Genomic DNA, 56875 nt, shown 5'->3' on the forward strand with positions numbered 1-56875 from the left:
GGGTATCAACATATCTGGCGTTGACTTTTGGCACGCTGTTGAGTTCTCAAGGAACGGAAGCTTCCTTCGAGACCGTTTCACCGGCCCCTCCGGGCTTTCCCTTCGTTGTCTCCAACCTTACCAGATCCGATTCGCGTTTCCGCTCTTCGTTTCCGGCCCCCTGCTGGAGCGGGGTTTTTGTCTTCCGGCTTTCGCCTTTCGACGTTCCAGACTTTATCAGACTCTTTCAGGTCCGATTACCGTCCGGGTTTCGCCTCTATGAATAGCGACGCAAAAGACCACTCAGAAAGTTCTTTCTGAGAGGTGCGGTGCGATCGATAGTCTGTTGAAGCGAGCTAGATTCTAGCCGCCGGCCCCCGAACATGTCCAGTTCGTGGCAACTGCTCAAATCTACCTCCCCTTGCCACCCATGTCAACAGGTGTCTTGGGGCGAAGAGGAGGCTAGCAGGTCAGCCGCCTCCGACGCACATCGCCGGTGTCGGCCGTACGGGTCATGCGGCGGTGGGCAGGACGTCGCTGCGGTCGCCCTGCTCCAAGTCCCCCGTCTCACCTGCGAGGGCGGCTCGGCGCCCGACGACGAAGACGTAGACGAGGAACAGCAGCTCGGCGGTGACGCCGATACCTATGCGGGCCCAGGTGGGGAGGCCGGAGGGGGTCACGAAGGCTTCGAGCGCGCCGGAGACGAAGAGGACGGCGGCGAGCCCGATGGCCATGCCGATGGCGGCCCGGCCTTCCTCGGCGAGGGCCGTGCGGCGCGGACGAGGACCGGGGTCGATGACGGTCCAACCGAGGCGGAGTCCCGTCCCGGCGGCGACGAAGACGGCGGTCAGTTCGAGGAGACCGTGCGGGAGGATCAGCCCGAGGAACGTGTCGAGGCGGCCCGCGGAGCCCATGAGACCCAGTCCGAGACCGAGGTTGACCATGTTCTCGAACAGGACATAGAGGACCGGCAGCCCGAGGAAGACGCCGAGGACGAGGCAGTAGCCCGCGGCCATGGCGTTGTTCGTCCAGACCTGGGCCGCGAAGGAGGCGGCGGGGTGGCTGGAGTAGTAGGTCTCGTACTCGCCGCCGGGGCGGGTCAGGGCGCGCAGTTCTTCGGGGGCGGCGATGGCGGACTGGACCTCGGGGTGGGTGGCGACCCACCAGCCGATCAGCGCGGCGACCGCGGTGGACAGGAGTGCCGTGGGGACCCACCAGTGGCGTGAGCGGTACACCGCTGCCGGGAAGACGCGGGTGAAGAAGAGAGCTGCGTCGCGCCAGCCGGGGGTGCGGGCGCCGGTGACGGCGCTGCGTGCGCGGGCGACGAGGGTGGTGAGGCGGGCGACGAGTGCGGGATCGGGGGCGCTGGACTGGACGAGGGAGAGGTGGGTGGCGGCGCGTTGGTAGAGGGTGACGAGTTCGTCGGCTTCCTCGCCGGTGAGGCGCCGACGCCGGCGCAGCAGGGCGTCGAGCCGGTCCCACTCGTGGCGGTGGGCGGCTGCGAAGACGTCGAGGTCCATGGGCGCTGCTCCTGGCTGGCCGGGGAGGTCCCAGCTTGGCAGAAGGGGCAGACTGGGCGCTCCGGGTCCGGGGTGGGCAGGAGGAGGTTCCCGCATGGGTGAGGCGAGCGCGGCGGACGGTGCCGGGCGTCTGGTGACGGGTGAGGCCGTCGAGCTGGGGCTGCACACGGCGAAGCTGCCGAGCCGGGCGCTGGCGGCGGCGCTGGACGGGGTCGTGTACATCGGGGGTTATCTGGCCGTCTCGATCGTGCTGACGGTGGCGACGGCGTCGATGGACGGCGCGGCGGTCGCCGCGGTGTACGTGGGCTCGTTGCTGCTGGTGCTGATAGGGGTGCCGATCGCGGTGGAGACGCTGTCGCGGGGGCGGTCGCTGGGGAAGCTGGCCTGCGGGTTGCGGGTGGTGCGGGACGACGGCGGGCCGATCCGGTTCCGGCACGCGCTGGTGCGGGGGGCGGTCGGGGTCGTGGAGATCCAGATGTTCCTCGGGGTGATCGCGTGCATCGCCTCGCTGGTGTCGGCGCGCGGGCGGCGGGTCGGGGACGTGTTCGCGGGGACGCTGGTGGTGCGGGAGCGGATTCCGGTGCCGCGGGCGGCGCGGCCGCTGCCGCCGGCGCCGCCGTGGCTGGCGGTGCAGTTGGCGGGGGTGGACCTGTCGGCGGTGCCGGAGGGGCTGTGGCTGGCGGTGCGGCAGTACCTGTCGCGGGTGCACCAGCTGGATCCGCAGGTGGGGTGGTCGATGGCGGAGCGGCTCGCGGGCGACGTGGTGGCGTGCACGGGGGCGCCGGTGCCGCCAGGAACACCGCCCGCGGCGTTCCTGGCGGCGGTGGTCGCGGAGCGGCAGGGCCGGGACGCCCGCCGGGTCTTCGGCGCTCCGGTCGCTTCCCCGGTCGACGGGGTCGCGGAGCAGGGGAAGGGCCGGGGGGCCGGGACGCCGCCGGTGGGCTGGGTGACGCCCGGTGCGGTAGGCGGGGTGCGGGGGGAGGCGGGAGGACAGGCCCCGCAGGCGCTTGTGCCTCCGTCCCCTTCTCCGTACCCCTCCGCTTCCTCGCCGTCGTCCTCGTCGACGGGCTTCGCGCCTCCGGCGTGAGGGGTCGCCGGTGCCCGCGGCCGGGTCAGTCCGCCGCGGGGAACCGGGACGGGGGTGACTCGAGGTCCTCGAGCTCGATGCCCGGGGCGGAGAGGACGATGTCGCCGGCGATGTGGACGGTGTGCTGTTCACCGGTCTCCAGGTCGTTGACCTGGTATTCGTCCACGAGCAGAGGGGCGTTGTCAGTGGGGTGTGCTTCGCTTTTGACCAGTGCCCACGACTGGTCGAGGGTGCGGGGTGCGAGCACGGGGGGCTGGAATGCGACGAGGCGTACGCGCGTGGCCGGGGTGCCGGGACGCAGGCGGAGCAGCCGCGCGGTGGCGATGTAGAACGCGGGCGACCCGCCGGTGAAGGCGTGGGCGGGGACGTTGCCCTCCTGAGCGTCTTCGCCGGAGGGGTCGGTGCGGACCCAGGTGAGGCCGTCGAGGGCGGCGCCGCGTACCTGCCAGCCCGACGCGTGCAGTTCGAGGCGGATGGGCCGGCCGAGTTCGTCGATGGTGAGGTCGACGGAGCCGGCGTGGGCGCCGTCGGGGCGGGTGTTCTGGGCGGTGTAGCGCCATCCGGTGGGGCCGGTGGCGCAGTGGAAGTGTTCTTCGCCGAGGGGGGTGTGGTCGTGGGTGTCGTGGAACGAGTAGCGGCCGCGGGGCATGGTTCGACCTTACAAAGCGGGCCGGGGCCCGACGGGGCAGGCCCCCGCCGGGGGCGGGGGCCTGCGGGGTGGCTCTGGTGCTGCCCGCGGAGCCGGGTGCGCGCTGTCGCGCGGTCGGCCCGGGCGACGTCAGTAGCGGTAGTGGTCCGGCTTGTAGGGGCCCTCGACCGGGACGCCGATGTAGGAGGCCTGCTCCGGGCGCAGGGTGGTGAGCTTGACGCCCAGGGCGTCGAGGTGGAGCCGGGCGACCTTCTCGTCGAGCTGCTTGGGAAGGACGTAGACGCCGATCGGGTACTCCTCGGGCTTGGTGAACAGCTCGATCTGGGCCAGGGTCTGGTCCGAGAAGGAGTTGGACATCACGAACGAGGGGTGGCCGGTGGCGTTGCCCAGGTTGAGCAGGCGGCCCTCGGACAGCACGATCAGGACCTTGCCGTCGGGGAAGGTCCAGGTGTGGACCTGGGGCTTGACCTCGTCCTTGACGACGCCGGGGATCTTGGCGAGGCCGGCCATGTCGATCTCGTTGTCGAAGTGGCCGATGTTGCCGACGATCGCCTGGTGCTTCATGCGCTGCATGTGCTCGGCGAGGATGATGTCGCGGTTGCCGGTGGTGGTGACGAAGATGTCGGCGGTCTCGACGACGTCCTCGAGTACGGTGACCTGGTAGCCGTCCATCGCGGCCTGGAGGGCGTTGATGGGGTCGATCTCGGTGACGATGACGCGGGCGCCCTGGCCGCGCAGCGACTCGGCGCAGCCCTTGCCGACGTCGCCGTAGCCGCAGACGACGGCGACCTTGCCGCCGATGAGGACGTCGGTGGCGCGGTTGATGCCGTCGATGAGGGAGTGGCGGCAGCCGTACTTGTTGTCGAACTTCGACTTGGTGACGGCGTCGTTGACGTTGATCGCCGGGAAGAGCAGGGTGCCGTCGCGCTGCATCTCGTACAGGCGGTGGACGCCGGTGGTGGTCTCCTCGGTGACGCCGCGGATCTCCGAGGAGAGCTGGGTCCACTTCTGGGGGTTCTCGCCGAGGGTGCGGTTGAGGAGCAGCAGGATCTGCTCGTACTCCTCGCTGTCGGCGGTGGAGGGGTCGGGGGCCTGGCCGGCCTTCTCGAACTCGACGCCCTTGTGGACCAGGAGGGTGGCGTCGCCGCCGTCGTCGAGGATCATGTTCGGGCCGCCGGTGGCCGCGTCGGGCCAGGTGAGGGCCTGCTCCGTGCACCACCAGTACTCGGCGAGGGTCTCGCCCTTCCAGGCGAAGACGGGGATGCCCTGCGGGTTCTCGGGGGTGCCGTTGGGGCCGACGGCGATGGCCGCGGCGGCGTGGTCCTGCGTGGAGAAGATGTTGCAGGAGGCCCAGCGGACCTGGGCGCCGAGGGCGGCGAGGGTCTCGATGAGGACGGCGGTCTGCACGGTCATGTGCAGGGAGCCGGTGATGCGGGCGCCGGCCAGCGGCTGGGAGGCGGCGTACTCCTCGCGGATGGCCATGAGGCCGGGCATCTCGTGCTCGGCGAGGGTGATCTCCTTGCGGCCGAAGGCGGCCAGGGAGAGGTCGGCGACCTTGAAGTCGTTGGTGACGGGGGACATGCAGTCTCCTCGTGGGGTGCTTCCAGAACGGACATCGGCTTTCCGCTGCGGGGCGGCGGGAGGCATGCGGACATACCTCTCCCTCGACCGCAGCTCAGCCCGTCGGAGGCCCTCTCTCCCTCGGCCGGTCCGTTTCCGGACCGCCCGACCGCCATCAGCAGCGACGTCTGGCTAGGGACGAATCTACACCGAGTGGCCGGGCGCGTCCGGAAGGTGCGTGGAGGTGGTGTGAAGGGGGTCAGTCCGTCCCGGGGGCGGCGGGGGCGGCCGACTGCTCGCGGTAGATGTCCGGCTCGAGGTAGATGACGCGGGCGATGGGCTCGGCCTCGCGGATGCGGGCCTCGGCGGCGTCGATGGCGCGGGCGACCTCGGTGGCGGTGTCGTCGCTCTCGACGGCGATCTTGGCGGCGACGAGGAGCTCGTCGGGGCCGAGGTGGAGGGTGCGCATGTGGATCACGCGCGTGACGACGTCGCCGTCGACGATGGCCGCGCGGATACGGGCGACGACCTCGGGACCGGCCGCCTCGCCGAGGAGCAGCGACTTGGTCTCGGAGGCGAGGACGAGGGCGATGGCGACGAGGAGGACGCCGATGCAGAGGGTGCCGATGCCGTCCCAGACGCCGTCGCCGGTGAGCAGGGACAGGCCGACGCCGCCGAGGGCGAGCACCAGGCCGACGAGGGCTCCGAGGTCCTCGAGGAGGACGACGGGAAGCTCGGGCGCCTTGGCGGTGCGGATGAACTGGCTCCAGCTCTGATTGCCGCGGACCTCGTTGGACTCCTTGACGGCGGTGCGGAAGGAGAAGCCCTCGGCGATGATCGCGAAGACCAGGACGCCGATGGGCCAGTACCAGGCGTCGATCTCGTGGGGGTGCTGGACCTTCTCGTAGCCCTCGTAGAGCGCGAAGACGCCACCGATGGTGAACAGGACGATGGAGACGAGGAAGCCGTAGATGTACCGCTCACGGCCGAAGCCGAAGGGGTGTTCCTCGGTGGCCTTCTTCTTGGCCTTCTTGCCGCCGAGCAGGAGCAGCGCCTGGTTGCCCGAGTCGGCCACCGAGTGCACGCCCTCGGCGAGCATGGACGAGGAGCCGCTGAAGGCGAACGCCACGAACTTGCTCACCGCGATGGCGAGGTTGGCGCCCAATGCGGCGACGATCGCCTTGGTTCCGCCTGACGCGCTCATAGGTGCTGGTGGTCCCTTCCCTCGGCCCTGCTCTTTGCCCGGTCTTTACGGCGTTACGGCGGGACATTCTTGCAGGCCGTGGTTCGCCTGGTGCGTCAGGCCACCACGGTGGCCCGGAAGACGGTTCCCTCGCCGGTGAGTTCGACCTTCTCGCCCGCGGGAACGTAGGCGGACTGGCCGCGCTCCAGGGTGAGTTGCGGTGCCGCGGGGTCGCCGGGGGTGCGCACGACGGCGGTGCCTTCGGTGCAGAGCAGGATCTGGGCGGTGCGGTCGTGCGGCGTGCGGGGGGCGGCGTCGGCGGCGAGCGAGTAGCGGGAGAGCCGGAACTCGTCGATGGGGGTGCCGTAGAGCTCCTCGCCGTCGGGGGACGCCTCGGGGCGCAGGACCCCCGCGTCGCCCGCCTGGAAGCGGACGATGCGCAGCAGTTCGGGGATGTCGACGTGCTTGGGGGTGAGGCCGCAGCGCAGCACGTTGTCGGAGTTGGCCATGATCTCGACGCCGAGGCCGCTGAGGTACGCGTGGGGTATTCCGGCGCCGAGGAACAGCGCTTCGCCGGGCTGGAGCCGGACGTGGTTGAGGAGCATGGCGGCGATGACGCCGGGGTCGCCCGGGTAGGCGTGGGCGATGGCGGCGTAGGCGGCGTACGCGTCGGCGTGCGGTCCGCCCTCGGCGGCGAGGCGGCCGGCGGCCTCGGCGGCTTCGTCCACGCTGCCTGCCATGGCGGCGCGTTCGGCTCCGAGCACGGCGGTGAGGACCTCGCGGAGCGCGGCCTCCTCGGGGTGGGCGCGCAGGAGGTCGGCGTACGGCTTGAGGGCGTCGACGCCGAGGCCGGTGAGGAGGTTTGCGGTCTCCTCGGGGTGACGGAAGCCGCACAGACCCTCGAAGGGGGTGAGCGCGACGATCATCTCCGGCTTGTGGTTGGCGTCCTTGTAGTTGCGGTGCGGGGCGTCGACGGGGATGCCGCGGGCCTCCTCGTCGGCGAAGCCGGCGGCTGCCTGGGCCAGGTCGGGGTGCACCTGCAGGGACAGGGGGGAGCCGGCGGCGAGGAGCTTGAGCAGGAAGGGCAGCCGGGGGCCGAAGCGTTCGACGGCGGGGGTGCCGAGTTCGCCGCCGGGGTCGGCGGCGATGACCTGGTCGAGCGGGACCGGACCGTTGCCGCGGTCGACGCGGGAGGGGGCGCCGGGATGGGCGCCCATCCAGAGTTCGGCCTGCGGCTCGCCCGTGGGGGTGGTGCCGAGCAGTTCGGGGATGGCCGTGGTGGATCCCCAGGCGTACGGGCGGATGGTGTTGGTCAGGCGGTCCATGCGGTCATGATCTCCCGGTGGAGGTGATGGCGAGGTAAACGGAGGCGAAATCCGTGACGGCGAGGAGTTCGACCGCGGATTCCAGGTCGCCCCCCTCGGCGGGGGCGAGTTCGCTCATCGGGGTGTCGTGGGTCGTGGCGAGTTCGCGGGCGAGCGGGGCGGAGCTCGCGGCGCCGTGGCCGGTGCGGTGCAGGAGCACGACGCGCAGGCGCAGGTCCTCGGGCTCGTCGACGCGGTCGCGGAAGAAGTCCTCGGGGTCGAGGGCGCCGGCCAGCGAGCCGGCGAGCAGCGCGCCGTGGATGTCGAGTGCCTCGGGGAGTTCGCCGTGCAGGGCGGGGCGGCCGGCGCGGGCGGCGATGGCCGCGGCGAAGCGCCGTGCGGCGACCGAGGCGACGGGTCCGTCGCTCCACATCACCGGCAGGGATTCGGCGAGTTCGGAGGCGAGTGCCTTGGCGGGGTTGCTGTAGGTGGCTGTTGCGGGGCCGCAGCGGGCGGCGACGTCGTCGAGGCGGTCGGCGACGCGCTCGACGGCGTCCGGAGGGGCGGCGAGCAGGCCGATGCGGTCGCCGAGGGCGAGCAGCGGGGTGAGCAGGGCCCAGAAGGCGCCGAGGTCCTCGGCGGGGTCGGCGGCCTCGCCCAGGACGCCCGCGACGGATGCCGGGTCGGGGGCGGGGGCGTACGGCAGGACCATGCCGCGCACCTGCTGGATCGCCTCGGCGATGGGTGAGCCGGCGGGGACGACGGCGGCGGCGGTGCAGCCGCGGCGGTAGGCCTGTTCGATGAGGTCGGCCAGGCCCGCCTCGGTGCCGGCGGGGCTGGCGATGAGCAGCAGGTCGAGGGGGCCGGCCCAGCCGGGGAGGGTCCACCGCAGGTCGTACGGGGCGGGGCCGGTGGGGTGCAGGGACAGCACGGGGCCGCCGCTGTTGCCGAGGGCGCCGAGCAGTTCGGCGACGGCGGTGACGGCGACCGCGCCGGGACCGGCGACGAGGACACTGCGGGGACGGCCGTCGGGCTTGAGTCCGCCGACTCCCGCTTCCTGCGCGAGGCGGGCGGCGGTGCGGACGCGGGCGCCGGCGCCGGCGACGCCGAGGAGGAGGCCGCGGGTGTCGGCGCGGGCGAGGGCGTCGGGGTCGTCGAGCAGCGTCTCGTCCAGCATCGGGGGTGTCCTCCGGTCCGGTCCGGTCGTGTCGGGTGTCGCGGGGCGCCGTGCGGTGCGGGTGCCCGGGCCGCGCCGGTGATGTGTGCGTGAAGCTGCCGGGCCGGGGCCGGTCGGGCGCGGCGTGCCGGACGGCCCGGTCGCGTTACGCGGGGCGGCGGGCCTCGTCGACCAGGAGGACGGGGATGTCGTCGCGCACGGGGTAGGCCAGGCCGCAGTCGGCGGACGTGCAGGCGAGCTCGGTGGCCTCGGCGTCCTCGCGCAGCGGCGCGTGGCAGGCGGGGCAGGCGAGGATCTCCAGGAGGCTGGCTTCGACGAGCGGCATGGGTGGCGTCTCCCCTGTGGTCGTGGTGGCGTCGTGGTTTCCGGGCGGCCGCCGTGTGGGGGCGGGCGCGCGCGGACCGGCGGATTCAGCCTATCGCCGGGGGCCCCGGCCCGCGTGACCGCGTCGGGTGCCCCGGCACCGCCGGAGGGGGCGCGGTGCCCCCTCCGGCGGGACGGCGCTCAGGCGCGGACGATGGCGAGGACCTCGTCGCGGACACCGGCCATGAGTTCGGCGTCGCGGGCCTCCACGTTGAGGCGCAGCAGCGGCTCGGTGTTGGAGGGGCGGAGGTTGAACCACCAGCCGTCGCCGGTGACCGTCAGGCCGTCGAGCTCGTCGATGGCGGCACCCGGGCGGTCGGCGTAGGCCGCGCGGACGGCGGCGGTGCGGCCGGCCTGGTCGTCGACGGCGGTGTTGATCTCGCCGGAGGCGGCGTAGCGGTCGTACTCGGCGACGAGCGCGGACAGCGTGCCGTCCTGGCCGCCGAGGGCGGCGAGGACGTGGAGCGCGGCGAGCATGCCGGTGTCGGCGTTCCAGAAGTCGCGGAAGTAGTAGTGCGCGGAGTGCTCGCCGCCGAAGACGGCGCCGGTGCGGGCCATCTCCTGCTTGATGAAGGAGTGGCCGACGCGGGTGCGGACGGGCGTCCCGCCGTGCTCCTTGACGACCTCGGGGACGGTCCACGAGGTGATCAGGTTGTGGATGACGGTGGAGCCGGGGTGCTTGGCCAGTTCGCGGGCGGCGACCAGGGCGGTGATCGCGGACGGGGAGACGGGCTCGCCGCGCTCGTCGACGACGAAGCAGCGGTCGGCGTCGCCGTCGAAGGCGATGCCGATGTCGGCGCCGGTCTCGCGCACCTTGTCCTGCAGGTCGACGATGTTCTTGGGGTCGAGGGGGTTGGCCTCGTGGTTGGGGAAGGTGCCGTCGAGCTCGAAGTACATCGGGACGAGGTCGAGGGGCAGCCCGTCGAAGACGGTGGGGACGGTGTGGCCGCCCATGCCGTTGCCGGCGTCGACGACGACCTTGAGGTTCCGGATGGAGCCGAGGTCCACCAGGGTGCGCAGGTGGGCGGCGTAGTCGGCGAGCATGTCGCGCCGGGTGACCTCGCCGGGGGTGGCGTCGCTCGCCGGGAGGCCGGTCTCGGACCACTGCTCGACCAGTTCGCGGATCTCGGCGAGGCCGGTGTTCTGCCCGACGGGGGCGGCGCCGGCGCGGCACATCTTGATGCCGTTGTACTGCGCCGGGTTGTGGCTGGCGGTGAACATCGCGCCGGGCAGGCCGAGCTTGCCGCTGGCGAAGTACAGCTGGTCGGTGGAGCAGAGGCCGATCTCGGTGACCTTCGCGCCGCGCGAGGCCGCGCCGCGGGCGAAGGCCTGGGACAGGCCGGGCGAGGAGGGCCGCATGTCGTGGCCCGTGACGATCGCTTCGGCGCCGGTCACGGTCACGAAGGCCGCACCGAAGAGCTCGGCGAGCGGCTCGCCCCATTGGTCGGGGACGACTCCGCGGACGTCGTACGCCTTCACGAGCTGGGAGAGGTCGGTCACCGCATGTGCTCCGCTCTGGAATCCGGTTGCCGGTGGATGGATCGTGGCAAGAGCCAACCTACCGGGCGGATCCGAACGGGCCGACGAGGACCCGGGGGCACACGAGGGCCCGGGGCGGGTGGGGCCGAGGGGGCGCCGGTCAGGAGTCGGGCGAGCGCAGGACGCGCAGGTGCCCGCGGCGGGCGATCTCCATGGGGTCGCCGCCGCGGCCGTTGGTGCCGTTGCCCTCGCGTTCCTGGGGGCGGGCCGCCTCGCGCACGGCGTTGGCGAGCGCTTCGAGGTCGTCGCCGCTGGGGCGGGTGGGGCCGGTGTCGGTGGCGAGTCGTACGACCTCCCAGCCGCGGGGGGCGGTGAGGCGCTCGGAGTGCTCGGAGCACAGGTCGTAGCAGTGGGGTTCGGCGTAGGTGGCGAGCGGTCCGAGGACGGCGGTGGAGTCCGCGTAGACGTACGTCAGCGTCGCGACGGCGGGACGGCCACACGCGGTGCGCGAACAGCGACGTACAAGGCTCACGACGTTGGACGGTACCGCACTCTTGAGCGGGCCGCGACGACTCCCCAGGAGCTCACCCTGTCGTGTCGTCCGGGTTGGCCGGGAAGGTCCGACCTGCGGCCGACGCACCTGACCTGCAAAGGGCCGGAAATGTACGAGCGCCCCTCGGGCGGCACCGATCACCAAACGCCGCAAATGATGCCAAGAGCGATCGTCGAAGCGGTCGGGGCAGGGAAATCGGGCGGGCGCAGGGGGTCGGCGACCGTACATTCTGCGACATCGACGGGGATGTCCGGTCCTCGTCCCCCGTGGTGGTGGCAGCGGTCACGGAGCCGCATACCCGGGGCTTCCGACGGCTACTCTCAGAGGTGATGGACACCCCTTCGCCCGCACCGCGCCAGCGCCGCCGCGACCGACACGGCCGCGGCATGCGCGGCCCCATCGCGCCCCCGCAGGTGCCCCTGGCACGCACCCGCGCCGACGCCTTCGACGACCTCGTGCGGGACGCGGCGGACCGGCTCGAGCGGCGCTGGCCGCAACTGGCGGAGGTGGAGTTCGCGGTGCAGGAGGTGCCCTGGCCGCCGAACGGCGCCGACGGCGCCGCGGCCGACGGCCGCTTCGACGACGGGGTGCCGCTGGGGCGCCTGCTCGGCGGGCAGAAGGGCGACCCGCACCGCATCGTGGTGTACCGGCGGCCGGTGGAGATCCGGGCCAAGAGCCGCGAGGAGCGCGCCCTGCTGGTGCACGACGTGGTCGTGGAGCAGGTGGCCGAGCTGCTCGGGCTGTCGCCGGAGAACGTCGACCCCCGGTACGGGGAGGGTTAGGCCTCCCCGCACCGGCGTGCGGCCGGCCGGGGCCGCCGCACGGGAACCGTCAGCGGTTCAGGATGGACAGGTCCTCTTCGGACTCCGGGACGGCGACCAGACCGCGGTCGTCAGGCATCGCCTGGATGGTGAACATGGGGACGCCGCCCTCCGGCAGGGCGAGCATCCGGGAGGCGTAGACGGGGCCGCCCGAGGCGGGTTCCACCGTGACGGCGAAGGAGCCCTTGCCCTCCGAGGGGGCGGGCGGCGACAGGACCACCGTCGTACCCCGCTTGACCGGGACGTTCTTGGTCACGGGCTCGCCGCCCTTCGTCGAGGCGGAGGTGACCACGCGCACGGTGGCGTCGCCCTCCGGCGCGGTGAGCGCGAGCGTCGAGCCCTTCGTGCGGTTGTCGGCGGCACTGGCGCGGTCGCCGACGGGAGCGGTGGCGGGCAGGAAGGCGGTCTCCTGGTTGGCGCCCTTGCCGCGGGTGATCCGCAGCGCGGCGACGACGGGGGCCGCGTCGGAGGGGTCTGTCGGGCTCAGCACGAGTGAGCCGGCCTCGCCCTTGGTGAGGTCGCCGAGGTCGACGGCGCTGGTCATACCGCTCTTGACGTGGACGGTCTCGTGCCCGGCGGGGGTGATCTCACCGCCCGAGGAGGCGAGCCGCAGCTTGAGGTCGGCGTCACTGTCGCCGGTCGCGAAGACCACCAGGCGCACGTCGGAGGCGTCGCCGGGGATACCGGGCATGACGGCCCCGGGGGCGGGGTCGGTGGAGGCGGGCAGCCAGTCGCCGCCGGCCTTGGCGTCCTCGGCCTCCACCGTGGCGCCGACCCGGCCGCTGCGGGCGCTGACGTGCAGGGTCAGGGCGTCGGACTTCTCCGTGGTGAGCGTGGAGAGCAGGACGGGGACGGTCGCGCCCGGCGGCACCGTGATGCCGTCGGTGGTGCTGGTCTTGACCTCGCCCTTGTCACCGTAGAGCCGGAGGTCGACGACGGCGGAGTTCTCGTCCGGGTTCGTCAGGTGGACGTAGTCCTGCCGGTCGGCGCCGGTGCTTACCCCGGGGAACCAGAACTCGCTGTCGGGCACGGCGCAGGAGGTGCCGAGCACTGCCCGGGCCGGGCCGGCGTCCACGACCGTGGTCTGCTGCACGGTCCAGCCGGGGGCGAGCGCCCCGTCGGCGGTGCCGATGAGGGCGGGCGCGTCGGCGGTCTCGGTGACCGCGGTGACCGGTTTGCCGGCCTCCTTCAGCGGTGCCACCGGCTTGCGCTTGGCGGCGGCCTTGCCGTCCTGGCCGGCCGCGGCCAGCAGGGCGGCGGTGCCGCCCGAGCCGGCGGAGTCGCCCTTGGGCGTGAAGGCGGTGTACGTGGTCGAGGCGAAGTCCGAGTCGGACGGCGCCGGGCAGGCCAGGGTGGACCGCTCGACGGGCAGCCGCGCCGCGCTCACGGCGGGCGCCGCGTCCGGGGTGCCCGCGCCGGTGACGGTGGCGACGCCGGCGACCGCGGCCAGGGCGGCGGTGACGCCGATCAGGGAGAGGGTGCTGCGGTTCACTGCTGGTTGCTCCCGTCGCGGCGGTAGCCGTCCGTGTCGTACCCGTCCGTGTCATAGGTGCCGTAGGGGGCGTACGAGGCGTCGTAGCCCTGGGGCTGCTGCGGCTGCTGGGCCTGCTCGTAGCCCTGCCGGTCGTAGCCGGCCTGCTGGGGCTGCTCGCCGTAGCCGTACGGGTCGTAGACCTGCTCCTGCGGCTGGGCGGGCTGCTCGTAGCCGTAGGTGCTCTGGTAGTCGGCGGCCCACTGCTCCTGGCCGTACGGGTCGTCCTGCTGGGGGGCGGCGGCGTACGGGTCGTACTCGGCGTACTGCGCGTACTCGGCCTGCTCGGGGGGCGCCGGCTCGGCGGCCCGGGGCTGGGCGGAGGCGTCGTCGGTCTCCTCCTCCCCCTCGGCCTCGGCCGCGGCGCGCAGCCGGCGGGCGCGGCGGCCGTCGGCGCCGCCCTGCGCCGGGATGTCGGCGGCGGCCGCCGCCATGGGCACGGCCTCCGCGTCGGGCAGGTCGTCGTCGACCTCGCGGCGCCGGCCGGGCAGGGCCATGACGACGAGCACCAGGCCGAGGAAGCCCTGGACCCACAGCCACACGGTGTGCGTGAACGGGTCGTCGTAGACGAGGTCGAGCCGGCCGCCGCTGCTGGGGAGCCGGAAGCCCTGGGCCCAGCCGTCGACGGTGGTGGCGGTGAGCTCCTTGCCGTCGAGGGTGGCGGTCCAGCCGGGGGCGGCGCGGTCGGCGAGGCGCAGCACACGGCCGTCCGCGCCGGCCGGGATGGTGGTGTGGGCCTCGACCTTGCCGGAGGCGACGGTCACGGGGCCGGCGGGGGTGTCGGCGTCCTCACCCGTGCCGCCGTCCTCGCCCTTGCCGGAGGGCTCGACGATCGTGACGCGCGCGACGTCGTCGTCCACCCGCCACAGGGCGCTGCCGTCGTCCTGGCTGAGCCGGGACAGGCCGGGCGTGCTGTCGAGGGTGCGGCTCACCTCGCGCGGGGCGCCGCTCTGGACGAGGACGTAGCGGACGGCGTAGCCGCCGAGCTGGCTGGCCTGGTCGGCGCCGGAGCCGGCCACGAGGTTCCCGACGATCTTGGCGAGCCGGGCGTCGCCGCTGTCCGCGGCAGCGATCTCGGCGTCGCCGAGGCGCGCGCCGGCACCCCGGACCAGGGCGTACGAGACATGGGCGGGCGTGCCCGAGACGACGAGGGTGCGGGCCTGGTCGCGGGTGGTGCTCTCCTCGGCGACGAAGGCCGGCACCTGGGTCGGGTCGCGGCGCTCCAGCGGGCCGTCCGCGCCGCCGGCCATCCAGCCGACGGCGGCGGCCAGCGGGGCGAGCACGGCGGCCAGGGCGACGAGCGCGGCGACCGGCTGGCGCCAGCCGAAGCCGGAGGCGGCGAGCCGCTCCTTGGCGCCCTCGGCGCCGACCGCGGCCGCGGCGAGCAGGGCGAAGCCGTAGACCAGGGTGGCCGGGCCCGCCCAGGCGGTGGTGTTGGCGAGGACCGCGAAGACCAGGCCGGTCAGGGCGCCCGCCCAGGCGGTGACGATGGCCGCGCGGCGCTCGGCGCGCACCAGTGCGGCAAGTGCCGCCAGCACGATGCCCGCGAGCAGGAAGCCGCCGGTGGCGCCGGGGCCGCCCGGGTTGATCAGGAGGAGGTCGGTGGCGGTGGCCGACCTGGCGCCGAACGGCAGGCCGGCCTCGTCGAGGAAGCGCCGGGGGTGCGTCAGCAGCCCGAGCGACCAGGGCGCGAGCACCACCATGGGGGCGCCGAGGACGGCCAGGGCCCGCATGGCCAGCGGGACGAGCAGCCGGCCCTGTCCCCGCACGACGCGGGTGGCGACGGCGACGCCGACGAGTACCAGTGCGATCAGCCAGGTGATGGGGGTGAACGCGGTGGTGATCGTCAGCAGCAGCGCGACCGCCCAGGCGGCGCGCCAGCCGGGTCGCTGACCGCGCTCGACGGCGTCGGCGGACATCCGCAGGCCCGCGGCGGAGACGGCGGCGCGGGCCATCAGCGGCAGCAGGACGGCCAGGACGGCGGTGCCGAGCCGGCCGCCGGCCAGGGCGCCGGTGGCGGCGGGCAGGAACGCGTACGCGACAGCGCCCCAGGCGCGCAGCAGCCGGGAGTCGACCAGCGGCCGCGACACGAAGTAGGCGCTGAGGCCCGCGAGCGGCACCGAGGCGACCAGGAGCACGGTCAGGGCGAGGCCGGAACTGCCGAGCAGGATGCTCGACAGCGTGGCCACGAGCGCCAGGTAGGGCGGCGCGGTCTCGGTGCTGCCGGCGCCGAGGGAGTGCCAGCCGCCGAGGTACGAGCCCCACAGGTCGGAGGCGTCGCCGGCGGCGGGAAGCAGCGCGCCGCCGGACAGGGCGCCGCCGCCGAGCAGGGCGCGGCAGGCGATGAGGGAGAAGAGCAGCAGGACGGCGAAGAGCATCGGGGCGGGCTGCCGCGCGATGCGCTTGAGCAGCGCGAACTGCTCGACGTCCATGTACTCGCCGTCGTCGTCGCCACCGCTGGGACCGGACTCCAGCCCGCCGCCGTGACGTCCGGCGGAGGACGCGTCGGCGGCCGCACGGCCGGACACGTTGCTGACGACCTGCTCGACGGTGGCCCGCAGGGTCGCGCCGGGCGGCGGGAAGAGCGGCCGCAGCTCGGAGGGCGGGACGACGGCCCGGGAGCGCCGGTGACGGGCGCCGAGGAGGCGGCCGGGGCGCAGCAGGACCGAGAGCAGGCCGGTGATCTCGTCGACGGCCTGTCCGGGGACCTTGCCGACGAGGTAGGCCAGGGTGCGGAGCACCGTGCCGAGCACGATGCGCGCGAAGACGTAAGGGAGCTGGACGCCGCGGGTGTTGGCCAGCAGCGTGTAGACGGCGCCCGCCTTGTCGACCCGGTGCGGGTTGACGGCGGAGCGGCCCGCGCAGTCGACGGGGCGGCGCTCGCGGGAGGCCGCCTCGGCGTGCCGCAGGACGGCGTCGGGGGCGACGAGCACGGTGTGGCCGGCGGACTGGGCGCGCCAGCAGAAGTCGACGTCGTCGCGCATGAGGGGCAGCCGGCGGTCGAACCCGCCGAGGTCCTCCCACACGTCGCGGCGCACCAGCATGCCCGCGCTGGAGACCGAGAGCACCTGGCGGACCTGGTCGTGCTGGCCCTGGTCCTGCTCGCGGCGCTCCAGCCCGGTCCAGCGGCGGCCGCTGCGGGCGATGGAGACGCCGACCTCCAGCAGCTGGCGCCGGTCGTACCAACTGCGCAGCTTGGGGCCGATGATCGCGGCGGAGGGCGAGGCGTCGGCGACCTTCAGGAGGTTGAGGAGGGCGTCCGGGGCGGGCTCGCAGTCGTCGTGCAGGAGCCACAGCCACTGCACGGGTTCGCCGTGCGGCTGGTCCGGCTCGTCGTAGGCGTCGTCGTTCCAGGTGCGGGTGGCCGGGTCCCAGCTGCTGCGCCGGCCCAGGTAGGGCAGGTGCTCCGCGGTAAGGGGCTCGGCGGCGCGCACGCACTCGTCGACGGCGGCGCCGAAGCCGTTGCGGCGGGCGAGGTGCAGGACGCGGTGGTCGCCGAGGCTCTCGGCGAGCAGCCGGGCGGAGTCGTCGGCGCTGCCGGTGTCGGCGGCGATGACGTCCTGGACCGGGCGGTCCTGGGAGACCAGACCCGAGAGCGCGTTGGGCAGCCAGCGGGCACCGTCGTGGGCGACGAGCACGGCGGTGACGACGTGGCGCGGGAACTCCGGTGCCTGGGCGGCGTATTGAGTCCCGGCAGAACTGTTCACGGACATCGAGGTTCGGGCCCCGGTTCGCTGGACTTCGGACGACGCCTTGGGCGTCTCGGACGGGCCCCCACACTAACGGTTGCGGGAGGCGGCCCTTCCGGGTCCGGGGCACATATACCGACGAAGCCTGCCGTGACGGACGCGAACCGGGCGGGCGCCGTGCGTTCGCCCCCGTGGGGTGCCGTACGGTCGCCGGCCGGGTGCCGGGGACGGGGCCCTACACGACACCCTTCTTCAGCCGCCGGCGCTCACGCTCGGACAGGCCGCCCCAGATGCCGAAGCGCTCGTCGTTGGCGAGGGCGTAGTCGAGGCAGTCGGAACGGACCTCGCAGGCGAGGCAGACCTTCTTGGCCTCGCGGGTGGAGCCGCCCTTCTCGGGGAAGAAGGACTCGGGATCGGTCTGCGCGCACAGCGCGCGCTCCTGCCACCCGAGCTCTTCGTCGGCCTCTTCGGCCAGCAACAGCTGGAACAGCTCGGTCATGCGCGCCCCTCGTCTGTTTTCGCGTCCCCGTGATGTTGCCGTTACCTGCGACGGTCGAACGACACGAGTGAAATTACAAGTGTGCCGATACGGGCCAGTCAAGCCGAGATCTGCTATTGGGCCCGTTATTCACCCTGCGGAACCAAGGCCTGACAGAAAGTGTTCAAATCAGCCCAAATGTCCGCGTACGTCAACCGCGCTCGACGCCCTTCGGGGGTGGCGATCACGATGCGATCACGAAAACACAACGACGTTTCACGAGGAGACGTTCCTGCGCACCCGTGTGGTTGCGTCGGCACTTTTCCTGGGCCTTCTGTGCGCAAACCTTTCACCACACCGAATAGCCGGATCAGGTGAAAGATTTACGACAAACTCGACATCAAGTTGACAGGCCACCGAGGAGCCGGTGTGCTAGGGCGCATGCCAGTGACCCACGCGCCTACCCGGACCTGCCGCCTCGGCGAGTTCCGTCGTGCCGTGGAAGCTCACTGCCGCTGTTCCAGCTGTTGCCGCTGAAGACCCGTCCGAAGGTCTCTTCCCAGCCCGCACAGCCTCATGCGCATGCCTGACGCTCCTCATCCCGTAGGAAACTCCCGCACCCATGAACAGCGACGTCTCGATCGCCGGCGACCCACTCGCCATCCCTCACCTCCTCCCGCCGGTTCCCGCCTACCCCGTCACCGTCGCGGAATTCGCCGGACTGGCCCGCACGATCGCGGCGGACCGCGCCCGTTGGGCGCCGCGCGTCCGCTACGACGCCACCACCCGCTGGTACGACCGCCTGGAGACCGGACCCGGGTACGAGGTCTGGCTGCTCAGCTGGGTGCCCGGCCAGGGCAGCGGGCTGCACGACCACGGCCGCTCCTCGGGCGTACTGACAGTCCTCGACGGCGAATTGACCGAGCGCGCCCTCGGCGGCAACGGCGAGACCCGCCGTTCACTCCTGCCGGGCCACCAGCGGGTGTTCGCCCCCGGTTACGTCCACGAGGTGGTCAACGACTCCCTGGAGGGGGCGGTCAGCCTGCACGTCTACTTCCCGGGCCTGACGGAGATGACCCCGTACGCCTGCACCTCCGGGAAGCCGGCGGCGAAGGGGACGTTCGCGGGCTGACACGGCGGACTGTCAGACTGTCCGCATGCGAATCGTGGTACTGGCCGGCGGCATCGGAGGAGCCCGTTTCCTGCGCGGCCTGAAGGCGGCGGCGCCGGAGGCGGACATCACCGTCATCGGCAACACCGGCGACGACATCCACCTGTTCGGCCTCAAGGTCTGCCCCGACCTCGACACCGTCATGTACACCCTCGGTGGCGGGATCCACGAGGAACAGGGCTGGGGCCGCGCCGACGAGACCTTCACGGTCAAGGAGGAACTGGCCGCCTACGGCGTGGGGCCCGAGTGGTTCGGTCTCGGCGACCGCGACTTCGCGACCCACATCGTGCGCACCCAGATGATCGGCGCGGGCTACCCGCTCAGCGCCGTCACCGAGGCGCTGTGCGCGCGCTGGAAGCCCGGCGTGCGGCTGATCCCCATGACCGACGACCGGATCGAGACGCACGTCGTCGTCGACGACCCGGACGCGGGCCCCGGCGGCGGGCGCAAGGCGGTCCACTTCCAGGAGTACTGGGTGCGGCTGCGGGCCTCCGTCCCCGCGTACGCGGTACTGCCAGTCGGCGCGGAGGGCGCCAAGCCCGCGCCCGGCGTCCTGGAGGCGATCGGCGAGGCGGACGTCATCCTCTTCCCGCCGTCCAACCCCGTGGTCTCGGTCGGCACGATCCTGGCCGTCCCCGGCATCCGCGAGGCGATCGCCGAGGCGGGCGTACCGGTGGTGGGCCTGTCCCCCATCGTCGGCGACGCCCCGGTACGGGGCATGGCCGACAAGGTGCTGGCGGCGGTCGGCGTGGAGTCCACGGCGGCGGCGGTCGCCGCCCACTACGGCTCCGGGCTGCTGGACGGCTGGCTGGTCGACACCGTCGACGCCGGGTCGGTGGCGGAGGTCGAGGCCGCGGGCATCCGCTGCCGGCCCGTGCCGCTGATGATGACGGACCTGGACGCGACGGCCGCGATGGCCCGCGAGGCGCTGACGCTGGCCGGGGAGGTGCGGGCGTGACCGCCTCCTACCGCGTGTGGGCCGTCACCGGCATGCCCGAGGTCGAGCCCGGCGCCGATCTCGCGAAGCTCGTCGCGGCGAGCACGGCGGAACTGGCGGACGGCGACGTCCTCGTCGTCACCTCGAAGATCGTCAGCAAGGCCGAGGGGCGCGTCCTGCGCGCCGCCGACCGTGAGGCGGCGATCGACGCCGAGACGGTACGGCTGGTCGCCCGGCGCGGCCCGACCCGGATCGTCGAGACGCGGCACGGCTTCGTCATGGCCGCGGCCGGCGTGGACGCCTCCAACACCGCCCCCGGCACGGTGCTGCTGCTGCCCGAGGACCCGGACGCCTCCGCCCGCGCCATCCGGGCGGGGCTGCGGGAGGCCCTCGGCGTCAACGTCGGCGTGGTGGTCACCGACACCTTCGGGCGGCCCTGGCGCGAGGGCCTGACCGACGTCGCGATCGGCGCGGCCGGGCTGCGCGTGCTGGACGACCTGCGGGGCGGGACCGACTCGCACGGCAACGAACTGGCCGTCACCGTCACGGCCCTGGCCGACGAACTGGCCGCGGCCGGGGACCTGGTGAAGGGCAAGTCCACCGGATCGCCCGTGGCCGTGGTCCGGGGCCTGGACCGTCTGGTGCTGCCCGCGAGCGACGACGGCGACGGCGGCCGCGCCCTCGTCCGGGCCGCCGCCGACGACATGTTCCGGCTGGGCACCTCGGAGGCCGTCCGCGAGGCCGTCTCCCTGCGGCGCACGATCCGCGACTTCACCGGCGAGCCCGTCGACGGCGCGGCCGTGCGGCGCGCCGTGGCCCTCGCGGTCACCGCGCCGGCGCCGCACCACACGACGCCGTGGCGCTTCGTGCTGCTGGAGTCGGAGCAGGCGCGGGTCCGGCTGCTGGACGCCATGCGCGACGCCTGGATCGCGGACCTGCGCCGCGACGGCCGCAGCGAGGAGTCCGTCGCCAAGCGCGTCCGGCGCGGCGACGTCCTGCGCCGCGCGCCGTACCTGGTGGTGCCGTGCCTGGTCGCCGACGGGGCGCACGACTACCCGGACCAGCGGCGGTCCGCGGCCGAGCGCGAGATGTTCGTGGTCGCCATGGGCGCGGCCGTGGAGAACTTTCTGGTGGCTCTGGCCGGTGAGCAGTTGGGGTCGGCGTGGGTGTCGTCCACGATGTTCTGCCGTGACGTGGTGCGCGAGGTGCTGGACCTGCCGCAGGACTGGGACCCGATGGGTGCCGTCGCCATCGGCCGGCCCGCCGTGCCGCCGAAGGAGCGGCCGGGGCGGAGCGCGGAGGCGTTCATCGAGGTGCGCTGAAGCGCGGGCGCGGACTCGTTCACCGGCGAAGACGGGCGGCTCGCCGCCCGTGTGCCGTGGTCTCCTGTGCCCATGGCGGGCATGAGCATCACCGTGTGTCTGCCGGGGGCGGCAGCCGACCAGGTGGACGAGGCGGTCGCCGGCGCGATGGCGCCGTTAGGGATCGACGGCACACGGGAAGGGGAGCGGGACATCTGGGACGCCTGGTACATCACCGGCGGCCAGGCGAATGGCGGGGGGTTCAACGTCCTGCCCGGCCATGAGCGGGATCCGAGACTGATCCGGTCGCGCCGGTGGGACAGGAAGTCCGAGAGGCTTCCCAACGACTTCGGCTGGCGCGCGGGCGGGCCCCGTGAGCTCCTCGACTTCTCCGCGTCGCACGAGGAGGCACGCCGCCTGGCGGAGGCGGCCTGGCGGCGGTGGCACGAACTGGCGGCCGAACTACCGCCGGCCGACCCGTGGAAGGTCTAACGCGACCGCGCGGAAGCCGAGTTCGGGTGATACGACGGCGCGCAGGTATCGGCCGAATACCGTGCCCAGCCGCTCGTGCGGGCCTTCGACGCCTACCTGCGGACGTTGCCGACCCAGCGCTTTTGGTACTGGTTCCTCCAGGGGCTGGACCCGGTCGAGGATGTAGGACGCAGCGAGCGGGAGACGTTCGTGGCGGGTCGCATACGCGCTGCGCAGGCGCAACCTCCTCACGCTGAACGGCTGGTGGTACGAGGACGGCGGACCGGGGATCCATGGGGAGTGCCACGGTCCCGCGACCTGCGCGCACGACGGGCACGGGTGCCTCCATCAGCCGCGCCTCGTCCAGAACGCCTGAGCCGCCGGCGGAGCAGGAGCGCGTCGACGGTTACCTGTTGGACCTTCCCGGGGACACGCTTTTGGTCAACGTGAAGTGCCACGTGTGACGCGACGGACGTGGCAGAGGGACCCACGCGCGCCTCGCGGGCTCGTCACAGGGGCACGATGTTGCCCGGGGCCATGCGCGGGGCGCGGCGTGGGGGGCGGCGGCCGGTGAGGAGGATGAGGCGGGCGGCGCGGTGGCGCTGGCCGGCGTAGGGCTCGAGGAGTTCGAGCATGACGGCGTCGTCGGAGCGGTGGGCGCCGGTGAGGGCGTAGCCGACGGTGTGCGGCAGGTGGAGGTCGCCGACCGTGATCGCGTCGGGGTCGCCGTTGCTGCGCTGCAGGGTCTCGGCCGCGGTCCAGGGCCCGATGCCGGGGACGGCCTGGAGACGGGCGAGGGCCTCGGCGGAGGCGAGGTCGGTGGCCTGCTCCATGCGGGCGGCGGCACGGGCGGCACGGACCGCGGCGGCGGAGCGCTTGCCGTCGACGTTGGCGCGGTGCCACTCCCAGGAGGGGATCATCGCCCAGCCGCGGGCGTCGGGCATGACCCGCATGCGTAGTTCCTCGCCGGGGCCGGGGGCGGGCTCGCCGAAGCGCCACAGCAGGACCCGCCAGGAGCGGTAGGCCTCGTCGGAGGTGACCTTCTGCTCGAGGATCGCCGGAATCAGGGACTCCAGCACCAGACCGGTACGGGTCAGCCGCAGGCCGGGGTTGCGCCGGTGGGCCTCGTGGACGACGCGGTGCCGGGCGGTGAAGGCACCGGGGTCGTCGGCGTCGCCGAGCAGGCCGGGGAGGCGGTCCAGCAGCCACTCGGCGCCCGGACCCCAGGCCTCGGCCTCGATCTCGCCCCCGGAGGGGCGGGCGATACGCAGGGTTCCGGGGCCCTCGGGGGTGCGCGAGGCGCGGTAGAGCGCGCGGTCGGCGCCGACGCGGAACGCGGGGTCGCCGGGGCCGCGGCGCAGGGGGCCGAGCGTCAGGCCGAGGTCCAGGGGGCCGCGCGGGGTCCAGCGGCGGGTGCGGCCGGGTGTGCGGGGGGCGGGGACGCGGCCGGCCGCGGCGCGGAGGAGTCGGGTCTGCTCGGGGTGCACCCTCCGAGCCTACGGCGTGCCCCGCCGGGCTTCGGGACCTTTCGGGGCCTCCGGGGCTCGGGCTGCCGCGCGCTGCGGCACGTCGCTGCGCGGGGCGCGGATACTGCTGCCGGCCCCGGGTCTCCGGGGGCCGGTGGGCGGCGTGCGCCCACCGGCCGGGCCCGCGGCGGCTACTGGTCGGAGGAGAAGCGGACCGCGCCGTCCGGAATGACCGCGCCGCACCAGATGCGCACGCCGTGCCGCAGTTCGTTGCCGGCGCCGATGTGCGCGGCGTCACCGATGACCGATCCGTGGACGACGGTGCGCTCGCCGATGACCGCGCCGGCGCCGATGAGCGAGTCCACGACGGTCGCGCCGGGGTGAACGACGGCGCCCGCCAGGATCGTGCTGCCCTCGACGACCGCCCCGGCGCCGATGACGGCGCCCGCGGAGACGGCGGTGCCGCCGGTCAGCTTGGCGTCGTCGGCGATCCGGGCGCCCTCCAGGACGAGACGTTCGCCGCAGCGGCCGGGGACTGCCGGGGAGGGCGCGTGGCCGAGGACGAGGTCGGCGGAGCCGCGGACGAAGGCGTGCGGGGTCCCGAGGTCGAGCCAGTACGTGGAGTCGACCATGCCCTGCAGATGGGCGCCGTCGGCGAGCAGCCCGGGGAAGGTCTCGCGCTCGACGGATACGGCGCGGCCGGTCGGGATGGAGTCGATGACGGAACGGTCGAAGACGTAGGCGCCCGCGTTGATCTGGTCGGTGACGATCTCCTCGGGCGTCTCCGGCTTCTCCAGGAACGCGGTGACGCGGCCGGTGGCGTCGGTCGGCACGAGCCCGAAGGCGCGCGGGTCCTCGACCCGGGTCAGGTGGAGGGAGACGTCGGCCCCCGAGTCGCGGTGGGTGGCGACGAGTCCGGCGATGTCGAGGCCGGTGAGGATGTCGCCGTTGAAGACCAGGACCGGGTCGCCGGGCGCGGAGTCCAGGCGGTCGGCGACGTTGCGGATGGCGCCGCCGGTGCCGAGCGGCTCGTCCTCGGTGACGTACTCCAGACGCAGCCCCAGCGCGGACCCGTCGCCGAAGTGCGGCTCGAAGACCTCGGCCAGGTAGGAGGTCGCCAGGACGATGTGCTCGACGCCCGCCGCGCGTGCCCGGGCCAACTGGTGGGTGAGGAACGGGACACCGGCCGCGGGGACCATCGGCTTGGGGGTGTGCACCGTCAGGGGGCGCAGCCTGGTGCCCTTGCCGCCGACCAAGAGGATCGCTTCAGTCACCTGTTTTTGTCTCCGCTTCCTGGCGGGCCGAACGCATGAGCGGCCAATCCTATGCAGGGTGCGATCAGCGGCCCTGGAGCCCCGCCGCGGTGCGGCGGATGATGCCGAGATCGTCGTACAACTCCGTTCCTGGGCATTGCGTGGCGAATCCGTCCCGGTGGCCCGAGATGACGTTCATGCGGACCCGCGTACCCTTCGGGTACCTGTTGCTCCCTCCGGACACCAGATATGTCATGCCCTCCGGGTTGTGGCCGTAAATTCCGAGTTTCCACGCGGCGAGCCCGGCGACGGCCGTCAGGGCCTCGCGACTGGGCTCGTCCTCGGAGTAGTCGCCGAGCACGGCGATGCCCATGGTGTGCTCGTTGAAGCCGAGGGTGTGCGCGCCGAAGACGGCCTTGGAGACGCCGCCGCTGCGGCCTTCGTAGATGTTTCCGCACTTGTCGACGAGGAAGTTGTAGCCGATGTCGCGCCAGCCGCTGCTCTTGACGTGGTAGCGGTAGATACCGCGGATGACCGAGGGGGAGTCGGCGCACTCGTAGTCGTTGCCGGTCGCGGTGTGGTGGACGAAGATCGCGCTGACGGCGTCGGTCAGCTCCGAGTCCTCGCTGCGCAGTTGCTCGTCGGCGCCCCAGCCGAAGCGGGTGATGATGCGGGGGCGCCCGCCGGTGAAGCGCTGCCCGGTGAGGGCCTCGGTCTGGGAGCGGCTGAGCGCGGGGACGAAGGGGGACTCGACCGGGGTGCCCGAGGTGTCGCCCGGGTCCGCGGCGTTGTCGGTGGTGGTGCCGTCCTGCGGCTGGCGGCCGCCGAGCGGGTAGCCGCCCTCGCTGGGGCCGACACCGTCGAAGGGGTCGACGCCCTCGGAGGGCTCGCCGCCGCCGGAGGGCTCCCCCGGGAACGCGCCGTCGCCCGCGGGGCCGTCTGTCGTACCGTCACCGCGCGGGACGCCACCCCCGGGGCCGGTGGGGCCGGCGGGGCCGGCGGGGCCGGCGGGGCCGGCGGGGCCGGGGTCCAACGCGGCGTCGGGGTCGAGGTAGCTGCCTCCCAGGTCGCCGCCCAGGTCGCCGCCCAGCTCCCCGCCGGGCCCGTCACCGAGGCCGTCACCCGGTTCGTCCCCGGGGTCGACCATCTCCAGCCGCAGCCCCTTGGGCAGGCCGGGCTGCACCCCGCGCCTGCCGCCGGAGGGCGCCTCGGGCACGACCCGTACCTCGACCCCGTCGGAACGGCCCACCCACAGCGGGGAGGTCGAGCCGCGCACCGCGCCGGCCGAGCCCTCGGACGAGCCGGCGTCGGGGGCGTCGTCGCTGTGCGCCTCGACGGTGCGCCACTTCGACCAGGTCCCGGTGCCGGTGGCGCGGGTCCTGACCTGGACGGTGCCCCTCAGGTCGGTGCCGACGTCGTCCCAGGTGATGCCGATCATGGAGAACGGCTGCACGGCGCGGGCCGGCAGCCCCTGGGAGAGCGGGGCGCCGACGGCCCGGCCGGACGTGGCGAGCGGGGCCAGCGGGAGGGTTCGGGTGGCGCCGGGGGACGTGTCGGGGGTGGCCGCCCGCACCGGCACGTGAACGGTGGCGGTGGCACCGGAAGGAAAGGCGAGCGGCAGGGCGAGGGCAGCCATGCACGCCGCGGAGATCGACGTCGCAAGAAGTGCACGCATGGGATGAACAGTTACATAAGGCCCCAGAACGCGCAGCCGGGATCTGACGGGCTGTCCTGTTCTGCCGGGTCATCAGCCGCGCCCGCGGCGCGCCTGCCTGACGTAGCCTGGGCCGCGTGACATCGACTGCCCGCACACCCGCCGACCTGCTGCGTTCCGCGCTCTCGGTGGACCCCGCCCGGCCCCTGGTCACCTTCTACGACGACGCCACCGGCGAACGCGTCGAACTGTCGGTGGCCACCTTCGGCAACTGGGTGGCCAAGACCGCCAACCTCATCCAGGACGAACTGGGCGCCCAGCCGGGTGACCGGGCGGCGCTGCTGCTGCCGGCGCACTGGCAGACCGCGGTATGGGTCCTCGCCTGCTTCTCCACCGGCGTGGTCGTGGTGCCCGGGGGCGACCCGGGCCGTGCCGACCTCGTGGTGTCCGGCCCGGACACGCTGGAGGAGGCCCGCGCCTGCTCCGGCGAACGGGTCGCGCTGGCGCTGCGCCCGCTGGGCGGCCGCTTCCCGCAGCCGCCTGAGGGTTTCCTCGACTACGCGGTCGAGGTGCCCTCCCAGGGCGACCGCTTCGTCCCGTACGCGCCGGTGGACCCGGACGCGCCGGCGCTGGAGCTGCCGGGCGGGGAGGAGCTCACCGGCGCGGAGGTGACCGCGCGGGCCCGGACGTCCGCCGCGGCCCTGGGGCTGACGGCCGGGGCGCGGCTGCTGTCGGGCCGGTCGTACGACGACTGGGACGGTCTGGCCGCCGGGTTGCTGGCGCCGCTGGCGGTGGACGCCTCCGTGGTGCTCTGCCGCAATCTGGACCGGCTGCCCCCAGCAGACCTGGACAAACGCCGGGAGAGCGAGCGGGTCACCCACACGGCGTAGCCGACCGCAGGCCCGCCGCCCCCGGCAGTCTCGGACGGATTTGAACAACTCCGCACAACCGAGGGCGGGATTGAACGGTCTTTATAGGTGACCTGATCATCAGCAGCACCTGTAAGGACGGGCCCGGACGTGACCACGCCAGCCGATTCGCCGGAAGCCGAGGACACCCCTCCCGCCGACGACACCCCTCCCGCCGAGGCCCCGCCGAGGAGGCGCCGCCGCACCTGGCTGCGCGTCCTCGCGGTGGTCGTCTCCCTGGTGCTGCTGGCCGGGGCGGGGGTCTCCTGGTACCTCTACAAGCAGCTCGACGGGAACATCCGGACGGACACGGACACCGCCCACGAACTGATGCGGGTGAAGTCCGAGCGGCCCAAGGTGCTCCCCGAGGCGACCACCGCCGAGAACATCCTGCTGCTGGGTTCGGACAACCGCGGGGACGGCAACGGCAAGTACGGCCAGGACACCGGCACCCAGCGCTCGGACACGGCGATACTGCTGCACCTGGCCGCCGACCGGAAGAGCGCGACGGCGGTCAGCCTGCCGCGCGACCTCATGGTCGACATCCCCTCCTGCCGGCGGCCCGACGGCAGCATGACCAGCCCCCAGCTCGCCCAGTTCAACTGGGCGTTCGAGTTCGGGGGCACGGCCTGCGCGATCCGTACGGTGGAGAAGCTGACCGGGATCCGCGTCGACCACCACCTCGTGGTGGACTTCAACGGCTTCAAGAAGATGGTCGACGCCGTCGACGGCGTCGAGGTCTGCGTCCCGCACGCCGTGCACGACGAGGACGCGCACCTGGACCTGGAGGCCGGCCGGCAGGTGCTGAAGGGTGAGCAGGCCCTCGGGTACGTCCGGGCCCGCAAGGGCATCGGCGACGGCAGCGACACCCAGCGGATGGACCGGCAGCAGCAGTTCCTCGCCTCCCTGGTGCAGAAGGTCGACTCCACGGGGGTGTTGCTCAACCCCGCCAAGCTCTACCCGCTGCTGGACGCCGCGACCTCCTCGCTCACCGCGGACGAGGGCCTCGACTCGCTCGCCGAGCTGTACGAACTGGCGCAGAGCCTGCGCAAGACGCCGACCGACCAGGTGCGTTTCCTCACCGTGCCGCGGCGCCCCTACACGGCCGACCCCAACCGTGACGAACTGGTGCAGCCCGCTGCGGACGAACTGTTCACGACCCTGCGCGAGGACGGGCAGGTGACGGTCGAGGGGGACGAGGACTCCGCTTCGGGCTCCGCCCGCCCGACGGACCGCGGAACCTCCACCGCCCCTCCGGCATCTCCCACACCGTCGAGCCCGGCGAGCGCCTCCCCGTCGTACCGCGGCACCACCGCCGACCGCGATGTGTGTGACGGCAGCGGGGATTGAACAGTTTGTCCAGTTGTAGGGGAGCGTAATTTGTCAGCCGCGGGCGTAGACGCTGAACTGTGGGGTTAGTGTGAGCGATCCGGCCTGTTGCAGCGGCCGAGACGGAGGACTCGATCGACCGTGGACACGCAAGGCCGTAGGCAGCACGTCGACCCGGCGGATCAGTGGGTTTTCGATCCCGAGACGGGCAGCTACCAGTTGCGGCTGGACCCGCCGCAGCAGCCGGAGCGAGGCGTTCCCGCGCAGGGTGCGGGCCGGCGGGCCCAGCGCGTCCAGCCGCAGGGCGGCGGCCGCGCACGGCCGGGCCGTTCCGGCGCCGAGGACGAGGGCCACGGCGCGGTGGGCGGCCGCTCCGCCGACGGCGGCCGTACGGCGGGCGCCGGGCGAGCAGCGGGCAACGGCCGGGCGGCGGGCGGCGGAAGGACGGCGGCGGGCGGCCGTGCCGCCGGCGGCGCCAGGGGCGAGGGCGGCGGCCGGGCGGCCGCACGCACCAGCCGGCGCCGCCCCAAGTCGCGGAAGTCGGCCAAGAAGCGGGCCCTGATCTGGACCGCCGGCACGCTCGGGGTCGTGGTCATCGCGGCGTGCATCGGCGTCTACGCGCTGTACCAGCAGCTCAACGGCAACATCAACGCGATCGACCCGGGCATCGGCTCCAAGAACGCCACGTCCACCGGACCGGTCAACATCCTGGTCATCGGCACCGACAGCCGCAAGGGACTGAAGGGCAAGTACGGGGACTCGGCCAACGTCGGCCACGCCGACACCACGATCCTCTTCCATGTCTCCAAGGACCGCTCCAACGCGACGGCGCTGAGCATCCCCCGCGACATCATCACCGACATCCCGGACTGCCCGACGAAGCAGCCCGACGGATCCACGAAGATCATTCCGGCGGAGAGCGGCGTCCGCTTCAACACCAGCCTGGGCCAGTACGGCCGCGACCCGGGCTGCACGATGCGCACCGTCAAGGCGCTGACCGGTATCACCCCCGACCATTTCATGATGGCCAACTTCGACGCGGTGAAGGACCTCTCGACGGCGGTCGGCGGCGTCGAGGTGTGCCTGGCCAAGGACATCGACGACCCGGACTCGCACCTGAAGCTGGCCAAGGGACGGCACACCGTCGCCGGCGAGCAGGCGCTGGCCTTCGTCCGCACCCGGCACAGCGTCGGCTTCGGCGGGGACCTGAGCCGCATCGAACTGCAGCAGCAGTTCCTCAGCTCGATGATGCGCAAGATGAAGTCGGGCGACACGCTGACCAGTCCGACGAAGCTGCTCAAGCTGGCGAACACGGCGACGAAGGCGCTCACCGTCGACACCGGCATCGGCAGCGTGACCAAACTCAGCGAGCTGGCCAAGGACCTGAGCCGGGTCAACACCAAGAACATCACCTTCGCGACGGTGCCGGTGATAGACAACCCGGCCGAGAAGGTGCACACCACGGTGGTGCTGGACGAGACCAAGGCGCCGCAACTGTTCAGCATGGTCAAGGACGACGTCTCGCTGACCGAGGTGAAGAAGAAGCAGAAGGCGTCCGACGCGGCCAAGCTCAAGGGCCCCAAGGCCGACCCGATCAACGTACGGGTCGAGGTGCTCAACGGCAGCGGGGTCTTCGGCGCCGCCCAGGACACCGTCAACTGGCTGCAGAACGACGAGGGTGTCAGCCGCTCCACCAACGGCGGCAACGCGCCCGCCGAGGTGAAGAAGACGACGCTGGAGTACGCGCCCAACCAGGCCGACCAGGCACGCCGGCTCGCCGCGATGATGGGGCTGCCGGCCACCGCGCTCAAGCAGGGCACCGAGGACGCCGCGCCGCGCGCCAACATGACGCTCACCCTGGGCAAGGACTTCAAGCAGGCGGGCACGCCGATCGCCACACCGACGAAGGCGCCGGAGGGCATCCAGAAGGTCGAAGCCGACGACAAGAGCGTGTGTGCCAAGTAGCCGCCCGTTACGGGCACCAGGGTCGACAGGGGTATCAGGGGTGGGGACCGGACGATGACGGACAGTCGTGTGCGCGATCTCGGCTGGGACGACAGCCTCTACGACGACCACCCGCGGGACGGGGCGGAGCGGCGGGGCGCGGACACGGGACGGACCCCGCTCCCGGACCCCGAGGACGACGGCGACGACGGCGCCGGGCCGCCGCGCGGCCCGCGGCCGAAGCGCCGCGGACGCCGGATCGCCCGGTGGACCGCGATCACCCTCGCGGTGCTCATCCTCGGGACGGCGGGCGCCGGTTACGCGTACTACGAGCACCTCAGCGACAACATCCGCAAGGGGAAGCGGAACAGCGGCGACAGCGACGTGGCGAAGGCGCCGACGAACGCGATGAACGTCCTGCTGCTGGGCGCCGACGGCCGTAATTCCGCGGAGAACCTCAAGCTGGGCGGCGCCAAGTACACCAAGGGCGATCCGCCCCGCGCCGACGTGATCATGCTGCTCCACATCTCGGCCGACCGCAGCAACATGTCCGTGGTGAGCATCCCACGCGACACCCGGGTGCCGATCCCGGAGTGCACCGACCCGGAGACGGGCAGGAAGTTCGCCGCCACCACGCACGCGATCATCAACGAGAGCCTGATGCGCGGCGGTCCCGGCTGCACGCTCGCCACCGTGCAGAACCTCACCAAGGTCTACATCGACCACTGGATGACGATCGACTTCGCGGGTGTGGTGAAGATGGCCGATGCGGTCGGCGGCGTCGACGTCTGCGTGCGGCAGCCCGTGTGGGACCACCCGACCCCGCAGCAGCCGGGCGGCTCCGGGCTGAAGCTGAAGGCGGGCACGCAGAAGATCACCGGCAAGACGGCGCTGCAGTGGCTGCGCACCCGGCACGCCTTCGAGAGCGACCTCGGGCGCGCCCGGGCGCAGCACATGTACATGAACTCGATGGTGCGCGAACTGCGCTCGCAGAACGTCTTCACCGACGCGGGGCGGCTGGGTGACCTCGCCGAGGCCGCCACCAACGCGTTGCAGGTGTCGGAGGAGATAGGGACCCCGAAGAAGCTCTTCGACCTCGGGATGCAGCTCAAGAGCGTCCCGTCGGACCGGATCACGATGCTGACCATGCCGCCCGTCACGGACACCGAGAACGACCAGCACTACATGCCGGACCCGGTGGCCGCCCCCAAGGTGTGGTCGCGGCTGGTCCACGACCTCCCCTTCGACGACAAGGGGAAGAAGAAGGCGGAGAAGAAGCCCGTCGAGTCCGGGCCGGCCGCCCGGCCCGCCGCCGACGTCCCGGTCGCGGTGGTCAACGGCACCGCGGGCGACGCCGCGGGCACCCCCGTGAACGGCCGGGCGGGCGTCCTCGCCCAGGCGCTGGCCGGGAACGGCTTCGGGCAGGCGAAGGCGGTCGGCACGGCGCAGCCGTCGGCGGCCAGCGTCATCGAGTACCCGGCCGCAGAGGGCGCGCAGGGCCGCTCGGACGCACTCGCCGTGGCGAAGGTGTTCAAGCTCCCCGCCGGCGTTGTGAAGGAATCCTCACATGTCGGCTCCGTCACACTCGTCGTGGGCGCCGACTGGCGCGACGGAACGGTCTTCCAGGGTGCCGCCGACGACGACGGTACGCTGCCCAAGAGCGCCGGGGCCCTCAACGGAGCGAATGATTCAGCCTGCATGGACGTGTACAGGCCATATCGCTGGGATCCCGATTTGGGGTAGTGCGCACGATCGCTTTACACAGCCGATAAGAAACCAAAGCGTTGACCCCGTCGCGGTTTATGTATCGTGACCTCCAACCATTCGCGAGCAGGGCTGTTCCGGTCCCACAGGACTTCGACAGTCGCAGAGCTGACAATCACCCACGATCCGAGCGCCGCGGCGCAGCCGGTGACCGTAGGTACCAGCGCGTCATGGGAGGGCCCACATGCGCCACGGCAGCATCCCCGGAGGGCGGAACGCCCCCTACGATCCTCACGAACCCGGATGGGGCGACTCTCCGTACGGTAACGGTCACGGGCAGCAGCCGTACATCCCGCAGCAGCCCGGCTACCCGCACCCGACGGTCCCGCAGCAGCCGCAGCGCGGCGGCTACCGCCCCGAGGAGCCGCAGCGCGGCGGCGGGTACCCGCAGCAGGACGCGTACGCGCCGTACCAGCAGCCCGGCCGCGAGGCCGCGGGCTACGACACCGGGGGCTACGGCGACGACGGCCACGGGGCCGAGTACGGCGGCTACGAGGACTACGGGCACGAGGCGGACGACGGTACGTCCACCGGCACCCTGACCGCGGCGCAGAACGACGGGGCGGACGACGACGGACACGACGGGTACGACGGCCACGACGGCGCAGGCCGCCGCGGCACCCGCCGCCGCAAGAAGGGCAAGAGGCGCGCCCTGCGCTGGGTGGCGATCGTCACGTCGGTGGCGATACTCGGCACGGCCGGCGCCGCTTACGCGTACTACCAGCACCTCAACGCGAACATCAAGAAGGACGCGCTCAACCTCGGCGACAGCCAGGCCGCCAAGAGCAAGGCGAACGCGGCGGGCCAGACCCCGCTGAACATCCTCCTCCTCGGCTCCGACAGCCGGGCCTCCAAGGCGAACCAGAAGCTCGGCGGCGCCAAGGCCGACGCGGACCGCAAGCCGCTCGCCGACGTCCAGATGCTGCTGCACGTCTCCGCGGACCGCAGCAACATGACCGTGGTCAGCATCCCGCGCGACACCCGGGTCACCATCCCCAAGTGCACCGACCCGGACGACGGCCACGTCTACCCCGAGACCACGACGGACACGATCAACACGAGCCTCCAGCACGGCGGTCCCGGCTGCACCGTGGCCACCTGGGAGAAGCTCACCGACATATCCATCGACCACTTCATGATGATCGACTTCGCCGGCGTGGTCTCCATGGCCGACGCGGTCGGCGGCGTCCCGGTCTGCGTCAAGGGGAACGTCTGGGACAAGAAGTCCGGGCTCAAGCTCACCAAGGGCGACCACACCATCAAGGGCCAGCAGGCCCTGCAGTGGCTCCGCACCCGGCACGGCTTCGAGGACGGCAGCGACATCGGCCGTACCCACGCCCAGCACATGTACATGAACGCGATGGTGCGCCAGCTGAAGTCGGGCACGAAGCTCACCGACCCGGGCAAGCTGACCGGCCTGGCCGAGGCCGCCACCAAGGCGCTGACCGTCGACACCGGCCTCGGGACGGTGAAGAAGCTCTACGACCTGGGCAACAACCTCAAGGGCGTGCCCACCGACCGCATCACCATGACGACGATGCCGTGGGGCGCCGACCCGCAGAACCCGACCGCGCACGTCGTGCCGACCGGCGCGGCGACCAAGCTCTTCACGCTGCTGCGCAACGACCAGGCCGTGGACGGCAAGGCCGCCAAGAAGAAGAAGGCCGACAAGTCCGCCACCACCGCGAAGCCCTCGCCCAAGGACGAGATCGCGGTGACGGTCCAGAACGGCACCGGCAGCGCCACGACGCCCGCCGTCTCCGGCCGGGCGGGCACGGTCACGGAGAAGCTGAAGGCGCTGGGCTTCACCCAGGCCGAGTCCGACTCCACGCCCCAGTCGCAGTCCGGCAGCACGATCACCTACGCGGGCGACGACGACAAGGCGAACGCCCTGGCCGTGGCGAAGGCGCTGAAGCTGCCGGCCGGCGTGGTCAAGAAGTCCTCCTCCGCGGAGGGCATCACGCTGGTGATCGGCGCCGACTGGACGGCCGGGGCGACGTACCCGGCGGCCAGCAGCACCGACACCAAGGAGGTCCTGGACAGCGCGAGCGCGCTCAACGCCTCCGACGACTCGGCGTGCATGAAGGTGAACCCCTACTACAACTGGTAGGGGTTCACCCCCGCCTCACGCGTCGGCCGCCGCCCGCACCGCAGGGCGGCGGCTGGCGATGACCCGCCGGGCGAGCGAACGCGGGCTGGTCAGGAACCCGAAGCCCCAGGACATGTGCATGGTGGCGAGCGCCACCGGGATCTGCAGCCGCGCGGCGGCCGACAGGCCCTTGCCGGCCGGGAGCGAGCCCAGCACGATGGCCGCGAGGTAGCCGCCGGGGACGACGAAGGCGAGCGGGGTGACCGCCGCTCCCACCACCACGCCCGCCGCGATGGCCACGACGGCCGCCGGGGCGGCGAGGTAGCGCAGGTTGACCGAGCCCTGGTGGTACCGGGTGACGACACGGCGCCAGCGCCCGTAGTCCTTGTACTGCTTGGCCAGCGCGCGCACGCTGGGCCGCGGGCGGTACGAGACGCGCAGCTCCGGCGAGAACCAGATCAGGCCGCCGGCCTCGCGGATGCGGTAGTTCAGCTCCCAGTCCTGGGCGCGGATGAACTCCTCGTTGTAGCCGCCCTGCTGCTCCAGCACCTCGCGGCGGAACACCCCGAGGTAGACGGTGTCGGCGGGGGCGGCGGCGCCTCCGGTGTGGAAGGCCGCGTTGCCGACGCCGATCTTCGAGGTCATGGCGGCGGCGACGGCGCGCTCCCAGTCGTTCTCGCCCTCGGCGTGCATGATGCCGCCGACGTTGGCGGCGCCGGTCTCCTCCAGCAGCCGCACCGCGGTCTTGATGTAGTCGGCCGAGAGCATGCCGTGGCCGTCGACCCGGACCACGACCGGGTGCCGGGAGGCCTTGATGGCGGCGTTCAGGGCGGCGGGGGTGCGGCCGGTGGGGTTGGGCACCGTGTGGACGCGGGGGTCCTCCCGCACCAGCTCCGCCGCGATCTCGTCCGTGCGGTCGGTGGAGGGGCCGAGGGCGATGACGACCTCGAGCTCGCCCGCGTAGTCCTGTTCGAGGATGTGGCGGACGGAGTTTCGAAGGTGCCGCTCCTCGTCGAGCACCGGCATGATCACGGAGACGGCGGGCAGCACATGGGGGGTCGCAGCGTTCACAGCCGCACACGTTACCGCGAACGGATGATACGAGCGCGTGCGACCGGGCGGGGCTCGTTCCGTACGACGGTATGACTCCTTAGCGTGACTGTATGACCGTCGCTCGTCGCCGTCAGCAACCCGCCGCAGCCGCCCGCAGGACCCGCAAGCGGCCGCCGGTGCGCCGCGGGCTGCGCGTCCTCGGTGCCGTCTCGCTCGGCATCCTGACCGCCAGTGGGATCGGGCACGCCGTCCTGGGGCACATGGACGACCGCCTGGCGCGGGTGGACGCCTTCGCCGGGATGAAGAACCGGCCCAGCCCCACCAAGGGCACCAACTTCCTCCTGGTCGGCACCGACGTCCGCCGCGGGCTGTCCCAGTCGCAGCGCACCGGGCTGCGCCTGGGCGGGGAGCCCTGCGACTGCACCGACACGATGATGCTGGCGCACCTGTCGCGGGACGGCAGGCGGGTCAGCGTGGTCGCGCTGCCGCGGGACTCGTACGCGGAACTGCCGCGCGCCGGCAAGCTGAAGTGGGCCTGGGGGGTGGGCGGCCCCGCACTCGCCGTGAGCACGGTCGAGAAGATGACCGGGGTCAAGGTCGACCACTACGCCGAGTTCGACTTCGGCTCCTTCATGAAGACCGTCGACCGGATCGGCGGGGTCGACCTCTGCTTCGCCCGTCCGCTGCGCGACCCCGTGACCGGACTCGACCTGCCCGCCGGCACGGTACGTGCTGACGGCGGCACGGCACTGCGCTACGTGCGCTCCGGCCACCTCCCCGGCAGCCCCGACCTCCAGCGGATGCAGAACCAGCAGCGGTTCCTGGCCGCCCTGGTCCGCCGGGTCACCGACATCGGGCTGCTGCAGAACCCGGTCAAGCTCGACCAGGTGGCCAAGGCCGCGCTCGGCTCGGTGCGCGCGGACCGGCAGACCAAGCCGGACGACCTGATCGCCCTCGCCACGGGGCTGCGCGGCGGCTTCGGGGCCCGCTCGGTGGAGTTCGCGACGGTGCCGGTGGACGCCACCCCGTTCCGGGTGCAAGGGGTGGGGACGACCCTGCGCTGGGACGTCAAGGGCGCCCAGCGGATCTTCGAGGCGCTCCGCGAGGACCGCCCGCTCACCGGCCCGGACGGCGGCCCCCTGGCCACGCCCAGCCCGTCGGCGCCCGAGCCCGCGCAGGTCGAAGTGCCGCCCAAGTCGATCCGCGTCCAGGTCAACAACGGGACGACGGTCAACGGGCTGGGGGCGCGTGTGGACAAGGAACTGCGTCGCCTGGGCTTCCGCACCACCGGTACGCCCGGCAACACCGTCCGGCACGACGCGGAGTACACGGTCATCCACTACGACCCGGGCTGGGACCGCTCCGCCAAGGCGCTGGGGACGGCCCTGCCGTACGCGGAGCTGCGCCGGGTGTCCGGGCTGGGGCCGACGCTGCGGATCACCGTGGGCGCGGACTACGACGGCGTGACCCCGGTACGGGCCGGCGAGCCGGACCCGCCCGCGGCACCGCCGGTGGGGCTCCAGCCGATGCGCGGCGACCGCATCCTGTGCGGCTGAGGGCCGGGGGGCTGAGCCGAGGGGCTGAGCCGAGGGGCTGAGGGCCGGGGGCCGTCAGTCCTCGAAGCCCTCGGCGGCGCGCTTCTCGCGCAGCTCCATGATCGCCCGGCGGCGGGCCAACCGGTGCGTGCGGCGGATCTGCGCCTCCTGCAGACGGCGCCGGTCGCGGTCGGTCTCGGGCTCGATCTGGGGCACCGGACGCGGTGCGCCCTCGGCGTCCACGGCGACGAAGACCAGGTAGGCACTGGCCACCTGGGTCGCCGGGCCGGACTCGTTCCAGCGCTCGGCGAGCACGCGCACGCCGACCTCCATGGAGCTGCGCCCGGTCCAGTTCACCTGGGCCTGCACCTTGAGCAGGTCGCCGACCCGCACCGGTTCCAGGAAGGCCATCTCGTCCATGGCGCCGGTCACCGCGGGCCCCTCGGAGTGCCGTCCGGCGACCGCGCCCGCCGCGTCGTCCACGAGCTTCATGACCACGCCGCCGTGCACGGTGCCCAGGAGGTTCGTGTCGTGGTGGGTCATGATGTGCGCCAGCGTGATCCGCGAGGCGGACGTGGGCTTGAACGGGACAGGGTGCGGGGGTGGCTCCTCGAACATGGCTCCACCCTAAGCACTGCCGTGCCGTGCTCCTCGCCGGGCACATCTTGCCCGGGGGCGGGGCCGGGCGGATGCTGAGAAAGGGGCCGACGTCCAGATGTCCAAGAGGTGATCCGCCATGGAGAAGACGTGGACGATCAAGCTGTCGCTCGAGGAGGACGGCAGCCGCACCGCCTGCACCGCCTCGCTCTCCGGGGACGGCGCCCCGGGCGTGGTGGGCCACGGCTATTCGCGGCGCAATCCGCACGACGAGCCCGACATGCGCATAGGGGAGGACGTGGCCGCATCCCGGGCCTGCTCCAACCTGGCGCACGAACTGCTGGAACAGGCCGCCGGAATGATCGAGACCCACACCAACACCCCGACGCATCTCACCGGATGAGATCGTACGGGCACGTTCGGTCACCGCATTTCCGCGGTCCTGTGACCTTTGCATCAGCTCTGCTTCAGAAGAGCCACGGAGGCACTGCCGGGCCGGGCGGCAGGGCACACTGCCCTACATGAACGCATGGCCCGACGGTTGGTCCGACAACAGGAACCAGCGGCAGCAGCAGGTCTCCGAGCCGCCGCTGCCCCCCGAGCTGTCCCCGCGCCGTGCGGCGGCGGCTCCCGGCAGTGTGCCGCGCCAGCAGGCGTACGGCAGCGGCGTCCCGGGCCACGGGGGGCCTGGCGGCGGTGACTACGACGGCTACGGCGGCGGCTCGTACGGGCCGCCGTCCACCGGTGGCCGCGGCACCTCGCCCGGCAGCCGCAAGCGCCGGGCCAAGGGCGTCCTGATCGGTCTGGTCGTCGTGGTCGCCGCGTGGTCGATCGGCACCTATTTCTGGGCGGACGGCAAGGTGCGCCGCGAGGTGGACCTGAGCACGGTCATAGACCGCCCGGAGACCGGCGAGGGCACCAACTACCTCATCGTCGGCTCCGACAGCCGTGAGGGCCTGTCCAGCGAGCAGAAGAAGAAGCTGCACACCGGCTCCGCCGAGGGCAAGCGCACCGACTCGATGATGATCCTGCACGTCGGCGACAACGGGAACTCGCTGATCTCGCTCCCCCGCGACTCCTACGTCACCATCCCCGAGTTCAAGGGCTCCGAGTCCGGCAAGACCTTTTCCTCGCGCGGCCAGAACAAGCTCAACGCCGCCTACTCCATAGACGGGCCGACGCTGCTGGTGCGGACGGTCGAGTACAACACGGGCCTGCACATCGACCACTACGCGGAGATCGGCTTCGCCGGCTTCGCGGGCCTCGTCGACGCGGTCGGCGGTGTCGAGCTCGACATCCCCCGCAACATCGACGACAAGAACTCGGGCCTGCACATCCAGAAGGGCAAGCAGACCCTCAACGGCGACGAGGCCCTGGCCTTCGTCCGCCAGCGCTACCAGGAGGCCGAGGGCGACCTGGGCCGCACCAAGAACCAGCAGAAGTTCCTGTCCGCTCTCGCGAGCCAGACGGCCACGCCGGGCACGGTCCTCAACCCGTTCAAGCTCTACCCGACCATGGGCGCGGGCCTGGACACGCTCATCGTGGACAAGGACATGAGCCTGTGGGACCTGGCGTCGATGTTCTGGGCCATGAAGGGCGTCTCCGGCGGTGACGGCGTCTCGATGAACATGCCGACCTCCGGCTCCATCGGCACCAACGTGGGCAGCGCGCTCAAGTGGGACATGCCGAAGGTCAAGCAGCTCGTCTCGGAGCTGAAGAACGACGAGAAGGTCACGGTCACGCCGGACTCCTGATCCCTCGCGACGGCGGAGGGGCCGGCCGGGCGCGCACACCGCGCCCGGCCGGCCCCTTTGCCGTTCCCGTCGGCCCCGGAGGGCTCACGGGGTGCTGGAGCCCAGGCGGTCGAGGGAGTGGTTGGCCACGTACTCGTCCATGGTGTCGTTGCGCATGGCCTCCCACAGCTGCTCGCTGCCGTTGTCGTCGAGCAGCACCACCGACTGGCCCTTGATCATGTCGAGCCCGCCGACCGGGGCGTTCATGAAGACCATGTCGCCCGCGCGCACCCCGCGCATGCTCCACATCAGGTCCCGCAGGTCCCCGTCGGACAGCCGGTCGTCGACGCTGACCACACCGGTGACCTGGTCCAGCAGCTCCTTGGCCTTCAGCGGGTTGCTCATGGAGTCCTTGGTCAGCGTCTTGGCGATCACCGCACGCAGGAAGGCCTGCTGGCGGTGGGTGCGGTCCAGGTCGCCGCGCGGCAGGTTGTAGCGCTCGCGGACGTAGGTCAGGGCCTGCTCGCCGTTCATGTGCTTCCCGGCCAGGTCCACGCCGCCGATGTCGTCGGTGAGGGTCCTGAAGCCGCTCCAGTCGATGACGGCGAGGTGGTCGACCTTCAGGTCGGTGAGCCGCTGCACGGTGTCGATCAGCAGCGGCGGGCCGCCCCAGGAGAAGGCGGCGTTCAGCTTGGCCTTGCCGTTCCCCGGGATCGAGACCCAGCTGTCGCGGGGCAGCGAGACCACGTACGCCCGCTTGTGGTCGGCCGGCAGGTGCACCAGCATCATCGTGTCGCTGCGCTGCGCGCCGCGCTTCCACTCCGGGGCCTCGGCGCCCCGGCCCGTGGTCGGCAGGTCGGAGCGGGCGTCCACACCGACCAGGAGGAACGTTTCACCGCCCTTGGCGGCCTGCGGCTGCTCGCTCTCGGGCACGTTCGTCGGGAACACATTGGGAATGCGGTCCACCTTGCCGGTGTAGTGGTCCACCGCCCACCACAGGGTTCCGGCCACCCCCAGTACGCCCACGACCAGCAGGACCAGCGCGCCCAGCAGCACCCGACGGGTGCGGCTGCGCCTCCTGCGGGTCGGGTCCGGGGCCTTGCCCGGTGCCGCTTCCCGTTCCGTTTCCGTTTCCGCCGTCCGCTCGTGACCGACCGGATCCGTTGTCGTCATCATTCACCCCCACCATGTGCACCCGCTCCCCACGCGTGCGTCGGGGGCATTGTGGCGCGTGGGACGGTGCCCTGGCCATTCCCGGGTCTTCTTCCGTGCCCGCACCGGGGGAACCCGGACGCCGCCCGGGGCTATGCTCAACATCGCAATCAGGCCACGACCTGGGAGGGACCCTCCGCATGGCGCTCAAGCTCACCGTGATCGGCACCGGCTACCTCGGTGCGACGCACGCCGCGGCGATGGCCGAGCTGGGCTTCGAGGTACTGGGCCTGGACATCGACCCCGCCAAGATCGAGACCCTCTCCGCCGGCCGCGTGCCCATGTACGAGCCGGGCCTGGAGGACCTGATGCGCCGCCACGTCGCGGGCCTGCCGGACTCCAGCGGGCGACTGCGCTTCACCACCTCCTGGGAGGAGGTCGCCGCCTTCGGCGACATCCACTTCGTCTGCGTGAACACCCCGCAGAAGCACGGCGAGTACGCCTGCGACATGAGCTACGTCGACAGCGCCTTCGAACTGCTCGCCCCGCACCTGAAGCAGCCCGCGCTGGTCGTCGGCAAGTCGACCGTGCCGGTCGGCAGCGCGGCCCGGCTGGCGGCCCGGCTCGCCGAACTCGCCCCCGCCGGGGACCGGGCGGAGCTGGCCTGGAACCCCGAGTTCCTGCGCGAGGGCTTCGCGGTCGAGGACACCCTCCACCCGGACCGCATCGTGGTCGGCGTCGCATCCGAGCACGCCGAGAAGCTGCTGCGCGAGGTCTACGCGACCCCGGTCGGCGAGGGCACGCCCTTCGTCGTCGCGGACTACCCGACCGCGGAACTCGTCAAGACGGCGGCCAACGCCTTCCTCGCCACGAAGATCTCCTTCATCAACGCCATGGCAGAGGTCAGCGAGGCGGCCGGCGGGGACGTGGTGAAGCTCGCCGAGGCCATCGGGCACGACGAGCGGATCGGCAAGAAGTTCCTGCGCGCCGGCATCGGCTTCGGCGGCGGCTGCCTCCCCAAGGACATCCGCGCCTTCATGGCCCGCGCCGGCGAACTCGGCGCCGACCAGGCGCTCACGTTCCTGCGCGAGGTCGACTCCATCAACATGCGCCGCCGCGCCCACATGGTCGAGCTCGCCCGCGAGGCCTGCGGGGGCAGCGGCTTCCTCGGCAAGCGGATCGCGGTGCTCGGCGCGGCCTTCAAGCCCGACTCCGACGACGTGCGGGACTCCCCCGCGCTCAACGTCGCCGGGCAGATCCACCTCCAGGGCGGCCAGGTCACCGTGTACGACCCCAAGGCGATGGAGAACGCGCGACGGCTCTTCCCGACCCTCGGCTACGCCGCGAGCGCCCTGGAGGCGGTCCGCGGGGCCGACGTCGTGCTGCACCTCACGGAGTGGCAGGAGTTCCGGGAGCTCGACCCGGCGGAGCTCGGGGCGGTGGCCAGGGGACGGCACGTCATCGACGGGCGGAACGCGCTGGTGCCGCAGGGGTGGCGTGAGGCGGGGTGGACGTTCCGGGCCATGGGACGCCCCCACGCGTAGCCCTCCGGGGTGCGCCGCAGGCGCAACAGACCCGCAGACGAGCGCGGGCCGCACGGGACACCCCGGGCGGCCCGCGCAAGCGTCAGTGGACGTCACCCATGAGCGCGATGACCCGCTTGCGGTACAGCACGAAGGCCGCACCCGCGGCCAGCGCCACGAAGCCCTGGATCGCGAACGACGTCTCCGACAGGAAGGCGTCGCCGATGACCAGCTGCAGGATCGCGGCCACGCAGTCCCCCGCCGTGACGGCCAGGAACCACAGGCCCATCATCTGGCTGGCGTACTTGACCGGGGCCAGCTTGGTGGTGACCGACAGCCCCACCGGGGACAGGCACAGCTCGGCGGTGGTCTGGATCAGGTAGACCACGGCCAGCCACAGCGGGGTGACCTTGACGTCGCCCGAGGCGGCGGCCTGGGCGAGCATCATCACCACGAAGGAGACGCCGATGCCGGCGACGCCGAGGGCGAACTTCACGGTCGTGCTGGGGTTCCTGCGGCCCAGCGTCATCCACAGGGCGGCGAAGACCGGGGCGAGCGCCATCACGAACAGCGGGTTCAGGGACTGGAACCAGCTCTCGGGGAAGTTGAAGCCCCACAGGGTGGACGCGGTGTGCTCGGAGGCGAAGACCGTCAGGGTCGAACCGGACTGGTCGTAGATCATCCAGAAGACGGCGGCCACGACGAAGAACCAGATGTACCCGCCGACCTTGGTCTTCTCGTCCGGCGTGAGCTCCTGGTCCCGGCGGATGCGGGTGAAGTAGTACGCCGGCAGCGCCAGGCCCAGCAGGGAGAGCGGCCAGAGCACCCAGTTGATCGTGAAGTGGCCGGTGAAGGTGACCACGCCGTAGAAGACCACCGCGGCGGCGAGCCAGCTCAGCGCCTTCTTCATCAGGCCGGCGCGCTCGGCGTCGTCAAGGGGGGTGGGGACCACACTGGAGACCGGCGCGAGGTGCCTGGTGCCGATGAGGAACTGGGCCAGACCGAGCCCCATCCCGACGCCCGCCATGGCGAAGCCCAGGTGCCAGTCGACCTGCTGGCCGACGGTGCCGATGGCGAGCGGGGCGAGGAAGGCGCCGAGGTTGATGCCGATGTAGAAGATCGTGAAGCCGCCGTCCCGGCGCGGGTCGTTGCGGTCCGGGTAGAGCTGGCCGACCATCGTCGAGATGTTCGACTTCAGCAGGCCGGAGCCCACGGCGATGAAGACGAGGCCGACGAAGAACGACGCCTTCACCGGCACGGCCAGCAGGAAGTGGCCGATCATGATGATCGTGCCGCCGATGGCGACCGTGCGGCGCGGCCCCCAGAGGCGGTCGGCGAACCAGCCGCCCGGCATCGCCAGCAGGTACACCGTCGCGGTGTAGACGCTGTAGATCGCGCCCGCGGTGGCGGCCTTCATGCCGAGGCCGCCGTCCGTGACCGAGGCCGTCAGGTAGAGGACGAGAAGGGCCCTCATGCCGTAGTAGCTGAAACGCTCCCACGTCTCGGTCATGAAAAGGGTGGCCAGGCCGCGGGGGTGGCCGAGGAAGGTCTTGCCGCCGGCCGCAGGGGTGCCCTGCGGCGCGGCGTCCTTCGTCAGGCTGGACGCCATGGACTTTCCTTGCTGCTCGGGACGCGCTGCGAGAGCGGTGCGCGCCCGGTGGGGGGAGGCCGGCACCGGGGCGCGCGGGGGCGCACCGGGATCCACGGCCCACTGAAATGCTGGTGGGGACCAGCCCCGTACCGGAAGGGCCCTTCGCCGCGTGGGGCGCGCCAAGGGTCCTGTGTACCTATACGGGCTTTTGGTTACCTTATGGCAGTGCGAGATGTGCTATATGAGACGACTTGAGATGTGCCTCACAACAGTGACGGCCCGCCCGGCGTGCGGTTTCTCCGAGCGGACTACCATCAGCCCATGACCCGCGTACTGCTCGCCGAGGACGACGCATCCATCTCGGAACCGCTCGCACGCGCGCTGCGCCGCGAAGGGTACGAGGTCGAGGTGCGCGAGGACGGACCCGCGGCGCTCGAAGCCGCCCTGCTCGGCTCCTTCGATCTTCTGGTGCTCGACCTGGGGCTGCCCGGAATGGACGGGCTCGAGGTGTGCAGAAGGCTGCGCACCGAAGGCCATGGCTTCCCGGTACTGGTGCTCACCGCGCGCGCCGACGAAGTGGACACGGTGGTCGGCCTGGACGCCGGCGCCGACGACTACGTGACCAAGCCCTTCCGGCTGGCCGAGCTGCTGGCCCGGGTTCGGGCGCTGCTGCGGCGCGGCACCGCCGAGGCCCAGCATCCCTCCACCCAGGGCGTGCGCATCGACGTCGAGTCGCACCGCGCGTGGATGGGCGACGAGGAACTGCAACTCACCGCGAAGGAGTTCGACCTCCTGCGGGTGCTGGTGCGGGACGCCGGCCGGGTGGTCACCCGGGAGCAGCTGATGCGCGAGGTCTGGGACACCACCTGGTGGTCCTCCACGAAGACCCTGGACATGCACATCTCCTGGCTGCGCAAGAAGCTCGGCGACGACGCGGCGGCCCCCCGCTACATCTCCACGGTGCGCGGGGTCGGCTTCCGGTTCGAGAAGAACTAGGAAGCAGGGGCACACCAGGGGTCCGCGCGGTCTGAGACGCTTCACTCATGCGCCGCCGTCTCATCCAGTCCACGCTCGCCGTGGTGCTCGTCGTCATCGCCGTCTTCGGCGTCTCCCTCGTCCTGGTGGAGGCCCGGACGATCGAGAACAGCGCCAAGGAGAGCGTGGACTCCGAGGCCGTGCGGCTGATCGGCATCGTCGAGAGCAGGATGATCGGCGAGGAGCGGATCAGCCGCGAGGTGCTGGCCCAGCAGATCGCCCCCGGGCGGTACGCGCTGGTGCAGATCCCGGGGGCGGAGCCGATCGCCATCGGCACCAGGCCCACGGGCCAGGTGATCTCCTCGCGGCAGACCGGCGAGCAGGGCGAGACCGTCACCGTCGAGGAGTCGCGCAGCAAGGTGAGCCAGGAGATCGGCCGCACCCTGCTGATCATCCTGGCGGTGGCGCTGCTGGCGGTGCTGGCCGCCGTCGTCCTCGCGGTGCGCCAGGCACGGCGTCTCGGCAGCCCGCTGACGGACCTCGCGGAGACCGCGGAGCGGCTGGGCTCCGGCGACCCCCGGCCGCGGCACCGGCGCTACGGCGTCCCGGAGCTGGACCGGGTCGCCGACGTGCTGGACCGCAGTGCCGAGCGCATCGCCCGGATGCTGACCGCCGAGCGGCGCCTGGCGGCGGACGCGTCCCACCAGCTGCGGACCCCGCTGACGGCGCTGTCGATGCGGCTGGAGGAGATCATCGCCACGGCCGAGGACGAGGACGCCGTCAAGGAGGAGGCGGCGATCGCGCTCGGTCAGGTGGAGCGGCTCACGGACGTCGTGCAGCGGCTGCTCACCAACGCGCGGGACCCGCGGACCGGCTCGGCGGTCGTCTTCGACATCGACGACGTGATCAAGCAGCAGGTGGAGGAGTGGCGCCCGGCGTACCGCAGCGCGGGCCGGGCCATCACCTCCGCGGGCAAGAACCGGCTGCGCGCGGTCGGCACCCCGGGGGCGGTGGCCCAGGTGCTGGCGACACTGATCGAGAACGGGCTGATGCACGGCTCCGGCACGGTCGCGATCACCACCCGGGTCACCGGTACGCAGGTCGTGGTCGAGGTCACGGACGAGGGCCAGGGCGTGCCGCCGGAGCTGGGGGCGCGGGTCTTCGAGCGGACGGTCAGCGGCCGCAACTCCACCGGCATCGGTCTCGCGGTCGCACGCGACCTGGCCGAGGCCGACGGCGGCCGCCTGGAGCTCCTGCAGCAGCGTCCGCCGGTCTTCGCGCTCTTCCTGGCGCGTGAGGACCAGGTCACCCGCGGGAGGGGCGCGGAGAAGCGCTAGCTGACGTGGGTGCCGGTCCGGGCGCCGGGGGTCTCGTTCCCCTTCGCGACCAGGAACGATTCTGCTTGGTGCACGGCCGGCTCGCGGACGGGGAGTGCCTTGAACACCCAGCTGCGGTACGACCAGAAGCGGAACAGGGTCGCCACGCCGATGCCGATGAACTTGAAGACGTTGCTCTGCAGCGGGCTGTCCCAGCCGAAGGCGTAGGTCGCCGTGTACAGCACCCCGTTCTCGATCACCAGGCCCACGGCGCTGAACACCATGAAGAGGGTCAGCTCGCGGGTACGGCCCGACTTGTCGCGGTCACGGTAGGTGAAGTAGCGGAACCCCACGTAGTTGAAGGCGATCGCGGCGACGGTCGCGATGATGCCGGCCCGCACCACCTGGAGGTCCGTGCTGTGCCGGACGAGGTTGAAGACCCCGATGTTGACCAGGACCCCAGACCCGCCGACCGCGCCGAACTTGGCGATCTCGCGGGACATCGCCGTCAGCCGGTTCCGCAGCCCTGCCGCACCGTCCATGTGATCGTTCGGCCCCGTCTGTGTCTGGTCAGTGACCTTCATGCTATCCGGGGCCCCTCCGGGACGGCGGTCGGTGCGTCATTGATGCCCAGATATCCTGGTGCCTGTGACATTCCCCGTAGTCGGCATGATCGGCGGCGGCCAGCTCGCCCGTATGACCCACGAGGCGGGCATCCCGCTCGGCATCAGGTTCAAACTCCTCAGCGACACACCCGTGGACTCCGCGGCCTTGGTCGCCGGTGAGGTCGTGGTGGGCGACTACCGCGACCTCGGCACCTTGCGCGCGTTCGCCGCCGGTTGTGACGTGATCACCTTCGACCACGAGCACGTCCCCACCGAGCACCTGCGGGCGCTGGAGGCCGACGGCATCGCCGTCCGCCCCGGGCCCGACGCGCTGGTGCACGCCCAGGACAAGGGCGTGATGCGGGCGAAGCTCGACTCCATCGGCGTGCCCTGCCCGCGGCACCGCATCGTCTCCGACCCGGCCGACGTGACGCGCTTCGCCGAGGAGGGCGAGGGGTATCCGGTCGTGCTGAAGACGGTGCGCGGCGGCTACGACGGCAAGGGCGTGTGGGTGGTCCGCGACGAGGCCGGCGCCGCCGAGCCGTTCCGGGCCGGCGTGCCGGTGCTGGCGGAGGAGAAGGTCGACTTCGTGCGGGAGCTGGCGGCCAACGTCGTGCGCTCCCCGCACGGGCAGGCGGTGGCCTACCCGGTGGTGGAGTCCATCCAGGTCGACGGCGTGTGCGACACGGTCATCGCCCCGGCGCCCGAGCTGCCGGAGGCCCGTTCGTCGCAGGCCCAGCGGCTCGCGCTGACCATCGCCAAGGAGCTCGGCGTGGTGGGTCACCTCGCCGTGGAGCTCTTCGAGACCCGGGACGGCCGGATCCTCGTCAACGAACTGGCCATGCGCCCGCACAACAGCGGCCACTGGACCCAGGACGGCGCCATAACCTCGCAGTTCGCCAACCACCTGCGCGCGGTCCTCGACCTGCCGCTCGGCGATCCGCGCCCCCGCCAGCCGTGGACGGTGATGGCGAACGTGCTCGGCGGTGACTACCCCGACATGTACGCGGCGTACCTGCACTGCATGGCGCGGGACCCGCAGTTGAAGATCCACATGTACGGCAAGGACGTGAAGCCCGGCCGCAAGGTGGGCCATGTCAACACCTTCGGCGACGACCTGGCCGAGGTGCGCGAACGCGCCCGGCACGCCGCCGACTACCTGCGAGGGACGATCCAAGAGTGAGCAATCCCGCTGGGCCGCTGGTCGGCATCGTGATGGGTTCCGACTCCGACTGGCCGGTCATGGAGGCCGCCGCGCAGGCGCTGGACGAGTTCGAGGTGCCCTATGAGGTCGACGTCGTCTCCGCGCACCGCATGCCGCGCGAGATGGTCGCGTACGGCGAGCAGGCCGCCGAGCGCGGCCTCAAGGCGATCATCGCGGGCGCCGGCGGCGCCGCGCACCTGCCCGGGATGCTGGCGTCGGTGACTCCGCTGCCGGTGATCGGCGTGCCCGTGCCGCTGAAGTACCTGGACGGCATGGACTCGCTGCTGTCCATCGTGCAGATGCCCGCCGGTGTCCCGGTCGCCACGGTCTCGGTGGCCGGCGCGCGCAACGCGGGCCTGCTCGCGGTGCGCATGCTCGCCGCGCACGACACGGAACTGCTGGAGCGCATGCGGCACTTCCAGGACGAGCTGAACCAGCAGGCCACCGAGAAGGGCAAGCGGCTGCGTGCCAAGGTGGAGGGGTCGGCCGGCTTCGGTTTCGGAGGGAAGAAGTAGTCCATGGACCTGCTCGCACGCGCACAGGAACTGCTCGCCGCCCACCCCGTGGTGGACGGACACAACGACCTCCCGTGGCGATTGCGCGAGCAGGTCCGCTACGACCTCGAGCGGCGTGACATCGCCACCGACCAGTCCGCCCACCTGCACACCGACATCCCCCGGCTGCGGGCGGGCGGCGTCGGGGCGCAGTTCTGGTCGGTGTACGTCCGCAGCGACCTCACCGGGGGCGACGCGGTCGTCGCCGTCCTGGAGCAGATCGACTGCGTGCTGCGCCTGGTCGACCGTCACCCGGACGCGCTGCGCCTGGCGGTGACGGCGGACGACATGGAGGCCGCCCGCACCGAGGGCCGCATCGCCTCCCTCATGGGGGCCGAGGGCGGCCACAGCATCGCCAACTCCCTGGGGGTGCTGCGGATGCTGTACACGCTGGGCGTGCGCTACATGACGCTCACCCACAACGACACCATCGACTGGGCGGACTCGGCCACCGACGAGGCACGGCACGGCGGCCTGACCGCCTTCGGCGAGGAGGTCGTCCGCGAGATGAACCGCCTCGGCATGCTGGTCGACCTCTCCCACGTCTCGCCCGGCACGATGCGGGCGGCGCTGCGGGTCAGCGAGGCCCCGGTGCTGTTCTCGCACTCCTCCTCGCGCGCCGTCTGCGACCACGTCCGCAACATCCCGGACGACGTCCTGGAGCAGCTCCCCAGCAACGGGGGCGTCGCGATGGCCACCTTCGTGCCGCAGTTCATCCTGCCGGCGGCCGCCGAGTGGATCGTCGGCGCGAACGAGAACATGAAGGCCCACGGCCTGCACCCGCTCGACCAGTCGCCGAAGGCCCAGGCCGTCCAGGAGGCCTACTCGGCCGCACACCCCCGGCCGCTCGCGGACATCGGCACCGTCGCGGACCATCTCGACCACATGCGCGAGGTCGCCGGCGTCGACCACCTCGGCCTCGGCGGCGACTACGACGGGGTCGTGCACCTCCCCGAGGGCCTGGGCGACGTCTCGGGCTATCCGCGGCTGTTCGCCGAACTCCTGCGCCGCGGCTGGTCCGAGGACGACCTCGCGAAGCTGGCGTGGCGGAACGCGGTCCGGGTGCTGCGCGACGCCGGGTCGGTGGCGGCAGGGCTCGCGGGCAAGCGCGGCCCCTCCACCGCCTCGATCGAGGACCTGGACGGCTAGGCCGGCCTCCGTCGGCCGCCCCGGCCCGGCGTGCGCGCGGCGTCGCCGGGTCAGCGCCGCAGACGGCTCCACGGGGTGAAGGTGAAGCCCGCACCGCCGGGGAGGAGCGCCGTCCCGGCGACGAGGGCGGGGGCGTGCAGGGACGCCCGGTCGGAGGCACCGGTGCCGGCGAGGCCGCCGGAGGTGGTGGCCTCGCCGCCGGAGGTGGTGGCCGTACCGCCGGACGTGCCGGACGACCCGCCGGAACCGCCGGTGATACCGCCCTCCTGCCCGGTGACGTCCGGGGTCAGGGAGACCCCGGGGTCCTCGGTGGGGGTGCAGGTCGTGGTGGTGCCGAGGGACTCGACGGTCAGGACGCCCGGGGTCAGGGTGGCCCGCCCGTCGTGGGCGGGTGTGTAGGTGCCGGTGAGGTCGGGGATCTCGATGGGGTCGCCGGCCTTGATGGGGTCCTTCTTGGTGTGGCCCTCGACGACGACCTCGCCCTAGTCCGCGCCGCCGGCCTCGACCTTCATCGAGGGTTTGACGGAGTCGGCGGGTACGTCGGCCGGGCTGCCATGGCGGCTTCGCCGAAGTGGACGACGAGGTCGTGGGCGCCGCCCTTCTCCTCGGCGTCGCCGATCGGCGTCCCGCAGTCGTACGTGACGTCCACGACCGTCGCGTACGCGGCCGGGGCGCCGCCGAGAACGGCCGCCGCCGCCATGACGGCGACAGCGGCCGACACCGCGGCCGCCTCGCGCTCGGGAAGTGACACCAGATGCCTCACTTCCCCCAGACGTTACTGACGTTCCATCGGATACGAGGGGACAGCACGCCCGCGAGGGAAAGAGGGGAAGACATCCGGCTCAGGCGGGGGAGGCGACCTCGGCCCAGACCGTCTTGCCCGGCCGGCCGTCGGCGTAGCGCACGACCCCCCAGTCCAGGCAGAGCCGCTGCACTATGAACATCCCGTGCCCACCGGGGCGTCCGGCCCGGTGCGGGGTGCGCGGGGCGGGGCTGCCGGCGCCGCCGTCGGCGACCTCCAGGCGCAGGGCCTTGGCATGCCGGAACAGCCGCAGCTCCTCGGGACCGCCCGCGTGCAGGCAGGCGTTGGTGACCAGTTCCGACACCACCAGCAGGACGTCCTCCGCCGCCGCACGACGGTCCGCGGTGTCGGCCGGCAGCCAGCCCCAGTCGTGGAGTGCGCGGCGGGTGAAGTCACGCGCGCTGGGCACCACGCCGGCCACGTCGGCGAGTGACAGCCGACGTGCCTCGCCGTCCTGGTCGGCCTGACCGCGCGGCGGCACTTCCGCATCGCCCGGGTCCGGGCCGCGGTCGTCGGCCGCAGGTGGCCGGGTGGTGCTCATCAGCGCCTCCACTCACCGATGTCCGGCGGTGTCCGAAGTGATCCCGAGATCTCTCCTGCCCGGGCCGCTCCGGTGAACACCTCCGGGTGCGGACGAAACAGGGCGTGCCGTGGCGCCCCCCTGAGGAGCCGCCACGGAGGGTCACTCCTTGAGTGCGTCGTCCAGGGTGTCGTGGACGGTGAACACGGCCTCGGCGCCGGTGATGGCGAACACCTTGGCCACGGCCGGCTTCATCCCGGCCAGATGGACCGCACCGCCCGCGGCCTCGACCTTCAGCCGGGTGCCGAGCAGGACGTTGAGTCCGGTGGAGTCGCAGAACTCCAATTGCGTGCAGTCCACCACGAGGGTGCCGAAGCCGTCCTCGATCAGGGTGTCGAGCGGCTCGCGCAGCAGGTCGGCCGTGTGGTGATCGAGCTCACCGGCGGGCGCGACGACCGCTTTCGTGCCGTACCGCTGCACGGAAACGTGCAGCCGGTCACGCCCGGTCGTGTCCACCATCTCGCGGTCCATGCACACTCCTCCCGGACGACTCGGCGATCCGCTTCTCGCACCCTACGCGCTTCCTGACCTGGGTGGTAGTCGCTCCGGCGGCGTCCGCAGATCGGGGGCCCCCGGGTTGCAATATCCATGCCGAACGGGGTAGGCGTTGAGTGTGGGCTGAATTTCACGCTCCGCTTGCCCTGCCGCCGCACCCCGAGGGAGGAGAGCATGGCACCCCGTCTCGACGCGCACGACGCGTCGGCGACCACCGAGGCCGGCGTCCACGAGGAACACGGAACACCGGAGGGCCTGGAGGACCTCCCGGAGATCCCGCCCTTCGACGAGGTGGGTCCGGTCGACGCACGGGCCCTGTCCAAGACGCTCTTCCAGCGACTCGAGACGCTGGAGGAGGGCACCCAGGAGTACAGCTATGTACGCAACACCCTGGTCGAGCTCAATCTCGCCCTGGTGAAGTTCGCCGCCTCCCGGTTCCGCTCCCGCAGCGAGCCGGTCGAGGACATCATCCAGGTGGGCACGATCGGGCTGATCAAGGCCATCGACCGCTTCGAGCTGAGCCGCGGGGTCGAGTTCCCCACGTTCGCGATGCCGACCATCATCGGCGAGATCAAGCGCTTCTTCCGCGACACCTCCTGGTCCGTGCGGGTGCCGCGGCGGCTGCAGGAGCTGCGGCTGGACCTGGCCAAGGCCGGTGACGAGCTCGCGCAGCAGCTGGACCGCGCGCCGACCGTCGCCGAGCTGGCCGACCGGCTGCAGATCACCGAGGCAGAGGTCGTCGAGGGCATGAGCGCGAGCAACGCGTACACCGCGAGCTCGCTGGACGCCCAGCCCGAGGAGGACGACACCGAAGGGGCGCTCGCCGACCGCATCGGCTACGAGGACCACGGTCTGGAGGGGATCGAGTACGTGGAGTCCCTCAAGCCGCTGATCGCCGAGCTCCCGGCGCGCGACCGGCAGATCCTCTCGTTGCGCTTCGTGGGCAACATGACGCAGTCCGAGATCGGCGTCGAGCTGGGCATCTCCCAGATGCATGTGTCCCGGCTGCTCAGCCGCACCCTCGGGCGTCTGCGGCGGGGGCTGCTCGTGGAGGAGTGACCCGCTCCCTTCCCCTTCCCTTCCCGGTACGGCGCGGTGGGCCCGGTGAGACTTGCCTCACCGGGCCCTCGGCGTTCTCAGGACCGGCCCGTGGCGCCGGCGGGCGGGAGGTGGGACGGTGGCACGCCCGCGCCCGGCACGGGTCAGACCGATTCGCGCACCCCGCGCCGCCACACCGCGGACACCAGCGGCACCCCGGGCCGGTAGGCGAGGTGGACGTGCGACGGGGCGTCCAGCACGACCACGTCGGCCCGCGCGCCGGGCGCGAGCCGTCCGACGTCGTCCCGGCGCAGCGCCAGCGCCCCGCCGAGGGTCGCGGCCCGCACCGCCTCGTCGGGGGTCATCCGCATGTCCCGTACCGCGACGGCCACGCAGAAGGGCATGGAACTGGTGAAGGAGGAGCCGGGGTTGCAGTCCGTGGACAGCGCGACCGTCGCGCCCGCGTCGATCAGCCGGCGCGCGTCGGGGTAGACCGCGCGGGTGGAGAACTCGGCGCCGGGCAGCAGCGTCGCCACCGTGCGGCCGCTCGCGAGCGCGTCGACGTCGGCGTCGGTGAGGTGGGTGCAGTGGTCGGCGGAGGCCGCGTCCAGCTCCACGGCGAGCTGCACGCCCGGACCGTGGCCGAGCTGGTTGGCGTGCACCCGCGGGACCAGGCCGCGGGCGGCGCCGGCGGTGAGGATCGTGCGGGCCTGGTCGCCGTCGAAGGCGCCGCGCTCGCAGAAGACGTCGACCCAGCGGGCGTACGGGGCGCACGCGTCGAGCATGGGGCCGGTCACCAGGTCGACGTAGCCGGCCGGGTCGTCGGCGTACTCGGGGGCGACGATGTGCGCGCCGAGGAAGGTGACCTCGTCGGCGTGGTCGCCCGCGATGCGCAGGGCGCGGGCCTCGTCGTGCGGGGTGAGGCCGTAGCCGGACTTGGTCTCGATGGTGGTGGTGCCCTGGCGCAGGGCCTCGGCGACGTAGCGGGCGACGTTGGCGTGCAGCTCCTCGTCGCTCGCCGCGCGGGTGGCGGCCACAGTGGTGCGGATGCCGCCGGCGGTGTACGCCTGCCCCGACATGCGGGCGTTGAACTCGCGGGTGCGGTCGCCGGCGAAGACCAGGTGGGAGTGGGAGTCGACGAAGCCGGGGATGACCGCCCGTCCGGCCGCGTCGTACGACTCGTCCGCGGCGGGCGCCGCGGCGGAGGGGCCGACCCAGGCCACGTGCTCGCCGTCGATGACGAGCGCCGCGTCCTCCAGCAGGCCGAGCGGGCCCTGCCCGAGCGCCGGGTCGTTGGTGACCAGGCTGCCGATGCGGGTGATGACGCTGCTGCTCATGACGGGGTTCCTTCGGCGGCGGGGACGGCGGAGATCGCGGCTCCCAGGGCCGCGCCCACGTCGTGGACGAGCTGGTGCGCGCCGTCGCGGACGACGTGACGGCCGCCGACCACCGTGTGGCGGACGTCGGCCCCGGTGGCCGCGAAGACGGCGGTCTCGGCGCCGAGCCGGGCCGGGGGGCCCGCGGTGCGCGCGCTGTCCAGCGCGATCGTGGTGAAGTCGGCGAGCGCGCCCGCCTCCAGCCGCCCCGCGTCGGCCCAGCCGAGTGAGGCGTGCCCGTCGGCGGTGGCGGCGCGCAGCAACTGGGCGGCGGTCCAGTGCCCGCGGGTGCGGGTGCGCAGCCGCTCGTCCAGCTCCATGGCCCGCGCCTCCTCGAACAGGTCGATCACGGCGTGGCTGTCGCTGCCGAGGCTGAGCGGGCTGCCCGCCTCCTGCAGCCGCTTGGCCGGGCCGATCCCGTCGGCGAGGTCCCGCTCGGTGGTGGGACACATGCAGATCGTGGTTCCGGAGCCGCCCAGCAGCGCGATGTCCTCGTCGGTGAGGTGCGTGGCGTGGACGGCCGAGGTGCGCGGGCCGAGCACGCCGTGGTCGGCGAGGAGCCGGGTGGGGGTGACGCCGTGCGCCGCGTGGCAGGCCTCGTTCTCGGCGGGCTGCTCGGACAGGTGGACGTGCAGCGGCGCCTGGCGGTCCTCGCTCCAGCGCACGACGGCGGCCAGCTGGTCGGCGGGGACGGCGCGCACCGAGTGGACCGCCGCTCCGATCCGCGCGTGCGGCCGGTCGGCGAGGGCTTCGGCGCGTTCGGCCCAGGCCTCGGCGTCGCCGTCGCTGAAGCGCAGCTGGTGCGGCTCGGGGGCGGCGCCGAAGCCGGAGGAGAGGTAGACGGTGTCGAGGAGGGTGATCCGGATGCCCGCCTCGGCGGCGGCGGCGATCAGTGCCTCGCCCATGGCGTTGGGCTCCGCGTAGGGCGCGCCGCCCGGCCGGTGGTGCACGTAGTGGAACTCGCCGACGCAGGTGATGCCGGCCAGCGCCATCTCCGCGTAGGCGGCGCGGGCGAGGTCGAAGTACGTGTCGGGGGTGAGCGCGGCCGCCACCCGGTACATGGCCTCGCGCCAGGTCCAGAAGGTGCCGCTGCCCTGCTGCACGGTGCCGCGCAGGGCCCGGTGGAAGGCGTGGCTGTGGGCGTTGGCCAGGCCCGGCAGGGTGAGCCCGCGCAGCGTCACGGCCCCGACGGGCGGCGCGGCGGCCCCGGTGCGCACGGCGGCGATCCGGCCGTCGGCGGCGGTGTCGAGGACCACGCCCCGTTCGACGCGGCCGCCCGTCCACGCGTACTCGGCCCAGTAGCTCTGCGGCGTCAGCGACACGCCAGGCCCTCCAGTACGTCGGCGAGTGCGGTCACCCCGGCCAGGCAGTCGTCCTCGGTGGCCGACTCGGCCGGGGAGTGCGAGACCCCGGTGGGGTTCCGCACGAACAGCATGGCGGTCGGGACGGCCTCGGAGAGGATGCCGGCGTCGTGTCCCGCCCCGGTCGGCAGCACGGGCACTTCCCCCAGCAGCTCGACGAGCTCGTCGCGCAGGCCGTGCGCGAACTCCACGACCGGGGTGAAGGACTCCCGGGTGACCTCCACGCGGACCCCGTCGCGCTCGCCCCGCTCGGCCGCGGCGCGCTCGATCTCGCCGACGACCTCGGCCAGGGTGGCCTCGTCGGCGGCGCGCGAGTCCAGCCAGCCGCGCACGAGGGAGGCGATGGCGTTGACGCCGTTGGGCTCGACGCCGACCTTGCCGAAGGTGGCCAGCGCCCCGGCGAGCCGCGCCTTCTTGCGGGCGGCCAGCACCGTGTTGGCATAGGTCAGCATCGGGTCGCGGCGGTCCTCCAGGCGGGTGGTGCCCGCGTGGTTGGCCTCGCCGTGGAAGTCGAACCGCCAGCGGCCGTGCGGCCAGATGGCGGAGGCGACGCCGACGGCGTGCGGGGTGTCGGCCAGGGCGCGGCCCTGCTCCACGTGGAGTTCGACGAAAGCGCCGATGCGGGCGAGGCGTTCGGGGTCGGGGCCGATCGCCTCGGGGTCGTGCCCGGCGCGTTCCATGGCCTGCGCGAGAGTGACGCCGTCGCCGTCGCGCAGCTCCCGGGCCTTCCCGGCGGACAGCTGACCGGCGGTCAGCCGGGAGCCGACGCAGGCCAGCCCGAAGCGGGCGCCCTCCTCGTCGCCGAAGTTGACGATCGCCAGCGGCCTGACGGGGGCGGCGCCGCGGGCGCGCAGCTCGTCCAGCGCCGCGAAGGACGACACGACGCCGAGCGGGCCGTCGAAGGCGCCGCCGTCGGGTACCGAGTCCAGGTGCGAGCCGGTGACGACGGCGTCCCCCGCGGTGGCATCGCCGAGCCAGGCCCACTGGTTGCCGTTGCGGTCCAGCTCGTACGCCAGACCGCGGCTCTCGGCCTGCGCCCGGAACCAGGCGCGGCAGTCGGTGTCCGCGCCGGTCCAGGCGTAGCGGCGGTAGCCCCCGGAGCCGGAGTCGCGGCCGATGGGCCGCAACTCCGCCCACATCCCGTGGAACGAGGAGGTCACGCCTCCCCGCCTTCGGCGCTCTCGGCGCCCTCGCGCATGGGCACGCGCACACCGCGCTCGGCGGCGACCTCCTCGGCGCGCTCGTACCCGGCGTCGACGTGCCGGATGACGCCCATGCCCGGGTCGTTGGTGAGCACGCGGCGGATCTTCTCGCCCGCCAGCTTGGTGCCGTCGGCGACGGTGACCTGGCCGGCGTGGATGGAGCGGCCGATGCCGACGCCGCCGCCGTGGTGGATGGAGACCCAGGAGGCACCGGAGGCGACGTTGACCATGGCGTTGAGCAGCGGCCAGTCGGCGATGGCGTCCGAGCCGTCGAGCATGGCCTCGGTCTCGCGGTACGGGGAGGCCACCGAGCCCGCGTCGAGGTGGTCGCGGCCGATGACGACCGGGGCGGCCAGGGTGCCGTCGGCGACCATCTCGTTGAAGCGCTCGCCGGCCTTGTCGCGCTCGCCGTAGCCGAGCCAGCAGATGCGCGCGGGCAGGCCCTGGAAGTGGACCCGCTCACCGGCCATCCTGATCCAGCGGGCCAGCGACTCGTTCTCCGGGAAGAGCTCGAGGATCGCCTTGTCGGTCTTGGCGATGTCGGCCGGGTCGCCGGACAGCGCCGCCCAGCGGAAGGGGCCCTTGCCCTCGCAGAACAGCGGGCGGATGTAGGCCGGGACGAAGCCGGGGAACGCGAACGCCCGCTCGTAGCCCGCGAGCTGGGCCTCGCCGCGGATGGAGTTGCCGTAGTCGAAGACCTCGGCGCCCGCGTCCATGAAGCCGACCATGGCCTCGACGTGCTTCGCCATCGCCTCGCGGGCGCGCTGGGTGAACTCGGCGGGCTTCTCGGCGGCGTACGAGGCCATGTCCTCGAAGTCGACGCCGATCGGCAGGTACGCCAGCGGGTCGTGGGCGGAGGTCTGGTCGGTGACGATGTCGATGGGCGCGTCCATGGCCAGCAGCTGCGGCACCAGCTCGGCGGCGTTGCCGAGGACGCCGATGCTCAGCGGCTTGCGCCGGTCGCGGGCCTCGGTGGCCAGCGCGAGCGCGTGCTCCAGGGAGTCGGCGCGCACGTCCAGGTAGCGGTGCTCGATGCGGCGTTCGATGGCGCGCGGGTCGACGTCGACGCAGATCGCGACGCCGCCGTTCATGGTCACGGCGAGCGGCTGGGCGCCGCCCATGCCGCCGAGACCGGCGGTGAGGGTGATGGTCCCGGCCAGGCTGCCGCCGAACTTCTTCTCGGCGACGGCGGCGAAGGTCTCGTAGGTGCCCTGGAGGATGCCCTGGGTGCCGATGTAGATCCACGAACCGGCCGTCATCTGGCCGTACATGGTCAGCCCCAGCGCCTCAAGGCGGCGGAACTCCTCCCAGGTGGCCCAGTCGCCCACGAGGTTGGAGTTGGCGATGAGCACGCGCGGCGCCCACTCGTGGGTC

The 56875-nt window shown here is 72.6% G+C and carries 48 protein-coding genes (1 of these 48 cut by a window edge); 21 read left to right on the plus strand and 27 right to left on the minus strand.

Features of this window, described 5'->3' with window-relative positions; all coding sequences use genetic code 11:
* Positions 1–491: 491 nt before the first annotated feature.
* Positions 492–1499 carry a stage II sporulation protein M gene (locus tag B085_RS0116605; RefSeq protein ID WP_018559692.1) on the minus strand — a complete coding sequence of 336 codons (1008 nt, stop codon included), beginning with the start codon at positions 1497–1499 and terminating at the stop codon, positions 492–494.
* A 94-nt stretch (positions 1500–1593) separates the two neighbouring features.
* Between B085_RS0116605 and B085_RS0116610 the strand changes: the two genes are divergently transcribed.
* Positions 1594–2586 carry an RDD family protein gene (locus B085_RS0116610; RefSeq protein ID WP_018559693.1) on the plus strand — a complete coding sequence of 331 codons (993 nt, stop codon included), beginning with the start codon at positions 1594–1596 and terminating at the stop codon, positions 2584–2586.
* 25 nt (positions 2587–2611) lie between these two features.
* On the opposite strand, the gene B085_RS0116615 is transcribed toward B085_RS0116610, so the two are convergent.
* From B085_RS0116615 to B085_RS0116650, 8 genes are all read right to left on the minus strand, one after another.
* Entirely contained in the window at positions 2612–3235 is a 624-nt protein-coding gene (locus B085_RS0116615; protein WP_018559694.1) for a hypothetical protein, read from the minus strand.
* A 129-nt stretch (positions 3236–3364) separates the two neighbouring features.
* Complete coding sequence (ahcY, locus tag B085_RS0116620) at positions 3365–4816, minus strand: adenosylhomocysteinase (protein WP_018559695.1); 1452 nt, start codon at positions 4814–4816, stop codon at positions 3365–3367.
* Between the two features lie 238 nt (positions 4817–5054).
* Positions 5055–5999 carry a cation diffusion facilitator family transporter gene (locus B085_RS0116625; protein WP_018559696.1) on the minus strand — a complete coding sequence of 315 codons (945 nt, stop codon included), beginning with the start codon at positions 5997–5999 and terminating at the stop codon, positions 5055–5057.
* 95 nt (positions 6000–6094) lie between these two features.
* Entirely contained in the window at positions 6095–7303 is a 1209-nt protein-coding gene (gene manA, locus B085_RS0116630) for a mannose-6-phosphate isomerase, class I (protein ID WP_018559697.1), read from the minus strand.
* Between the two features lie 4 nt (positions 7304–7307).
* The gene (locus B085_RS0116635; protein WP_018559698.1) at positions 7308–8459 is read right to left on the minus strand and encodes an SIS domain-containing protein; all 1152 of its coding nucleotides are present in this window, start codon (positions 8457–8459) and stop codon (positions 7308–7310) included.
* Between the two features lie 145 nt (positions 8460–8604).
* Positions 8605–8784, minus strand: coding sequence for a Trm112 family protein (locus tag B085_RS0116640; protein WP_018559699.1), 180 nt, complete (start codon positions 8782–8784; stop codon positions 8605–8607).
* A gap of 179 nt (positions 8785–8963) precedes the next feature.
* The gene (locus tag B085_RS0116645; RefSeq protein WP_018559700.1) at positions 8964–10322 is read right to left on the minus strand and encodes a phosphomannomutase/phosphoglucomutase; all 1359 of its coding nucleotides are present in this window, start codon (positions 10320–10322) and stop codon (positions 8964–8966) included.
* 139 nt (positions 10323–10461) lie between these two features.
* Entirely contained in the window at positions 10462–10881 is a 420-nt protein-coding gene (locus B085_RS0116650) for a DUF3499 domain-containing protein (protein WP_078619945.1), read from the minus strand.
* Positions 10882–11183: 302 nt separating this feature from the next.
* On the opposite strand from B085_RS0116650, the gene B085_RS0116655 reads away from it, so the two are divergent.
* On the plus strand, positions 11184–11636 hold the full coding sequence (locus B085_RS0116655) for a metallopeptidase family protein (protein WP_018559702.1): 453 nt from the start codon (positions 11184–11186) through the stop codon (positions 11634–11636).
* Between the two features lie 49 nt (positions 11637–11685).
* Here the strand turns inward: B085_RS0116655 and B085_RS0116660 are convergent, their stop codons facing one another.
* From B085_RS0116660 to B085_RS0116670, 3 genes are all read right to left on the minus strand, one after another.
* Positions 11686–13167, minus strand: a complete 1482-nt coding sequence (locus tag B085_RS0116660; RefSeq protein ID WP_018559703.1) for a DUF5719 family protein — start codon at positions 13165–13167, stop codon at positions 11686–11688.
* A complete protein-coding gene (locus B085_RS0116665; RefSeq protein ID WP_018559704.1) occupies positions 13164–16919 on the minus strand; it encodes a glycosyltransferase family 2 protein in 3756 nt (1251 codons plus the stop codon). The genes B085_RS0116660 and B085_RS0116665 overlap by 4 nt, the downstream gene beginning before the upstream one ends.
* 211 nt (positions 16920–17130) lie before the next feature.
* On the minus strand, positions 17131–17394 hold the full coding sequence (locus B085_RS0116670; protein WP_018559705.1) for a WhiB family transcriptional regulator: 264 nt from the start codon (positions 17392–17394) through the stop codon (positions 17131–17133).
* A gap of 601 nt (positions 17395–17995) precedes the next feature.
* Between B085_RS0116670 and B085_RS0116675 the strand changes: the two genes are divergently transcribed.
* The 4 genes from B085_RS0116675 (at position 17996) to B085_RS0116690 (ending at position 21274) form a co-directional block, all read left to right on the plus strand.
* Positions 17996–18505, plus strand: a complete 510-nt coding sequence (locus tag B085_RS0116675) for a cysteine dioxygenase (protein WP_018559706.1) — start codon at positions 17996–17998, stop codon at positions 18503–18505.
* 25 nt (positions 18506–18530) lie between these two features.
* Positions 18531–19502 (plus strand): 2-phospho-L-lactate transferase, encoded by a 972-nt coding sequence (gene cofD, locus B085_RS0116680; RefSeq protein WP_018559707.1) that lies wholly within the window; start codon positions 18531–18533, stop codon positions 19500–19502.
* A 32-nt stretch (positions 19503–19534) separates the two neighbouring features.
* Positions 19535–20803 carry a coenzyme F420-0:L-glutamate ligase gene (locus B085_RS0116685; RefSeq protein WP_106434966.1) on the plus strand — a complete coding sequence of 423 codons (1269 nt, stop codon included), beginning with the start codon at positions 19535–19537 and terminating at the stop codon, positions 20801–20803.
* A gap of 81 nt (positions 20804–20884) precedes the next feature.
* On the plus strand, positions 20885–21274 hold the full coding sequence (locus B085_RS0116690) for a hypothetical protein (protein WP_158689755.1): 390 nt from the start codon (positions 20885–20887) through the stop codon (positions 21272–21274).
* 488 nt (positions 21275–21762) lie between these two features.
* On the opposite strand, the gene B085_RS0116695 is transcribed toward B085_RS0116690, so the two are convergent.
* From B085_RS0116695 to B085_RS0116705, 3 genes are all read right to left on the minus strand, one after another.
* Positions 21763–22740, minus strand: coding sequence for a hypothetical protein (locus tag B085_RS0116695; protein ID WP_018559710.1), 978 nt, complete (start codon positions 22738–22740; stop codon positions 21763–21765).
* Positions 22741–22910: 170 nt separating this feature from the next.
* Complete coding sequence (locus B085_RS0116700; RefSeq protein ID WP_026251107.1) at positions 22911–23993, minus strand: nucleotidyltransferase family protein; 1083 nt, start codon at positions 23991–23993, stop codon at positions 22911–22913.
* Between the two features lie 64 nt (positions 23994–24057).
* Entirely contained in the window at positions 24058–25647 is a 1590-nt protein-coding gene (locus tag B085_RS0116705; protein WP_026251108.1) for a peptidoglycan recognition protein, read from the minus strand.
* A gap of 116 nt (positions 25648–25763) precedes the next feature.
* Here B085_RS0116705 and B085_RS0116710 point away from each other — a divergent pair, with 116 nt between their 5' ends.
* The 5 genes from B085_RS0116710 to B085_RS42675 all read left to right on the plus strand — a co-directional run bounded on the left by B085_RS0116710 (position 25764) and on the right by B085_RS42675 (position 33681).
* Positions 25764–26516, plus strand: a complete 753-nt coding sequence (locus tag B085_RS0116710; RefSeq protein ID WP_018559713.1) for a TIGR03089 family protein — start codon at positions 25764–25766, stop codon at positions 26514–26516.
* A 129-nt stretch (positions 26517–26645) separates the two neighbouring features.
* Positions 26646–27884 (plus strand): LCP family protein, encoded by a 1239-nt coding sequence (locus tag B085_RS0116715; protein ID WP_018559714.1) that lies wholly within the window; start codon positions 26646–26648, stop codon positions 27882–27884.
* Between the two features lie 120 nt (positions 27885–28004).
* Positions 28005–29828 (plus strand): LCP family protein, encoded by a 1824-nt coding sequence (locus tag B085_RS0116720; protein WP_018559715.1) that lies wholly within the window; start codon positions 28005–28007, stop codon positions 29826–29828.
* A 54-nt stretch (positions 29829–29882) separates the two neighbouring features.
* Positions 29883–31550 (plus strand): LCP family protein, encoded by a 1668-nt coding sequence (locus B085_RS0116725; protein WP_106434957.1) that lies wholly within the window; start codon positions 29883–29885, stop codon positions 31548–31550.
* 205 nt (positions 31551–31755) lie between these two features.
* Positions 31756–33681, plus strand: coding sequence for an LCP family protein (locus tag B085_RS42675; protein ID WP_018559717.1), 1926 nt, complete (start codon positions 31756–31758; stop codon positions 33679–33681).
* A 15-nt stretch (positions 33682–33696) separates the two neighbouring features.
* Here the strand turns inward: B085_RS42675 and B085_RS0116735 are convergent, their stop codons facing one another.
* Positions 33697–34731: a glycosyltransferase family 2 protein gene (locus B085_RS0116735; protein ID WP_267881091.1), complete on the minus strand. Its 1035-nt coding sequence runs from the start codon at positions 34729–34731 to the stop codon at positions 33697–33699.
* Between the two features lie 92 nt (positions 34732–34823).
* Between B085_RS0116735 and B085_RS0116740 the strand changes: the two genes are divergently transcribed.
* Positions 34824–36269, plus strand: a complete 1446-nt coding sequence (locus B085_RS0116740; protein WP_026251109.1) for an LCP family protein — start codon at positions 34824–34826, stop codon at positions 36267–36269.
* A gap of 54 nt (positions 36270–36323) precedes the next feature.
* Here B085_RS0116740 and B085_RS0116745 read toward each other — a convergent pair whose 3' ends face one another.
* Positions 36324–36866 carry an acyl-CoA thioesterase gene (locus B085_RS0116745; RefSeq protein ID WP_018559720.1) on the minus strand — a complete coding sequence of 181 codons (543 nt, stop codon included), beginning with the start codon at positions 36864–36866 and terminating at the stop codon, positions 36324–36326.
* Between the two features lie 118 nt (positions 36867–36984).
* Between B085_RS0116745 and B085_RS0116750 the strand changes: the two genes are divergently transcribed.
* Both B085_RS0116750 and B085_RS0116755 read left to right on the plus strand, forming a co-directional pair.
* On the plus strand, positions 36985–37248 hold the full coding sequence (locus tag B085_RS0116750; RefSeq protein ID WP_018559721.1) for a DUF1876 domain-containing protein: 264 nt from the start codon (positions 36985–36987) through the stop codon (positions 37246–37248).
* A gap of 118 nt (positions 37249–37366) precedes the next feature.
* On the plus strand, positions 37367–38599 hold the full coding sequence (locus B085_RS0116755; RefSeq protein ID WP_018559722.1) for an LCP family protein: 1233 nt from the start codon (positions 37367–37369) through the stop codon (positions 38597–38599).
* Positions 38600–38683: 84 nt separating this feature from the next.
* On the opposite strand, the gene B085_RS0116760 is transcribed toward B085_RS0116755, so the two are convergent.
* A complete protein-coding gene (locus tag B085_RS0116760; protein ID WP_078619924.1) occupies positions 38684–39754 on the minus strand; it encodes an LCP family protein in 1071 nt (356 codons plus the stop codon).
* Positions 39755–39930: 176 nt separating this feature from the next.
* Here B085_RS0116760 and B085_RS0116765 point away from each other — a divergent pair, with 176 nt between their 5' ends.
* Positions 39931–41274, plus strand: coding sequence for a UDP-glucose dehydrogenase family protein (locus B085_RS0116765; protein WP_018559724.1), 1344 nt, complete (start codon positions 39931–39933; stop codon positions 41272–41274).
* Positions 41275–41356: 82 nt separating this feature from the next.
* On the opposite strand, the gene B085_RS0116770 is transcribed toward B085_RS0116765, so the two are convergent.
* Positions 41357–42862, minus strand: coding sequence for a peptide MFS transporter (locus B085_RS0116770; protein WP_018559725.1), 1506 nt, complete (start codon positions 42860–42862; stop codon positions 41357–41359).
* Positions 42863–43165: 303 nt separating this feature from the next.
* Here B085_RS0116770 and B085_RS0116775 point away from each other — a divergent pair, with 303 nt between their 5' ends.
* Complete coding sequence (locus B085_RS0116775; protein ID WP_018559726.1) at positions 43166–43840, plus strand: response regulator transcription factor; 675 nt, start codon at positions 43166–43168, stop codon at positions 43838–43840.
* Positions 43841–43887: 47 nt separating this feature from the next.
* A complete protein-coding gene (locus B085_RS0116780; RefSeq protein WP_018559727.1) occupies positions 43888–45156 on the plus strand; it encodes an ATP-binding protein in 1269 nt (422 codons plus the stop codon).
* Here the strand turns inward: B085_RS0116780 and B085_RS0116785 are convergent.
* Positions 45153–45677: a GtrA family protein gene (locus B085_RS0116785; protein ID WP_018559728.1), complete on the minus strand. Its 525-nt coding sequence runs from the start codon at positions 45675–45677 to the stop codon at positions 45153–45155. The genes B085_RS0116780 and B085_RS0116785 overlap by 4 nt on opposite strands.
* A gap of 106 nt (positions 45678–45783) precedes the next feature.
* On the opposite strand from B085_RS0116785, the gene B085_RS0116790 reads away from it, so the two are divergent.
* The 3 genes from B085_RS0116790 to B085_RS0116800 are packed head-to-tail and all read left to right on the plus strand — an operon-like array spanning position 45784 to position 48647.
* Positions 45784–46923: a 5-(carboxyamino)imidazole ribonucleotide synthase gene (locus tag B085_RS0116790; protein WP_078619925.1), complete on the plus strand. Its 1140-nt coding sequence runs from the start codon at positions 45784–45786 to the stop codon at positions 46921–46923.
* 32 nt (positions 46924–46955) lie between these two features.
* On the plus strand, positions 46956–47459 hold the full coding sequence (gene purE / locus B085_RS0116795; protein ID WP_051102095.1) for a 5-(carboxyamino)imidazole ribonucleotide mutase: 504 nt from the start codon (positions 46956–46958) through the stop codon (positions 47457–47459).
* Between the two features lie 3 nt (positions 47460–47462).
* Positions 47463–48647 carry a dipeptidase gene (locus B085_RS0116800; protein WP_018559731.1) on the plus strand — a complete coding sequence of 395 codons (1185 nt, stop codon included), beginning with the start codon at positions 47463–47465 and terminating at the stop codon, positions 48645–48647.
* Positions 48648–49155: 508 nt separating this feature from the next.
* Here the strand turns inward: B085_RS0116800 and B085_RS47005 are convergent.
* From B085_RS47005 to B085_RS0116820, 3 genes are all read right to left on the minus strand, one after another.
* Positions 49156–49398 carry a hypothetical protein gene (locus tag B085_RS47005; RefSeq protein WP_018559733.1) on the minus strand — a complete coding sequence of 81 codons (243 nt, stop codon included), beginning with the start codon at positions 49396–49398 and terminating at the stop codon, positions 49156–49158.
* 91 nt (positions 49399–49489) lie between these two features.
* Positions 49490–49990 carry an ATP-binding protein gene (locus B085_RS0116815; protein ID WP_026251110.1) on the minus strand — a complete coding sequence of 167 codons (501 nt, stop codon included), beginning with the start codon at positions 49988–49990 and terminating at the stop codon, positions 49490–49492.
* 141 nt (positions 49991–50131) lie between these two features.
* Positions 50132–50500, minus strand: a complete 369-nt coding sequence (locus B085_RS0116820) for an STAS domain-containing protein (protein ID WP_018559735.1) — start codon at positions 50498–50500, stop codon at positions 50132–50134.
* Positions 50501–50698: 198 nt separating this feature from the next.
* Between B085_RS0116820 and B085_RS0116825 the strand changes: the two genes are divergently transcribed.
* Entirely contained in the window at positions 50699–51583 is an 885-nt protein-coding gene (locus B085_RS0116825; protein WP_018559736.1) for an RNA polymerase sigma factor SigF, read from the plus strand.
* Positions 51584–51726: 143 nt separating this feature from the next.
* On the opposite strand, the gene hutI is transcribed toward B085_RS0116825, so the two are convergent.
* The 4 genes in view from hutI to hutU are tightly spaced (at most 17 nt apart) and all read right to left on the minus strand, a layout consistent with a single transcriptional unit that may run on beyond the window.
* A complete protein-coding gene (hutI, locus tag B085_RS0116830; RefSeq protein ID WP_018559737.1) occupies positions 51727–52899 on the minus strand; it encodes an imidazolonepropionase in 1173 nt (390 codons plus the stop codon).
* On the minus strand, positions 52896–54254 hold the full coding sequence (locus B085_RS0116835; RefSeq protein ID WP_037731883.1) for a formimidoylglutamate deiminase: 1359 nt from the start codon (positions 54252–54254) through the stop codon (positions 52896–52898). Before B085_RS0116835 ends, hutI begins: the two co-directional genes overlap by 4 nt.
* Complete coding sequence (locus tag B085_RS0116840; protein WP_078619947.1) at positions 54251–55438, minus strand: allantoate amidohydrolase; 1188 nt, start codon at positions 55436–55438, stop codon at positions 54251–54253. The genes B085_RS0116835 and B085_RS0116840 overlap by 4 nt, the downstream gene beginning before the upstream one ends.
* Before the next feature lie 17 nt (positions 55439–55455).
* Positions 55456–56875: the 3' portion of a urocanate hydratase gene (gene hutU, locus B085_RS0116845; protein WP_018559740.1), read on the minus strand. It continues 275 nt past the right edge of the window; 1420 of the gene's 1695 nt are visible here — the last part of the coding sequence; the start codon falls outside the window, past its right edge; the stop codon is at positions 55456–55458.

Origin of the sequence: Streptomyces sp. BoleA5, from assembly GCF_000373665.1 — a bacterium.
Classification (GTDB): domain Bacteria; phylum Actinomycetota; class Actinomycetes; order Streptomycetales; family Streptomycetaceae; genus Actinacidiphila.

What these genes read in the sequence shown, in the direction of transcription:
- B085_RS0116675 (WP_018559706.1), top strand. Translation starts at nt 17,996, where the DNA reads ATGAACAGCGACGTCTCGATCGCCGGCGACCCACTCGCCATCCCTCAC.
- purE (WP_051102095.1), top strand. Translation starts at nt 46,956, where the DNA reads ATGGGTTCCGACTCCGACTGGCCGGTCATGGAGGCCGCCGCGCAGGCG.
- cofD (WP_018559707.1), top strand. Translation starts at nt 18,531, where the DNA reads ATGCGAATCGTGGTACTGGCCGGCGGCATCGGAGGAGCCCGTTTCCTG.
- B085_RS0116685 (WP_106434966.1), top strand. Translation starts at nt 19,535, where the DNA reads ATGCCCGAGGTCGAGCCCGGCGCCGATCTCGCGAAGCTCGTCGCGGCG.
- B085_RS0116820 (WP_018559735.1), bottom strand. Translation starts at nt 50,500, where the DNA reads ATGGACCGCGAGATGGTGGACACGACCGGGCGTGACCGGCTGCACGTT.
- B085_RS0116755 (WP_018559722.1), top strand. Translation starts at nt 37,367, where the DNA reads ATGAACGCATGGCCCGACGGTTGGTCCGACAACAGGAACCAGCGGCAG.
- B085_RS0116760 (WP_078619924.1), bottom strand. Translation starts at nt 39,754, where the DNA reads ATGATGACGACAACGGATCCGGTCGGTCACGAGCGGACGGCGGAAACG.
- B085_RS0116745 (WP_018559720.1), bottom strand. Translation starts at nt 36,866, where the DNA reads ATGTTCGAGGAGCCACCCCCGCACCCTGTCCCGTTCAAGCCCACGTCC.
- B085_RS0116765 (WP_018559724.1), top strand. Translation starts at nt 39,931, where the DNA reads ATGGCGCTCAAGCTCACCGTGATCGGCACCGGCTACCTCGGTGCGACG.
- hutI (WP_018559737.1), bottom strand. Translation starts at nt 52,899, where the DNA reads ATGAGCAGCAGCGTCATCACCCGCATCGGCAGCCTGGTCACCAACGAC.
- B085_RS0116750 (WP_018559721.1), top strand. Translation starts at nt 36,985, where the DNA reads ATGGAGAAGACGTGGACGATCAAGCTGTCGCTCGAGGAGGACGGCAGC.
- B085_RS0116740 (WP_026251109.1), top strand. Translation starts at nt 34,824, where the DNA reads ATGACCGTCGCTCGTCGCCGTCAGCAACCCGCCGCAGCCGCCCGCAGG.
- B085_RS0116690 (WP_158689755.1), top strand. Translation starts at nt 20,885, where the DNA reads ATGAGCATCACCGTGTGTCTGCCGGGGGCGGCAGCCGACCAGGTGGAC.
- B085_RS42675 (WP_018559717.1), top strand. Translation starts at nt 31,756, where the DNA reads ATGCGCCACGGCAGCATCCCCGGAGGGCGGAACGCCCCCTACGATCCT.
- B085_RS0116615 (WP_018559694.1), bottom strand. Translation starts at nt 3,235, where the DNA reads ATGCCCCGCGGCCGCTACTCGTTCCACGACACCCACGACCACACCCCC.
- B085_RS0116815 (WP_026251110.1), bottom strand. Translation starts at nt 49,990, where the DNA reads ATGAGCACCACCCGGCCACCTGCGGCCGACGACCGCGGCCCGGACCCG.
- B085_RS0116665 (WP_018559704.1), bottom strand. Translation starts at nt 16,919, where the DNA reads ATGTCCGTGAACAGTTCTGCCGGGACTCAATACGCCGCCCAGGCACCG.
- B085_RS0116635 (WP_018559698.1), bottom strand. Translation starts at nt 8,459, where the DNA reads ATGCTGGACGAGACGCTGCTCGACGACCCCGACGCCCTCGCCCGCGCC.
- B085_RS0116840 (WP_078619947.1), bottom strand. Translation starts at nt 55,438, where the DNA reads ATGTGGGCGGAGTTGCGGCCCATCGGCCGCGACTCCGGCTCCGGGGGC.
- B085_RS0116640 (WP_018559699.1), bottom strand. Translation starts at nt 8,784, where the DNA reads ATGCCGCTCGTCGAAGCCAGCCTCCTGGAGATCCTCGCCTGCCCCGCC.
- B085_RS0116670 (WP_018559705.1), bottom strand. Translation starts at nt 17,394, where the DNA reads ATGACCGAGCTGTTCCAGCTGTTGCTGGCCGAAGAGGCCGACGAAGAG.
- B085_RS0116770 (WP_018559725.1), bottom strand. Translation starts at nt 42,862, where the DNA reads ATGGCGTCCAGCCTGACGAAGGACGCCGCGCCGCAGGGCACCCCTGCG.
- ahcY (WP_018559695.1), bottom strand. Translation starts at nt 4,816, where the DNA reads ATGTCCCCCGTCACCAACGACTTCAAGGTCGCCGACCTCTCCCTGGCC.
- B085_RS0116775 (WP_018559726.1), top strand. Translation starts at nt 43,166, where the DNA reads ATGACCCGCGTACTGCTCGCCGAGGACGACGCATCCATCTCGGAACCG.
- B085_RS0116800 (WP_018559731.1), top strand. Translation starts at nt 47,463, where the DNA reads ATGGACCTGCTCGCACGCGCACAGGAACTGCTCGCCGCCCACCCCGTG.
- B085_RS0116605 (WP_018559692.1), bottom strand. Translation starts at nt 1,499, where the DNA reads ATGGACCTCGACGTCTTCGCAGCCGCCCACCGCCACGAGTGGGACCGG.
- B085_RS0116705 (WP_026251108.1), bottom strand. Translation starts at nt 25,647, where the DNA reads ATGCGTGCACTTCTTGCGACGTCGATCTCCGCGGCGTGCATGGCTGCC.
- B085_RS0116625 (WP_018559696.1), bottom strand. Translation starts at nt 5,999, where the DNA reads ATGAGCGCGTCAGGCGGAACCAAGGCGATCGTCGCCGCATTGGGCGCC.
- B085_RS0116825 (WP_018559736.1), top strand. Translation starts at nt 50,699, where the DNA reads ATGGCACCCCGTCTCGACGCGCACGACGCGTCGGCGACCACCGAGGCC.
- B085_RS0116785 (WP_018559728.1), bottom strand. Translation starts at nt 45,677, where the DNA reads ATGGACGGTGCGGCAGGGCTGCGGAACCGGCTGACGGCGATGTCCCGC.
- B085_RS0116655 (WP_018559702.1), top strand. Translation starts at nt 11,184, where the DNA reads ATGGACACCCCTTCGCCCGCACCGCGCCAGCGCCGCCGCGACCGACAC.
- manA (WP_018559697.1), bottom strand. Translation starts at nt 7,303, where the DNA reads ATGGACCGCCTGACCAACACCATCCGCCCGTACGCCTGGGGATCCACC.
- B085_RS0116610 (WP_018559693.1), top strand. Translation starts at nt 1,594, where the DNA reads ATGGGTGAGGCGAGCGCGGCGGACGGTGCCGGGCGTCTGGTGACGGGT.
- B085_RS0116725 (WP_106434957.1), top strand. Translation starts at nt 29,883, where the DNA reads ATGACGGACAGTCGTGTGCGCGATCTCGGCTGGGACGACAGCCTCTAC.
- B085_RS0116780 (WP_018559727.1), top strand. Translation starts at nt 43,888, where the DNA reads ATGCGCCGCCGTCTCATCCAGTCCACGCTCGCCGTGGTGCTCGTCGTC.